Raw genomic sequence first — 56,338 nt, forward strand, 5'->3', positions numbered from 1 at the left:
CCTTGTGTCGCGAAAGGGGGGCGCAGCGCCCCCAGCGATCTCCGGTTCGTTCACGATCGCTGTGATCATATCCATTTCCGATGGTGGTTGTACGGGCCCCTTTCGCCCTTACGGCGAGTCACTTTTTTGGCAAACGCCCCAAAAAAGTAACCAAAAAAACGCTTGGCTCCACATCCGGCCCCTTCGCTGCGCTGCGGGGTTCCCTCGCTTCGGTCTTGCTCCCGGGAGGACCGCGCTGTACGGGCCTCCTGGCCCGCAGCGCTTGCCGGCCATCCATGGCCGGCACCTCCCTTCGCAAGACCTGCGCTCGGCCTCCTGAGTCGCCGGTGGATCAAGATCAAGATCAAAGGCACGCCTCGCTGCGCTGGCGCAGAGCGGGTCAGTGTGGGTTTCGCGATGGTGGTGGGGCGTTGGATTGCCGGGGCCGCTGCGCGCCCCAATCGCGACACAAGGCCGCTCCTACAGGCACCGCGCATCGCCGACATGCGCGGTCTCTATAGGAGCGGCCTTGCCGGGGCGCCGGACCGGTCGGAAAGGGGCGCGCAGCGCCCCCAGCAATCTTCAGGTCGTTCACGATCGCTGTGCGCTCATCCATTTAGTGTGGCCGCCGCCTCGCACTTTCAGCCTTTTCCTATATCCCTCGCTCTTGACCCTTTCTACAGTTGGCGCTACTTCAACCCGGGCGCGTGGCGCTCAGGAGCGCCCTATGTACCGGCTCAACGTCGTCATTTATCACACCCGTCCCGCCCAGCAGATCAGCCTGCATCAGGCCTGCAATGCTCAGGGCATATTCAATGTGCGCATCGCCGACAACCTGGCCATCGCCACAACCTTGCTGGCCAGCCGGCGTGCACCTGATCTGCTGATCATCGATCACGCCATGCCAAGTGCCGACGGCAAGGCGTTGCTGCGGCACCTGAGCTTGACCTGCCCGTCGACGGCGTTGCTGTTGATCGGTCAGCCCCTTCCTGCGCAGCTTGATATCGCCCAGCAGGCCCGGCAAAAAGGCTTGTGGGTGGTCAACGAACTGGCCTGGCCTTTATCGATGCCAGCACTGCAACGAACGCTGCAGCGGGTAGGCGGCAGCCGCTACAAGCCTGCTGTGAGCGATTTTCAAACTGTCATGATGCGCGCGCATGCTCACTGAATAGCGCAGCAACGAACTTTCTGCGGCCGCCATGGGTCAGTACCCATATAGCCAAAAAACAAGTGAGTGCGCCGGATGGAAAGAATTTGCAGACTGCTCAATGATGCTCTGACCCCTTACCAAGCTCACCTTGCCGCCGCCGATGCCAATGGCAATCGTCAACTGGTTCTGCGTGACCCTCAAGGCAACGTCACCCTGCAGCGGGCTGTCAGCTCGCGACAATTGCAGGAACAGAGCCTGCTGATCGATCTGGTCGACGGCCTGCACCGTGATGTGCAGATCGCCGAAGGGCGCTTGCAGCCTTGTGTGATCGCTGCGCTGCAGCATCGCCAACCGATTCATGGAACCTTTGCCAGCTGATTGCGTCTTATTTGCTAATGGCAGCCCAGCGGCGCTTTGCTCCGGTGACGTTGAGCTGCCACGGAAAGTCCAGATGACTTTCGCTTGACCCCGGTCGTTTTCCCCAGCGACCGGGGTTTCTTTTTTCTGGCTCAGGGCGTGGCGTAGGCCTGATCGTCGGCCAGCTCCGCGGCTCGCTGCATGTACGCTTCGCGCTGCTCGGGGTCGAGCCAGTGGGCATACAGATCCGGCAAGGTGTCACGGCGCAGCGCCGGTAGCAGTTTGTCGATATGGCCGATCGCCTCACGCCCGAGCGGTGTGTCCGAACAGGCGACATGCAGCAGCTGATAGGGCTGCACATCCTGAATGGGATAGAAGCGATAGTTGTGTGTATCCGCACCCTGCTGATTGAGCAGGTAACGCACTTCTGGCCAGTATCCCAGCACCAGCCGCAGACGCCCCAACTGCTGCATCTGCAGCAAGCTGGCAGTCGCTTCGGTGCCGTAATGGCGGTTGAATGCACTGTCGGGCAGTTGCCTGAGCAACTCATCGACAGAGGCGCTGTAACTGCGCTCGGCAACAATCCCGAGCTTCAAGGTGCTCTCGGTCAGCAAGCGTTTGAGGTCGACGCTGCCGCCGTGCACGTAAGGTTCGATCAGCACCTGGTCCTCGTCGCGCACCAGCAGGCCGCTGCTCATCGCGGCCATGGTCGGGCTGGAGAAATAAGCGTACTTGGCTCGCTCAGGGGTCCACAGCAGGGTAGGGTCGCAGGTGAAGGAGTGCTCTTGCAGCATCTGGATGCCGCGGGCGCGGTTGACCCGGACGATGCTGTGCTCGTACTCGGGCATCTGCGCGATCAGCAGCGGCAGCATGCGGTCGAGCACGCCCTGGCCTTGTTCAGGCCCTTCAAAGATCGTGAAGGGCGGCAGATCGCGGATCAGCCACAGCAGCTTTTCCTTCGCCGTAGCTACGCCGGGCAGCAGCGCGCAGATAACTGCAAGCGCGAGCAGCCAGCGTAACTTGAGTCTGAACACCACGGCGGCGCGGTTCAGACCGCGCCGTCCTTGCGCAGCCGGGCAATGGCCGCAGCGTCGTAGCCAAGGCCGCTGAGCAGCGCCGTAGTGTGTTCGCCCAGCGCCGGGCCAATCCACTCGGTCGAGCCTGGCGTGTCGGACAGCTTCGGCACGATGCCGGGCATCTTGAATGCTTTGCCATCGGGCAAGCGGCCCTGCAGAAACATCTCGCGGGCCAGAAACTGCGGGTCGCTGAACATGTCCTCTGCCGAATAGATCCGGCTGGCCGGCACCTGCGCAGTGTTCAGCACCTCAAGCACCTGTTCCAGCGGCAAGCCATTGACCCAGCGATCAATCACGCCGTACAGCTCGTCACGGCGCAGGTCGCGGCCATCGTTGCTGGCCAGGGTTGGGTCCTCGGCCAGGTCGTCGCGGCCGATTGCCTGCATGAAGCGCTTGAAGATCGCATCGCCATTGGCGCCGATCTGCACATGCTTGCCGTCGGCGCTGGTATGGATGCACGAGGGAGTGATGCCGGGCATGATGTTGCCGGTGCGCTCGCGGATAAAACCGAACACGTCGAATTCCGGCACCATGCTTTCCATCATTGCGAAGATCGCTTCATACAACGCCACATCGACCACTTGCCCTGCACCGCCATTGACCTCGCGGTGACGCAGCGCCATCAATGCACCGATCACGCCCCACAGGGCGGCAATCGAGTCGCCGATGGAGATACCGGTGCGCACGGGCGGGCGATCATCGAAGCCGGTGATGTAACGCAGGCCACCCATCGATTCACCGACCGCACCGAAGCCTGGCTGGTCTTTCATCGGCCCGGTCTGGCCGAAGCCCGACAGGCGCACCATGACCAGGCGCGGGTTCAGCGCATGCAGCACGTCCCACCCCAGGCCGAGTTTTTCCAGCACGCCGGGGCGGAAGTTTTCGATCAGGATGTCGGCCCCGGCCAGCAGCCGCTTGAGGATCTCGCGACCTTCCTCGTGCTTGAGGTTCAGCGTCAGCGACTGTTTGTTGCGCGCCTGGACGAACCACCACAACGAGGTGCCTTCATACAGCTTGCGCCATTTGCGCAGCGGATCACCGCCATCGGGCGACTCGACCTTGATCACCTCGGCACCGAATTCGGCGCAGATACGCGAGGCAAAAGGGCCGGCGATCAGGGTCCCGAGCTCGATGACTTTAAGGCCGGCGAGGGGTTTGCTGGGCGTGGGCATGGGGGCATCCGTGGCGGCAGAAACAAAGCGCTGGTTTTATCACAGCTCGCCTGCGGCAGATACTGTCGCGACGCAAGCAGGGCAGGATCAGTTAGACTAGCCGACTTTCTCCAGCTAGAAGCCCGTCACCCATGGCCCAGCCGTCCACCACCTACAAGTTCGAACTGAACCTGACCGACCTCGACCGCAACGTCTACGAAAGCGTCAAGCAGACCATCGCCCGCCACCCTTCGGAAACCGAAGAGCGCATGGCCGTGCGCCTGCTCGCCTACGCGCTCTGGTACAACGAGCAACTGTCGTTCGGCCGTGGTCTGTCGGACGTCGACGAGCCTGCGCTGTGGGAAAAGAGCCTGGATGACCGCGTCCTGCACTGGATCGAAGTCGGCCAGCCCGACGCGGATCGGCTGACCTGGTGCTCGCGTCGCACCGAGCGCACCAGCCTGCTCGCCTATGGCAGCCTGCGCGTGTGGGAAACCAAGGTGCTCGGCGCGATCAAGAACCTGAAAAACGTCAACATCGCCGCCGTCCCGCAAGAGGTGCTGGAAGTCATCGCCAAGGACATGCCGCGGGTGATCAAGTGGGATGTAATGATCAGTGAAGGCACCGTGTTCGTCACCGACGACCGCGGCCAGCACGAAGTGCAACTGCAGTGGCTGCTCGGCGAGCGCGGCTGATTCCAACCTTTATAGACTGCTGAAGACCCCATGCGTATCGAACCCCGCCCGTTGCCGCCCACCCTGCCTTTTCTGGGTGCCTTGCCGCCGTTGCTGACCCGCCTGTACGCCGCCCGCGGCGTGCAATCGGAGGCTGAGCTGGACAAGAGTCTGGCCCGCCTGCTGCCGTATCAGCAGCTCAAGGGCATCGACGCGGCGGTCGATCTGCTGGTCGAGGCGCTGGACCAACGCCAGCGCATCCTCATCGTCGGCGACTTTGATGCCGATGGCGCCACCGCCAGCACTGTCGGCGTTCTGGGCCTGCGGCTGCTGGGCGCGGCGCATGTCGACTATCTGGTGCCAAACCGCTTCGAATACGGCTATGGTCTGACCCCGGAAATCGTCGAAGTCGCGCTGCAGCGCCAGCCGCAGCTGCTGGTCACCGTCGACAACGGCATCTCCAGTGTCGAGGGCGTCGCTGCCGCCAAGGCCGCCGGGCTCAAGGTGCTGGTGACCGACCACCACTTGCCCGGCCAGCAGTTGCCGGACGCCGACGCCATCGTCAACCCGAACCAGCCAGGCTGCGAGTTCCCCAGCAAATCGCTGGCCGGGGTAGGGGTGATCTTCTACGTGCTGATGGCCTTGCGCGCGCGTTTGCGCAGCCTTGGCCGTTACCAGACCCAGGCACAGCCGAACATCGGCGAGCTGCTCGACCTGGTCGCACTGGGCAGTGTCGCCGACGTGGTGCCACTGGATGCCAACAACCGCATCCTGGTCCACCAGGGCCTCGAGCGAATTCGCGCCGGTCGCGCCCGCGCCGGCTTGAAGGCGATCCTCGAAGTTGCCCGGCGTGACTACCAGCGCATCACCTCGACTGACCTCGGCTTTATCCTCGGCCCGCGCCTGAACGCCGCAGGCCGCCTGGACGACATGAGCCTGGGCATCGAATGCCTGCTCTGTGACGACCCGGCGCTGGCCCGCGACATGGCCGAGCAATTGGACGGCCTCAACCAGGACCGCAAGTCGATCGAGCAGGGCATGCAGCGCGAAGCGCTGGCCCAGCTCAAGGACCTGCCGCTGGAGTCGATGCCGTATGGCCTGTGCCTGTTCGATGCGGAGTGGCACCAGGGCGTGATCGGTATCCTCGCCTCGCGCCTGAAAGAACGCTACCACCGCCCGACCATCGCCTTTGCCGATGCGGGTGAGGGCGTGCTCAAGGGTTCGGCGCGCTCGGTGCCAGGCTTTCATATCCGCGACGCGCTGGACGCCGTGGCTGCGCGCCACCCGCAACTGATCAGCAAGTTCGGTGGTCACGCCATGGCCGCCGGTTTGTCGCTGCCGGCAGAGAACTTTCCGGCCTTTGCCGCCGCGTTCGACGAAGAAACCCGGCGTCAGCTCAATGAAGACGACCTCACCGGCCGTTTGTTGACTGATGGCACCCTGGCGGTTGAAGAATTCCACTTGGACCTGGCCCGCGCCCTGCGCAACGCCGGCCCGTGGGGTCAGCACTTTCCCGAGCCGCTGTTCCATGGTGTGTTCCAGTTGGTTGAACAGCGTGTGGTCGGTGAGCGGCATCTCAAGGTGGTGCTCAAAAGCGAGTGCGGAGCGGTCAAACTTGACGGTATCGCCTTCGGTATCGACCGCGAAGTCTGGCCAAACCCCACCGTGCGTTGGGTCGAGCTGGCCTACAAGCTGGACGTCAACGAGTTTCGCGGCAACGAAAGCGTGCAACTGATGATCGCGCACATCGAGCCGCGCTAATCGGCTGCTGCGGGGATGCTCCTGCGACCGGGCTGAACCCTGGTCGCAACAAACTGGTCTAGGCTCAAGAGAACCGGTACCAGGCCACGGCTGCACATCAGTGCCCGGGCCGGTCACCCATTTGGAGTCCCAGGGAGATCCCCCATGAGCCTGCTGTTAGAGCCATACACCCTCCGCCAGTTGACCCTGCCCAACCGCATCGCCGTGTCGCCGATGTGCCAGTATTCGGCCGCCGATGGCCTGGCCAATGACTGGCATCTCGTGCACCTGGGCAGCCGTGCCGTAGGCGGGGCCGGGCTGGTCTTCACCGAAGCCGTGGCGGTCACCGCCGATGGTCGGATTACCGCCGAAGACCTCGGCCTGTGGGACGACCAGCAGATCGCGCCGCTGCAGCGCATCACCCGCTTCATCACTGCCCAGGGTTCGGTACCCGCCATTCAGCTGGCCCATGCCGGGCGCAAGGCCAGCACTCATCGGCCCTGGCTGGGCAAGCACGGTAGCGTCAAACCGGAGGAAGGCGGCTGGCAGCCGGTCGGCCCGTCTAAAATTGCCTTCGACCCGGAGCACACTGCACCGCGTGAGCTGAGTACCGGCGAGATCCAGGAAATCATCGACGCCTTCGTCAAAGCCGCCGAGCGCGCGCTCACTGCGGGTTTCAAGGTGGTCGAACTGCACGCTGCCCACGGCTATCTGCTGCATCAGTTTCTCTCGCCACTGAGCAACCAGCGCCGCGACGAATACGGCAGCAGCTTTGAAAACCGCATTCGCTTCACCCTGCAGATCACCGAGGCAGTGCGTGCGGTATGGCCTAAAGAGCTGCCACTGTTCGTCCGCGTGTCGGCCACCGACTGGGTCGAAGACGGCTGGAACCCTGACGAAACCGTCGAGCTGGCGCGCCGCCTGCGAGCGTTGGGGGTGGACCTGATCGACGTGTCTTCGGGCGGCACTTCGGTCAACGCCGAGATTCCCACCGGCCCGGGCTATCAAACGCGCTTTGCCGAGCGCGTGCGCAAAGAGGCGGAGATCGCTACCGGCACCGTTGGCATGATCACCGAACCCGCCCAGGCCGAGCACATTCTGCGCACGGGGCAGGCTGACCTGATCTTCCTCGCCCGTGAGCTGCTGCGCGATCCCTATTGGCCGCTGCATGCCGACGACGATCTGGGTGGCAACAAGGCCACCTGGCCTGCGCAATACCAACGGGCAACTCACCGCGCCAACCCGATCCACGAGTCCGACCTGCGCGACGCCTGACGCTGATGTGGCTGCCTTGTCGTCGATACGGCGACAAGGTAGCCAGCACGCCTAGTGCTTGAACATCACATGGCGGACACAGGTGTAGTCCTCCAGCCCATACATCGACATATCCTTGCCGTAGCCCGATTGCTTCTGCCCGCCGTGGGGCATTTCGCTGATCAGCATGAAGTGCGTGTTGACCCAGGTGCAGCCGTATTGCAGGCGTGCGGCAAGGCGGTGCGCGCGTCCCACGTCAGCGGTCCACACCGATGAGGCCAGGCCGTACTCGGAATCGTTGGCCCACTCCAGCGCCTGAGCTTCGTTGGCGAAGCGGGTGACGGTGACTACCGGACCGAACACCTCATGGCGGGCGATCTCGTCGTCCTGCAGCACGTCGGCCAGCAGGGTCGGCGCGTAGAAGAAGCCTGCACCCTCTAACACTTTGCCGCCGGTGACCAGGCGGATATGCGGCTGGTCGAGGGCGCGTTGAACCATGCCCGCCACCTTGTCGCGGTGTCGCGCACTGATCAGTGGGCCCAGCTCGGTGTCGGCCGCGTCCTGCGGGCCTGGTTTGATGCTCGCGACGGCTTTGCCCAGGCGCTCGACGAATTCATCGTAGATGGCGTCCTGCACATACAGCCGGCAGGCGGCGGTGCAGTCCTGGCCGGCATTGTAGAAACCAAAGCTGCGAATGCCATCGACGGCTGCATCGAGATCGGCATCATCGAAGATCAGCACTGGCGCCTTGCCGCCCAACTCCATGTGCATGCGTTTCACGCTGGCGGCAGTGGCGCCGATGATGTTCGCCCCGGTCGGGATCGAGCCGGTCAGCGATACCATGCGTACGCGCGGATGGGTGACCAGCGGCGTGCCGACCGTCGCGCCACGACCAAACAGAATATTCAGCACACCCGCCGGGAAGATCTCGCGGGCCAGCTCGGCCAGGCGCAGCGCTGTCAGCGGGGTCAGCTCGGAGGGTTTGAGTACCACGGTGTTGCCTGCGGCCAGTGCCGGCGCGATCTTCCACGCGAGCATCATCAGCGGGTAGTTCCACGGTGCAATCGAGGCGACCACGCCCAATGGGTCACGCCGCACCATCGAAGTGTGCCCCGGCAGGTACTCGCCGGCCGCTGAGCCGCCCAGGCAACGCGCCGCGCCGGCGAAATAGCGGAACACGTCAACAATGGCCGGGATCTCGTCATTGAGGGCGGCGGCAAGCGGCTTGCCGCAGTTCTGCGATTCGAGGCCGGCCAGTTCTTCGCCGTGTTGTTCAATGGCATCGGCCAGCGCCAGCAACGCCAGCGAGCGGTCTTTCGGGCTGGTCTGCGACCAACTGGCAAACGCGCTGTCGGCGGCGCGCACGGCGCTATCGACCTGCGCCTCGCTGGCCTCGCTGATCTGCGCCAGGGCAGTGCCTGCGGCCGGGTCGAGGACAGTCCAGGCAGGACCTTCACCGGCTACCAATTGGCCGTTGATCAGCATCTGGGTGTGCATGGGGCAATCCTCCGAGGCATTTGCGATGGTCGATAGCGTAGACCACTCACTGCAGCTCATTGGCCACCTGGCTGGTGACCTCGACGACCTGGCGTGCGCCGCGGCTGATTTCGTCCATCGCGTTGCCGGCCTGGCTGGCCAAATCCTGCACAGCGCAGGCATGCTCGCGGCTGTTCTGAATGCCATTGAAGGCGCCATCGGCCAGTTCTCGGTTCAGACGCACTACCTCGAAAATGTCCCGGGTGGCCTCGGTAGTGCGTGCGGCCAGGCGCCTGACTTCATCGGCAACCACAGCAAAGCCACGGCCCTGATCGCCGGCACGGGCGGCCTCGATGGCCGCGTTGAGTGCCAGCAGGTTGGTCTGCGCGGCAATCCCGCCGATGATCTCGACGATCGCACCAATGTTCAGCGACTGCGCCTGCAGCGCTTGCATGTCCTGGCCAACGCTGGCCATTTCCCCGGCGATGGATTGCATGGCCGACGCGGCCTGCATGACTACTGTCAGGCCTTGCTGTGCGCTGTGCTCGGTGGTCAGCGAAACATCATGGGCGAGTTCGGCAGCGCGGCGCACGAGGTCGGCCTTTTCCACCTGTTCGGTTACCACATTGGCGAACTTGGCCACCTTGTAGAGGCGACCGTGCTGGTCCTTGATCGGGTTGTAGGTCGCTTCAAGCCATACGGTATTGCCGCGGGCGTCGATACGACGAAAGCGCCCCGCCACGAACTGCCCGCGATTGAGTGCTTGCCAGAGCTGGGTGTAGTCGGCGCAGGCAGCGTCCTCGGCAGAGCAGAACATGCGGTGGTGCTTGCCGAGAATCTGCGTCAGGCCATAGCCCATGGCGTCGAGGAAGGCTTTGTTGGCGTCGAGCACCATGCCATTGAGGTTGAACTGGATGATGGCGGTGGAATGGTCAAGGGCGTTGTACAACTCCAACCCGTCCCGGTCCCGGCGGCTGGTGCCGGGGCTGGCACAGCCGTAGCCATGCTGTTGGCCCAGCGCGTCGCGCAACCAGCAGAGCTGAAGTAGCACCGGTCGGCCGTCCGCGCCCCGGCAACTGAGCGACGGCGAGCCTGTCAGTGGTGCCGGCAAACTGCAGCCTGGTTCAAGCAGGGCTTCGAGCTTGACCCCGAGCAGTTGCGCGGCGGAAAAGCCAAGCGCGTTGGCGAACGGCGCATTGACCTCGGTGAAGCAGCCGTTGGCATCGAGACGAGCGCTGAGCAGTTGCTGTTCCAGTTGGGTGAGCACAGCTTGCAGGCTGTCCAGTTGTTGTTGGCAAGCGAGCAGGGCCTGCGTGCAGCGACGGTTGAACACGGCGAACTCCGGTAATTGTCAGGATAAATGCTCGCCTGCACCGAAATGCACCCGGTCCTTGCCGGCGCGTTTGGCCTTGTACAGGCAGCGGTCGGCGTGGATAAGGATGTCGGCAAGGGCTTGATCATGGCTGAAGGGCACCAGCCCAGCGCTGAAGGTGAAGCGGGCGGGAGCTTCGCGGCTGTTGCGTACCGCCTCCAGCAGGCGCTCGGCGATGGCCAGGGCGATGGCTGGACTCAGGGCGTCGATGATGACGCCGAACTCTTCGCCACCCAGGCGACCGGCACAGTGGCTGCCGGCCATGTTGCGCAGGCGTGCGGCGAGCACGCGCAGCACTTGATCGCCGGCGGCGTGGCCAAGTTGGTCGTTGATCCGCTTGAAGTCGTCGATATCGATCATCATGAAGAAACCGCCACCGTGGCTTTCGATGATGCGCTCGAAGCGGTCCATCAGTGCACGTCGGTTGTACAGCGAAGTCAGGTAGTCGGTTTCCGACAGGGTGCGATAGTGCTGCTCGATCTGCAGTGTGATGCTCAGTGCGCGCAGGTAGGTGCGGCTGTTGATCCAGCCCAGGCTGATCGAGAAGGCAAAGAAAATAGCCAGATACCAGCGGTAGTCGCTCACCTCATCGTGACCGATGTGAGGCATCACCAGCACCCAGCTCAACACGGCGACCAGCAGATAATCCATTGGCCCAGGAATCAGCAGCGATGCGCCGACCACCGCCAGAACGGTCATGGCCAGAGAGAACTGGCGATGCAAATGCGGGTAGTCGAGAAAGATCAGCTTGAAGCCGAGCACCACCGTCAACATGAACAGCAAGCCCGAATACCGCCATACGTTGTCCGAGTTTGTCCGCGTCTGGATGATGAACAGAGTCACCATCATCACTAACGGTCCCCAGGCGCCGAGGGTGGCGATGCGTTCGTCAAGCACCAGGTGAACGGCAAGCCAGCTGGCGATAACCAACAGTTGCACGGCGATGATACCCTCGCGCAGCAGCAGCCTGATGCGCGGGCGATGATCAGCCGAGACATCCAGCTCCAGGCTGGGGTATTTCCGATTCAAGGGCATAACTACCAAGCTCCATGCTGACCCGCGTGACGGCGAAGTAGATCGCCATGGTGTGCCTGACCAGCTCGGCGAACGCTGGGCGCATCTCGACCAGTGATCCCTGGGTGCGGAAGTAGCCTTTGCTTTCGCCTTCCTTGACCAGCCGTGCCACGTGCATGGTGGACACCCCCAGCCGTGACGACAGCTCGGCATAGCTGGAGACCTTGTAGCCGCCGTCGTTTGAGCGAAAGCCCCGGGCATCGAGGTACAAGCTCAGCATCGGCAGATGGCCACCGTCGCGGTTCATGATCCACTTGGCCCCCGGCAGCAGTCCGTCCAGCAGCACGTCGGCATCCAGCAGGTGAGCGAATCCACTGAAGTACTGACGCAGGAACGCCATTGGCTCGGTGCGCTGCCCCGGCTGGGCATCGGGTATCAGTTGCTGGGCCGGTATGAGGTATGCGCTGATCAGTTGTGTGGCCAGATCGATAGCGGTTTTGCTGGGCCTGTAGATGCGTTGCCGAGCATCATCCGGGTGGGGCGATACGTGCATATAGCCCGATATCAGGAAGAACGAGAAGTACGACTCCAGGGTGTTGCGCGTCAGGTAGCCACGCTGCTCGCAAAATGCCTTGACCCGGGATAAAGGCGTCATTGGGTCGTGGAAATAAAAGGCGAACAGCGACAGCACGACCATTAACCGGTCGTATTTGAGCAAGCTCTTGAAGAAGAATGGTTTGCGCCGATATTGCTCAAGCATCAACTGCAGGTGGTGGTCCAGCGCGGTATCGGAATCAAGGCGGTAGAAGTTGCTGATCGTCAGATGCAGGTAGTCCAGCAGTTCGGCTCGTTTCATGGCTAGCAACATCACCTAATGTCAATGGCCGCACATGGCCATTATCGTTTCAGCAGCGATTATGCGGTTTTGCAGAGCAAATTCAGGATGGCCCCAAAAATGTTGCAAGATTGACCGCTGGGCAAGGTTTGGACACCTATGGTCGATGGAGCTGGACCCTTGGCGGCTATTCGATGATCAGGCCGAGCGTGCCGCCTTGCCAGCGCACTTGGTCGGCTTGTGCAACATCCCGAAGCAAATACTTCCATGGCGAACGACAGGCCAAGCCTTACTCTGGGTTTTCCTTTCTGTAGCGTGGAGACGTGCGCATGAACACCCGAGGTTTGCTCGATCAACTGTTCAAGACCGGCCAGGAAATGCTCAGCAAACAAACCGGCAAAAGTGCAGGCGGCAAGCCGTCGCTCGGTGCCGGCGGCCTCGGCGGGCTGCTCTCAGGGATGGGTGGCGGCGCCCTGGCAAGTGGCGCCATGGGCTTGTTGCTGGGTAACAAGAGTGCGCGCAAGTTCGGCGGCAAGGCGCTGACCTACGGCGGCCTGGCGGCGCTTGGGGTGATTGCCTACAAGGCCTTCAACAACTGGCAGGCGCAGCAGGCCACCGGCCAGGTGCGCGAGCCGCAGACGCTCGACCGGCTGCCACCGGCCGAAGCCGAGCTGCACAGCCAGGCCGTGCTGCGTGCGCTGGTCGCGGCAGCCAAGTCCGATGGCCATATCGATGAGCGGGAGCGTGAGCTGATCGAAGGCGAATTCACCCGTCTGGACAGCGACCGCGAACTGCAGCAATGGCTGCACGCCGAGCTGAACAAACCGCTCGACCCGGCAGAAGTCGCCCGCGCCGCGCAAACCCCGGAAATGGCCGGCGAGATGTACCTGGCGAGCCTGATGATGGTCGACCAGGAAAACTTCATGGAGCGCGCCTACCTTGATGAGCTGTCGCGCCAGCTGCGCCTCGATCCGGCACTGCGCCAGGAGCTCGAAGCCCAGGCGAGGCTTGCCGCAGGTCAGTAATCTGGCTATTTGCCACCTTTGCCGGCAGGGATGCCGCAAACGCCGCTCATTCAGCTGAGAAACCCGGCTCATGCCTGGGCTATACTCGAGCGATTTCCCGCTCGTACTGAATTCTTGAGGGCTGATTTTGAAAAACTGGACCATGCGCCAACGGATCCTGGCAAGCTTCGCCGTGATCATCGCCATCATGTTGTTGATGATCGTTGCAGCCTACTCAAGGTTGGTCGCCATTTCCGCGAGCGAGGAAGCGGTCGGTTCCGATGCCATCCCCGGCGTTTACTACAGCTCGATGATCCGCAGCGCCTGGGTCGACAGCTACGTCACCAGCCAGCAGTTGGTCGGCCTGAGCAAGCATCGCGATATCGCCCCTGCCGATATCGAGCTGTTCAAGAGCTTTGAAGAGCGCCTGCGCCAGCACATGGCCAGTTACCAGGCGACCATTCGTACTACTGAAGACCAAACCAGCTTCGACGCCTTTGTCGACATGGAAAAACGTTACATCGCCGACATCGAACTGGTACTCGAGGCCTACCGGCAAAAGAACTACGCCGAAGCCGAGCGCTTGATCACCGATGTACTGACGCCCGCCTGGGTCGAAGGGCGCAAGCACCTCAACACTGTGATCGAACGCAACCGCGAAGCGGCTGACGTCGCCACCAAAGACATTGTCAGCGCTGTGGCCACCGCCAAGGGCAGCATGATCGTGTCGCTGATCCTGGCCATCATCGCTGCCGGCATTTGCGGGCTGCTGTTGATGCGTGCGATCACCACGCCCATGCAGCGCATCGTGGACGCGCTCGACAAGCTGCGTTCGGGCGACCTGAGCATACGCCTGGACCTGGACCGCAAGGACGAGTTCGGCGCCATCGAAACCGGCTTCAACGAAATGGCCGAATCCCTCGCCAGCCTGGTCGCCCAGGCCCAGCGCTCGTCGGTGCAGGTGACCACCTCGGTTACCGAAATCGCTGCGACGTCCAAGCAGCAGCAAGCCACTGCCACCGAAACCGCAGCCACCACCACCGAAATCGGCGCCACCTCGCGTGAGATCGCCGCCACTTCGCGTGATCTGGTGCGGACCATGACCGAGGTCACCTCCGCTGCTGACCAGGCGTCGATCCTCGCCGGCTCCGGCCAGCAGGGCCTGGCACGCATGGAAGAAACCATGCACCAGGTGATGGGCGCGGCCGATCTGGTCAACGCCAAGCTGGGCATCCTCAACGAGAAGGCCAGCAACATCAATCAGGTGGTGGTGACCATCGTCAAGGTTGCCGACCAGACCAACCTGCTGTCGCTGAACGCTGCGATCGAGGCCGAGAAGGCCGGCGAATACGGCCGCGGCTTCGCCGTGGTGGCCACTGAAGTGCGTCGCCTGGCCGACCAGACCGCCGTGGCGACATACGACATCGAGCAGATGGTGCGCGAGATCCAGTCGTCGGTTTCGGCCGGGGTGATGGGCATGGACAAGTTTTCCGAAGAAGTCCGTCGCGGCATGTTCGAAGTGCAGCAGGTTGGCGAGCAACTCAGCCAGATCATCCATCAGGTCCAGGCGCTGGCGCCGCGGGTATTGATGGTCAATGACGGTATGCAGGCCCAGGCCACCGGTGCCGAGCAGATCAACCAGGCGCTCTCTCAGCTCAGCGACGCCAGCACCCAGACCGTCGAATCGCTGCGCCAGGCCAGTTTCGCCATCGACGAGCTGAGCCAGGTCGCGGCTGGTCTGCGTGGCGGTGTCTCGCGTTTCAAAGTCTGATGACGATCAACGCTCTGCCTCAGCGTGAACCTGCAACCGGCACCGGCAAAGGCGTGCTGTACCTGCAGTTTCGCCTCAGCGACCAGCGCTTCGCCCTGGATGTGCGTGAGGTGGTCGAAGTGCTGGCGCTGCGCACGCTCAAGCCTATCGCTCAGGCGCCGGCCTGGGTGCGCGGGATTCTCAGCCATCGCGGTGCGCTGATTCCGGTGATCGACCTCGCCGCGCTGAGCTTTGCCATGCCCGCCGCAGCACGCACCAGCACGCGGCTGGTGGTGGTGCGTTATCACCCGGCTGCCAGCGCTACCGCGCTGCACCTGGGTTTGATCCTCGAACAGGCTACCGAAACTCTGCGCTGCCAGCCTGACGAGTTCCAGCCGTACGGCCTGGACAACGGCGAGGCGCCCTATCTGGGCCCAGTGCGTCAGGATGCCCAGGGCATGTTGCAGCGCATCGAGATCGACCAGTTGCTCAGTGACGAAGTGCGTCGCTTGCTGTTCGCGGATGGGCCAGCGCAGGTGCCGGGATGATCGAACAGCAGTTTTTCCGATTCCTGCAAGAGCGCATCGGCCTGGATGTCGAGTCGGTCGGTGCGCCCATGGTCGAGCGTGCCCTGCGTCAGCGCAGTGCTGCCCTGGCAGCGCACGACTTGAACGATTACTGGCTGCTGCTGCAGCAATCGGCGGCTGAACAGCAGGCGCTGATCGAGGCGGTGATCGTCCCGGAAACCTGGTTTTTCCGTTATCCCGAGTCATTTGCCGCGCTCTCCAGCCTCGCGCACAAACGCCTGGCCGAGTTGGCCGGTGCGCGTCCATTGCGCATCCTCAGCCTGCCGTGCTCGACCGGCGAAGAGCCGTATTCGATTGCCATGGCGTTGCTCGACAGCGGCATGAGCGCCGCCGCGTTCAGTGTCGATGGGCTGGACATCAGCCCCAACTCGGTCGCCCGGGGGCGCCAGGCGCTGTACGGGCGCAATTCGTTTCGTGGCAGTGATGTGGCCTTTCGCGAGCGGCACTTCAGCGATACCGGTGAGGGGCATCAGTTGCATGGGCGAGTCTGCCAGCAAGTCGATCTGCAGGTCGGCAACGTGCTTGATCCAGCCCTGGCCAGTCGCAACGGCCATTATGACTTCGTGTTCTGTCGCAACCTGCTGATCTACTTCGACGTGCCCACCCAGCGCCGGGTGTTTGCGGTGCTCAAGCAATTGCTGCATGCCCAGGGTGTGCTGTTCATTGGCCCGGCCGAAGGCAGCCTGTTGGCGCGCCTGGGCATGCGCCCATTGGGCATCCCACAGTCGTTCGCCTATGTGCGCCAGCCGGAACAAGCCGTGCCCCAAGCCGTGCCCGTAGTTACCCCGACGCCTGCACGGCCGGCCCTGGCGTCTGCGCCATGGAGCCAGCCAGCTGCGCCGCGTAGCTCGCCGACAGCGCCTCGGCACGTGCGCCCAGCGCCCGCCCCGTCGATGGTGGCCCCTGCCGGGCAGGCCGGCGAGAGCGAGCTGCTGGCGCAAATCGCCCGCCAGGCCAACGCTGGTGACAGCCAGGCCGCGCTGGCCAGTTGCGAGCGCTACCTGCGCCAGTTCGAACCCAAGGCGCAGGTGTACTACTGGCTGGGCCTGCTCAGCGACACCGCAGGCGACAGCCACAACGCCATTATTCATTACCGCAAAGCCGTCTACCTTGAGCCGCAACACCCCGAGGCGCTGCTGCAGCTGGCCACGCTGCTTGCCGCGCAAGGCGATGAGGCCGGTGCGCGGCGTCTGCAGGAACGCGCCGCGCGGGCCGGTCGGGAGCCGCAACGATGAGCGAGATTCAAGAGCTGCTGCTGGTCAGCGAAGACCACGCGCCGATCGATGATTGCTGGAATCGCATCGGCGTGCATGGCAACAAACAATGCCCTTTGCTTGAGCAGCATATTCACTGCCGCAACTGCGAAGTGCATGCCGCAGCCGCCACGCGCCTGCTCGATCGCTATGCCCTGCAGCAGGACGAAGCGCCTGTCGCAGCCGCGCCGCTGAGCGAATGCACCGGTCGCTCGATGCTGGTGTTCCGTCTGGGTGAAGAATGGCTGGCGCTGGCGACTGCCAGCCTTGCCGAGATCGCTCCGCTGCAATCGGTGCATTCCCTGCCGCATCAGCGCTCGCGGGTACTGCAAGGCGTGGCCAATGTGCGCGGCGCCCTGGTGCCGTGCCTGTCACTGGTCGCGCTGCTGGGGGCCGACAGCCTGCCGGCCAGCCCCATCAATGGTCGGGTAATGCCACGCATGTTGATCCTGGCCGCAGAAGGCGGGCCGGTAGTTGCTCCCGTGGATGAAGTCGACGGCATCCATCGGCTGGATATCGATGCGTGTGAAGACGGCCAGGACAGCGCGCGCTTCACTGCCGCCGTGCTGCAGTGGCGGGGGCGCAGTGTGCGCGTACTGGATTCGACCCACTTGCTGTCGGCCGTCAAGCGGAGCCTGTCATGACCCCAGAGCAAATGCGTGATGCGTCTTTGCTGGAGCTGTTCAGCCTGGAGGCCGAAGCTCAGACCCAGGTGCTCAACGCTGGCCTGATCGCGCTCGAGCGCAACCCGACCCAGGCCGATCAGCTCGAGGCCTGCATGCGTGCCGCGCACTCGCTCAAAGGCGCGGCGCGGATCGTCGGCGTCGATGCCGGGGTGAGCGTCGCCCACGTCATGGAAGACTGCCTGGTCGCGGCCCAGGAAGGCCGCCTGCGTTTGCGTGGCGAACACATCGATGCCTTGTTGCAGGGCACCGACCTGCTGATGCGCATCGCCACGCCGGGCGATGCCGCCGGTGAGCTGGCAGTGCCGGGCTTTGTTGCACAGATGGCGGCGTTGCTCGACCCCGCTGCTGCGTTCAGCACGGCGCCGCAGGCGGTTACCCCCGCAGTGAGCGAACCGCTGTTGGCCGCGCCGGCAGTGGCCGGCGCCGAAGTGCCCGCCTTGGCAGCCGAGGCGCAAGCCGACCCCGAGCCTGCACCGCGGCCAGGCAAACGCAGCAGCCAGACCGGCGAGCGAGTATTGCGGGTGACGGCGGATCGCTTGAACAGCCTGCTCGACCTGTCCAGCAAGTCGCTGGTGGAAACCCAGCGGCTCAAGCCCTACCTGGCCAGCCTGCAGCGGCTTAAACGCATGCACGGGCAGGGCATGCGTGCCCTTGACGGGCTGAAAAGCCAGCTTGAGAGCAGCGGCCAGAGCCCTGAAGTACTCGATGCGCTGGCCCAGACCCAACGCCTGCTCGGCGAAACCCAGGCCATCCTGCAACAGCAGGCAGCCGAGCTCGATGAGTTTGGCTGGCAAGCCAGCCAGCGCGCGCAAAATTTGTATGATACGGCGCTGGCCTGCCGTATGCGGCCGTTCGCCGATGTGCTTACCGGGCAGAGCCGGATGGTCCGCGATCTGGGCCGCTCGTTGGGCAAACAGGTGCAGTTGCAGATCGAAGGTGAGAAGACCCAGGTCGATCGCGATGTCCTGGAAAAACTCGAAGCGCCGCTGATTCACCTGCTGCGCAACGCCGTCGACCATGGCATCGAACTGCCCGAACGACGCCTGCTTGCGGGCAAGCCCGGCGATGGCGTGATCCGCCTGCGAGCCTCCCACCAGGCCGGCATGTTGATTGTCGAACTGAGCGACGATGGCGCCGGTATCGACCTTGAGCGGCTGCGCTGCAGCATTGCCGAACGAGCCTTGTCACCGGCCGAGACCGTGGCGCAGATGAGCGAAGCCGAGCTGCTGACGTTCCTGTTCCTGCCCGGCTTCAGCATGCGCGATCGGGTCACCGAGGTGTCCGGTCGCGGGGTTGGCCTGGACGCAGTGCAGCACATGGTGCGCGAGCTGCGCGGTTCGATCGAGCTGACCCAGGTCGCCGGTCAGGGTTGTTGCTTCCATCTGCAGGTACCGCTGACCTTGTCGGTGGTGCGCAGCCTGGTGGTCGAGGTCGGCGGCGAGGCGTATGCCTTCCCGCTCGCGCATATCGAACGCACCCTCGACGTGCCCGCCGAGGCCATTGTCCAGATCGAAGGGCGTCAGCATTTCTGGCACGAGCAGCGCCATATCGGCCTGGTCTCGGCCAACCAGTTGCTCAATCGCCCGCAAGGGCAGGGCGATGAGCGCAGTCTGCGGGTGGTGGTCATTCGCGAGCGCGAGCAGCTCTACGGGATTGCCGTCGAGCGCCTGATCGGCGAGCGCGTGCTGGTGGTCATGCCGCTCGATGCGCGCCTGGGCAAGGTCCAGGATATTTCTGCCGGAGCGTTGCTCGACGATGGCTCGGTGGTGCTGATCGTCGACGTCGAAGACCTGCTGCGCTCGGTGGAAAAGCTGCTGACTACCGGCCGCCTGGAGCGCATCGAACGCAATGGCGCCATTGCCAAGGGCGCCAGCCGCAAGCGTGTGTTGGTGGTGGATGACTCGCTGACGGTGCGTGAGCTGCAACGCAAACTGCTGAGCAATCGCGGCTACGACGTGGCCGTGGCGGTGGACGGCATGGATGGCTGGAACGCCCTGCGCGGCGATGACTTCGACTTGCTGATCACCGACATCGACATGCCACGCATGGATGGCATCGAGCTGGTCACCCTGGTGCGTCGCGACCAACGCCTGCAAGGCTTGCCGGTGATGGTGGTGTCGTACAAGGACCGTGAAGAAGACCGCCGGCGTGGCCTGGACGCTGGCGCCGACTACTATTTGGCAAAGGCCAGCTTCCACGATGACGCGTTGCTGGATGCGGTGGTCGAGTTGATCGGAGGTGCACAAGGATGAGAATAGCCATCGTCAACGACATGCCCCTTGCCGTCGAGGCGCTGCGCCGGGCGCTGGCGCTGGAGCCGGCGCATGAGCTGATCTGGGTCGCCAGCAATGGCCAGGAGGCGGTCGAGCGCTGCGCCGAACAGACCCCTGACTTGATTTTGATGGACCTGATCATGCCGGTGATGGACGGCGTCGAGGCGACCCGGCGGATCATGGCCGCAACGCCCTGCGCGATCGTCATCGTCACGGTCGACCGCAAGCAGAACGTGCATCGCGTGTTCGAGGCCATGGGCCATGGCGCGCTGGATGTGGTCGATACGCCGGCGCTGGGCGCGGGTGACCCACGGGAAGCGGCCGCGCCATTGTTGCGCAAGATCCTCAATATCGGCTGGCTGATCGGTCAGCAGCGCACCGCGGCGCCGAGCAGCGTGCCCACCGCTGTGCGTGAAGCCTCGCAGCGTACCGGTCTGGTGGCGATTGGTTCGTCTGCGGGCGGCCCGGCCGCGCTGGAAGTGTTGCTCAAGGGCCTGCCGAAACAGTTTCCGGCGGCCATCGTGCTGGTGCAGCATGTTGACCAGGTGTTTGCCGCAGGTATGGCCGACTGGCTCAGCAGTACCTGCGGCCAGGTGGTACGGCTTGCCCGCGAAGGCGAGCCGCCGCAGGCCGGGCAGGTGTTACTGGCGGGCACCAACCACCATATCCGCCTACTGAAAAACGGCCAGCTCGCTTACACCGCCGAGCCGGTCAATGAAATCTACCGGCCCTCGATCGATGTGTTTTTCGAGAGTGTGGCACGCTATTGGAATGCGCCCGGTGTGGGTGTTCTGCTCACCGGGATGGGCCGCGATGGCGCCCAGGGTTTGAAGATGATGCGCCAGCAGGGCTTTCTGACCATTGCCCAGGACCAGCAGAGCAGTGCTGTGTATGGCATGCCCAAGGCCGCTGCGGCGATTGATGCAGCGATGGAGATCCGCCCGCTCGAGCGCATTGCCGGGCGATTGACGGAGTTTTTTACCAAATGACATCAGCAATTGAGTCACACCGCCTGGACGGTCGTGATCAGGTGAACAGGCATGATTGATCTACCAGGCGCAGGTCTTGTGACCGCCAACGAAAACTCGGCGATGGTACTGCTGGTGGACGATCAGGCAATGATCGGTGAAGCGGTGCGGCGTGGGCTGGCCCATGAAGAAAATATCGACTTCCACTTCTGCGCCGACCCGCACCAGGCCATCGCCCAGGCCATGCGCATCAAACCAACGGTGATCCTGCAGGACCTGATCATGCCGGGCCTGGATGGCCTCACCCTGGTGCGTGAATACCGCAACCACCCGGCCACCCAGGATATCCCGATCATCGTCCTGTCGACCAAGGAAGACCCGCTGGTCAAGAGCGCCGCGTTTGCCGCCGGAGCCAATGATTACCTGGTCAAGCTGCCGGATACCATCGAGCTGGTGGCGCGGATTCGCTACCACTCGCGCTCCTATATGACCTTGTTGCAGCGCGACGAGGCGTATCGCGCGCTGCGCGTCAGCCAGCAGCAACTGCTCGACACCAACCTGATGTTGCAGAGCCTGATGAACTCCGATGGCCTGACGGGTCTGTCCAACCGCCGCCACTTCGACGAATACCTGGAGCTGGAGTGGCGCCGGGCCATGCGTGAGCAGCAGCAACTGTCGCTGTTGATGATCGACGTCGACTACTTCAAGGCCTTCAACGACAGCTTCGGCCACCTGGCCGGTGACGAGGCGCTGCGCCAGGTGGCTGCAGCGATTCGCGGCTCGTGTTCACGGCCAAGCGACCTGCCGGCACGCTACGGCGGTGAAGAGTTCGCCCTGGTGTTGCCCAATACCTCGCCGGGCGGCGCCCGCCTGATCGCCGAAAAACTGCGCCAGTCGGTCTACGGCCTGGGCATCGCCCATACCGCACCCGAGGCCGATGCGCGACTGACCGTGAGCCTGGGCATCGCTACCCTGACCCCGGCCATTGGCAGCCATTGCCGGCAACTGATCTCGGCCGCCGACAAGGGCCTGTACCTGGCCAAGAATAATGGTCGTAATCAGGCGGGAATTGCTTGATGGGGCAGCAACAATAGCAAAGCTCGACGCTGGCGCTGGTGAGATGATCCTGATTACGGGCGAACAAGCTTGTAGAAGCCGTCTGCTGATCGGACAACGATGTCGGTGTCTTCGTCGTCAATTTTAAAATGTACCGTCATCCAGACTCTGTACGTTGCGAACTCGCGGAGTACCGCCCCGGGTGCGGAGCCAGTGATGAGGGCTTGAGAACGGGCCTCTTCTGCTGTTAGCGAGGTTCCCGAGCCCCACCTATCACCTGCGATAATTATGGTCACGCGCTCGAGCCCAGGTATATCGCCATCAAACCCAGGGTAGTTTGCGGTCAGTGGGTTTCTCGCCGGGGCTATGGCGAACTCCAGGGTTCCCTCTACTGCATCGTCGAAAGTAGGGGGATTGATTGCGAAGTCTTTCAGTAATGCCTGTGCACTTTCATAGTTACTCATCGTGATTTCTCCTTGGACGTTACAGCCAATTGGGTGCGCTGAGCGTTCACTGTAAGAAACCGTGCACCATGAGCAAACTGGCAAAATTACTAGTTTTCATTGGTTGAACAACGCCTGCGACGATGCAAAACAGCATGCCGCAACTGCCCGGCGGGTCTGCCGCCGTGCCTCGGACTGGTTTATACTCACCGGCTTTTCACCGAATTCGCGCGAGTAGCCTGCCCAATGGAAATCCAACCGATCCTCAACACCATCAAAGACCTGACCGAACGTTCCGAATCCATTCGGGGGTATCTTTGACTACGATCTGAAAGCTGAGCGCCTGATCGAAGTCAACCGCGAGCTGGAAGACCCGGCCGTGTGGAACAAACCCGAGTACGCCCAGGAGCTGGGCCGCGAGCGCGCCATGCTGGCGCAGATCGTCGGCACCCTGGACGAGATGTCCAGTGGTCTGGCCGATTCGCGCGAGCTGCTCGACATGGCCGTCGAAGAAAACGACGAAGCGGCGGTCAATGACGTTGTCGAAGTGCTTGAAGGTCTCGAAGAGTCCCTGGCCAAGCTCGAATTCCGTCGCATGTTCAGCGGCGAGATGGACATGAACAACGCCTACCTGGACATCCAAGCCGGCTCCGGCGGTACCGAAGCACAGGACTGGGCCAACATCCTCCTGCGCATGTACCTGCGCTGGGCCTCCAAGCGTGGCTTCGACGCCACCATCATGGAGCTGTCTGAAGGTGAAGTCGCCGGCATCAAAGGCGCCACCGTGCACATCAAGGGCGAGTATGCGTTTGGCTGGTTGCGTACCGAGATCGGCGTTCATCGTCTGGTGCGCAAGAGCCCGTTCGACTCCGGCGCGCGTCGCCACACCTCGTTCTCGGCGGTGTTCGTCTCGCCTGAAATCGACGACAAGGTCGAGATCGACATCAACCCGTCCGACCTGCGTATCGACACCTACCGCTCCTCGGGTGCCGGTGGTCAGCACGTCAACACCACCGACTCGGCGGTACGGATCACCCACGTACCGACCAACACCGTGGTCAGCTGCCAGAACGAACGTTCCCAGCACGCCAACAAGGACACCGCCATGAAAATGCTGCGGGCCAAGTTGTACGAGCTGGAAATGCAAAAGCGCAGCGCTGCCTCGCAAGCCTTGGAAGACAGCAAGTCGGACATCGGCTGGGGTCACCAGATTCGCTCGTACGTGCTCGACGCGTCGCGAATCAAGGACCTGCGCACCAACATCGAACGCAGCGACTGCGACAAGGTGCTGGACGGCGATATCGACGAATACCTCGAAGCGAGCCTCAAGCAAGGCCTGTAACTTCTCGGCTGCTGAGCTGGCGCAAGACCCTCGCCTGCGGGCGAGGGCAATGAATTCTTGATGGAAAATCTGACGACATGAGCGATCTCAAACTCGACCCGCAAGACCTGCAACAGGAAGAAAACACCCTGATCGCCCTGCGCAAGGAAAAACTTGCTGCCGAGCGTGCCAAGGGCCAGGCCTTCCCCAACGACTTCCGCCGCGACAGCTACTGCAGCGACCTGCAGAAGCAGTATGTCGACAAGACCAAGGAAGAGCTGGAAGCTGCAGCGATCCCGGTCAAGGTTGCCGGTCGTATCATGCTCAACCGTGGCTCGTTCATGGTTATCCAGGACATGACCGGGCGCATCCAGGTCTACGTCAACCGCAAGACCCTGCCGGAAGAGACCCTGGCTGCGATCAAGACCTGGGACCTGGGCGACATCATTGCCGCCGAAGGCACCCTGGCGCGTTCCGGCAAGGGCGACCTGTACGTTGAAATGACCAGCGTGCGTCTGCTGACCAAATCGTTGCGTCCGCTGCCGGACAAGCACCACGGCCTGACCGACACCGAGCAGCGCTATCGCCAGCGCTACGTCGACCTGATGGTCAACGAAGAAACCCGCCACACTTTCCGCGTACGTTCGCAGGTGATCTCGCACATCCGTAGCTTCCTTGCCAAGCGCGACTTCCTCGAAGTGGAAACGCCGATGCTGCAGACCATCCCAGGCGGCGCGGCGGCCAAGCCCTTCGAAACTCACCACAACGCGCTGGACATGCAGATGTTCCTGCGGATCGCGCCTGAGCTGTACCTCAAGCGTCTGGTCGTGGGTGGCTTCGAGAAGGTCTTCGAGATCAACCGCAACTTCCGTAACGAAGGCGTTTCGACGCGGCACAACCCCGAGTTCACCATGCTCGAGTTCTACCAGGCCTACGCCGACTACGAAGACAACATGGACCTCACCGAGGAGCTGTTCCGTGAGCTGGCGCAGCTGGTGCTGGGCAGCACCGACGTGCCGTACGGCGACAAGGTGTTCCACTTCGGCGAGCCGTTCGTGCGCCTGTCGGTGTTCGACTCGATTCTCAAGTACAACCCGGAACTGACTGCTGCTGACCTGCAGGACGTCGACAAGGCCCGCGCCATTGCCAAGCAGGCCGGCGCCAAGGTGCTCGGCCATGAAGGCCTGGGCAAGCTGCAGGTGATGATTTTCGAAGAGCTGGTCGAGCACAAGCTGGAGCAGCCGCACTTCATTACCGAGTACCCGTTCGAAGTGTCGCCGCTGGCCCGCCGCAACGACGCCAACCCGAACGTCACCGACCGCTTCGAGCTGTTCATCGGTGGCCGCGAAATCGCCAACGCCTACTCCGAGCTCAATGATGCCGAAGACCAGGCCGAGCGCTTCCTGGCCCAGGTGGCCGAAAAGGATGCTGGTGATGACGAAGCCATGCACTACGACGCCGACTTCGTTCGTGCGTTGGAATACGGCATGCCGCCGACTGCTGGTGAAGGCATTGGTATCGACCGCCTGGTGATGTTGCTGACCAACTCGCCGTCGATCCGTGATGTGATCCTGTTCCCGCATATGCGCCCACAGGCCTGAGCGGGTTTACACTTCTGGATTGCAGGGGCTGCTTCGCAGCCATTCGCGACACAAGGCCGCTCCTACAGGGGTCGCGCATGGCTTCAAGGCCGGCGCGATCGGTGTAGGAGCGGCCTTGTGTCGCGAAAGGGCTGCAAAGCAGCCCCGTGCTGATCGCGCCCGGCTCACATGAGCCGCACACTTCCCTCATGAGGTATCCAGCGTGAACCCAGCAATCGCCGAACAAGGCGCAGCCGGCGTAGCCAGCGCCGTTGCTGAAAGCGTGCAGTACCAAGGGCGCAAGACCAGCCGCCAGGGCAGCGAGCAACGCCGCCAGCTGATTCTCGACGCAGCGATGCGCATCGTCGTCCGCGACGGCGTGCGCGGCGTGCGCCACCGCGCCGTGGCTGCCGAGGCCGGTGTGCCGCTGTCGGCCACCACCTACTATTTCAAGGACATCGAAGACCTGCTCACCGACACTTTCGCCCAGTACGTCGAGCGCAGCGCCGACTACATGGCCAAGCTGTGGGCGACCAGTGAAGGGGTGTTGCGCCAGTTGCTCGCGCAGGACGATGGCAGCGCCGCATCACGGACGCGGCTGGTCGATGAAATCGCGCGGATGACTGCCGACTACGTCAGCCGGCAACTGAGCAATCGGCGTGACTTTCTCATGGCCGAGCAGGCCTTCCGCCAGGAGGCATTGCTCTGCCCACGGCTGGCCGAGCTGGTGCGCGCGCACGAACGGATCCTCGCGCAAGGCGCGCGGCAGATGCTTCAGGTAATCGGCTCGCATCATCCCGAGCAGGACGCACAGATGTTGACGGCGATTATCGAGCAGATGGAATATCAGGGCCTGCTTGAACAAACGAACGGGCAGGCCGATGGGCAGATGCTCGCTATTCTTACCCGCTACCTGCACCTGGTGCTGGCGTCGGTCTGAGCTGCGAGTGCTGTCACCGATCTATCTAGGAGAGCCTGATGAAAGCCTGGCGTATGGTGTTGTTGACGTTGTCATTCCTGATGCTGGGCGGTTGTCTGGTGACCTTCGGCGACCCGCTGCCGGCCAACCAGACCGCACCCAAGGCGTTGCTGGGCAAGTGGAGCAGCAAGGATGCCTGGGGCGAGCCGCTCAAGCTGAGCATCAGCCGCGCGGCTGGCAACAGCTACAAGGCGCTGGCCACAGCTAAAGGCAAGCCGGCTGAAGACTACGTGTTTACCGTGGCCCGGCATGGCAGCCGCTGGTACCTGTCGGCCGGGGTGCCCAAGCGCCTGGGCGGCAACTTCCTGATTGGCGGCTTCGAGGTCAGCGCCGACGGCAAGGAGCTGGTGGTGTACAACCTGGACGTCGATCAGGTGCACGAGGCGCTCACGCGCAAGGAACTCAGCGGGCGCAGTATCGAGGTGCCGGAAGACAACGGCCCGGGCGTGTTGATCGACAGCCCGACCGAGCGTGTGCTGGCCTACCTGGATGATCCGGCCAACTCTGACCTGTTCGTCGAAGTGGCGCGCTTCCAGCGCGTCGGCAAGTAATAGCCGCTACAAGGAATTAGCCGTGGACGAGTATCAGCAGACCATTCGCGCGTTGTCCGACCGCATTGTCGTGGCGCAGACGCCGATCCGCGTGCTCGATGCGGTGAAGTGGGACGACAACATCCGCCAGGCCTTCCTCAACGGCAAAGGCAAAGAGCCGCCTGCAGTGGACCGCGCCTATTACCAGTCGCGCCCGCTGGGCTTCGATTCCAGTGCGCTGAAGGCCGAGTTCCAGAGCATCGAGCGCGACATCACTCGCCAGCTGGGCCAGTTCAACCCGGTCGGGCAGATCATGCGGCGCATGTGCCGCGAGTACCGCATGGTGGTGCGCATGCTGGAAGCGCGCGGCACCGAGGATTTCGGCCTGATTTCCCAGGAGCTGTATGGTGCAGCTTCCGATGCGTTTCATGCCGGCGACCCGACCCTGGCCGACCTTGGCCTGATGCTTTCTGATTACCTGAACAATATCGATGGCCGCGGCGACCTCAAGGACGAGCCAAAGAACCTCACGGCCAAGCAAGCGGTGGATATCCTCCAGCGCCGGCTGAACACGGTATTCGGTGAGGCAGAGGGCACCATCCGCGTGTTCGAGTCCGACGGTATCGTCGCCGATGCAGCGGCGGGCGCCGACTACATCAAGGTGCGCGCCGATGCCATGTTCAACAGCCGTGATGTGCGTGCGCTGGAGGTGCATGAAGGGCTGGTGCATGTCGGCACCACGCTCAACGGGCTCAATCAGCCCATCTGCACCTTCCTCGCCAAGGGCCCACCGTCGTCGACGGTGACTCAGGAAGGCCTGGCCATCCTGATGGAAGTGATCGCCTTTGCCTCGTACCCGAGCCGCCTGCGCAAGCTGACCAACCGCACTCGGGCCATTCACATGGTCGAGCAGGGCGCCGACTTCATGCAGGTGTATGAGTTCTTCCGTGGCCAGGGTTTCGAGATCGGCCAGAGCTACAGCAACGCCAGCCGAGTGTTCCGCGGCTCGGTGCCGAATGGCCTGCCATTCACCAAGGACTTGTCCTACCTCAAGGGCTTCATCATGGTTTACAACTACATTCAGTTGGCCGTGAAGAAGGGCAAGCTTGAGCAGATCCCGTTGTTGTTCTGCGGCAAGACCACTCTGGAGGACATGCGCACCCTGCGTCAGCTGGTCGAAGAAGGCCTGGTCGAACCGCCCAAATACCTGCCCGAGCAGTTCCGCGACCTGAATGCGTTGTCTGCCTGGATGTGCTTCTCCAACTTCCTCAACCACCTGAGCCTCGATCGCATTGAAGCCGACTACGCGAACATTCTGTAAAGGCCTGGCGCTGGCCCTGGCCTTGACCCTCGGCGGCTGCAGCAGCCTGCTGTTCTATCCCGAACCGGGCCAGGCATTCACCCCCGAGCGGGCCAAGCTGGCCTACCGTGATGTGACCCTGACCACCCGCGATGGCGTGCGCCTGCACGGCTGGTGGCTGCCGGCCAAGGATGGCGTCGAGGTCAAGGGTACGGTGCTGCACCTGCACGGCAACGGCGGCAACCTGCCCGGGCATCTGGGCGGCAGCTATTGGCTCCCGGAGCAGGGCTATCAGGTGTTGATGATCGACTACCGCGGTTATGGCCTGTCCGAAGGCAAGCCAAGCCTGCCTGAGGTGTACGAAGATATCGCCGCGGCCATGAGCTGGCTTGAGCGGGCGCCTGAGGTGCAGGGCAAACCACTGGTGCTGCTGGGGCAGAGCCTGGGCGGGGCGATGGCGATTCATTACCTGGCGGGCCACCCTGAGCAGCGTCAGCGCTTCAGTGCGCTGGTGTTCGATGGCGTGCCGGCCAGTTATCGCTCGGTCGGGCGATACGCGCTGGGTACCGGCTGGCTGACCTGGCCGCTGCAGGTGCCGCTGTCATGGCTGGTGCCGGACGGCGACAGCGCGATCCGCTCGATCGAGCGCCTGGACAGCCCGCCCAAATTGTTTTTCCACAGCATCGACGATGCGCTGGTGCCGCTTGAAAACGGCCTGGACCTGTACCGCCATGCGCCACCACCACGGGTGTTGCAGCTGACCCGCGGCGGCCACGTGCAGACCTTTGCCGACCCGACCTGGCGCCAGGTGATGATCCGCTTCCTGGATGATCCGAGCCATTTCAATGGCCTGCGGCGCTTGGCCGAAGTGCCTAATTTCCCTGATGAGAAGAACAAGCAATGAGTGAAGAACGCAACGCCATCCCACTGATTCTGACCGGCGTCGGTAGCATCATCGTGACGGTAGGGGCCCTCTGGTACTACGGCTACCTGCATTTTGCCAAGCCTGAGGATGCGCTGTTGCTGCAGGACTTCACCATGCTCAAGACGGTGCCGGGCGAGGATTACAAGGTCTCGCTGGAGCCTGCGGCGCAGGTAGCGCAGTGCATGGATGGGGTGTTGGTATTGATCGATATGCAGCAGAAGGGTTTGACCGGGGTACTGGTGGACAACCGCAAGCGTGCGGTGCGCTGTGTTGGCCAGGATACGCCGCAACAAATGCAGTGAATCAGATTGGGGCTGCTTCGCAGCCCTATCGCGACACAAGGCCGCTCCTACAGGTACCGCGTTGTAATGCGGTCGCGCTTTTTGTAGGAGCGGCCTTGTGTCGCGATAGGGCCGCAAAGCGGCCCCAGCAATTCTGAATCCAGCAAAAAAACCGCGTGAGCCCAAAGGCTTCACGCGGTTTTTGTTCATTGTGACGGGGCTGCCAGGCAACCCCGCTCACAACCCTTACTGGTTACCAGCAGTACGCGGCGCAACTGGCTGGTTGTCGTTGGAAATGGTCACTTCCACACGACGGTTCTGAGCACGGCCGGAGTTGCTGGTGTTGTCAGCAACCGGGTATTCCTTGCCGTAACCCTGCGAGACGATACGCGCTGGATCTACACCGGCACGTACCAGTGCCATGCGCACAGCGCCAGCACGACGCTCGGACAGGCTCTGGTTGTAGCTGGCCGAACCGACGCTGTCGGTGTAGCCCTCGACAATCACTTTACGCTCTGGGTTTTCAGCCAGGAACTGTGCCAGCTTGGTCACGTTCGGCAGGGCGCTGCTCTTCAGTTCAGCCTTGTTGAAGTCAAACAGCACGTCGCCGAAGGTCACCAGAGTGCCACGGTCGGTCTGCTTGGCGTTGAGGCTGTCCTGCAGTTTCTTGATCTGGGCGTCACGGGCATCCAGGCGAGCCTGGGCACGTTGTGCCGAAGCGTTTTTCAGCTCGCCTTCAGCCGCGCGCAGGGCGATGGTCTGTTTGGCGACTTCAACGCGCTGGCTGGTCAGGTAGGCCAGTTGGTCGACTTTCTTGGTGTCTTCGCGATCCATGTAGGCCTTGTCAGCCTTGTTCAGCCAATCCTGCGCGTCCTTGGTCTCAAGGGCGGCCAGTTTGGTCGACTGCGGGTCGCTCTGCAGCGCCGAGAAGCTGGTGCGAGCAGACTCGAGGTTGGCGTTTGGATCATGCGAGCAAGCAGCAAGGCCAACACTCAGGGCCAGCAGAGCGGGGATCATGACGTAGTTACGCATAGTGTTCTTCCTTTAATCAGTAACGAAGGCTGGGGGAGGCGGGCAGGCTTATTCAGCGCTGCGCAGGCCTTCCTCACGCAGTTCCTGGACGCCTTGGCGGGAGTCCTGCACGGCTTTTTGCGCTTTGGCAGCCTGTGCCTTGCGCTCTGCTACGCGGGCGTCCCACTCAGCCTGCTCGGCGAGCACCTTGGCTTCTTCGTACTTTTTGTCGTGCATGGCAATTTCAGCTTTCTTGAACTTGTCCTGCGCCGCTTTCATTTCCACTGCAGCGAACTCGGTACCGCCAGAGCTCACCGCGGCGTTGACCGCCGATTGGGTCACGGCGTACTGCTCGGTTGGCGGCTTGCCGGCGCAACCAGCCAGGACAAACGTGCTGCCCAGGGCCAGCGCGGCCAGTTTCAGGCCATGCATGCGGGTGGAGGATGTTGGCATAGTGCGGCTCTTCATGTTGGTCAGCTCCATTGGATCACTCCTGATGACAATGTCCGTGGCAGTCCATCGCTTTGTCCCCTGCCAGTACGCGCTTCAGCTCAGCTGTGCACTACCACTGTGTGCAGGGTTTTAGCGTGATGGCTATTGGCTCGGACTGGAGCGTTTTTCGAATAGTTCCGCAAAAAATAGCAAGCCGTTACAAGTATTTTCTGACTGAACGGTCAGTGAAAAACTGCGGAACTTTCGGCTCGCGCAGGGGTAGGGCGGGGTAACTGCGGCGGGGCGCGAGAGGCCCCGCGCGGTCGTCAACGCCTTACTTGGATGGGTCTGGATCGGTACTTGCGAGCGTCTGCAGATGCTGTCGCGACAGAGCCAGAAAGCGCGGCGTGGAGCCTACGTCTTCATACATTGGGTCGCCTTGCTCATCGGTGGCGATGACCTGGCGGCCCTGCACATAGGGGAAGCTCGCTTCCAGTTCTTCAAGGGCCGAGGCGACCAGTTCGCCGAGCAGTTCTTCGGCAGTGCGCTTGGGGAACATATCGATAAGCGCGGCCAGGCGTGCCTCCGATTCCAGGTCCAGATGCAGGATGTGGCTGGTCGGGCTCAGGCTGCCTGCGGCGTTCTGTTCCCAATGTTGGGCGAGTTCGCGGATTTTCATGATGACCTCTGCGCAGCTTGGATAGGGCGTGATGCCATGCACTGATTGGGAGTGACACTGTTCAACTTTAGTTGCTTTGACTGTGCCAGGCTTGCCTTGAGCGCGCTGCTGTGGGCACTCTTGGGGCTGCTGGTTCCTGAATGGATGCGCGCACGAGCCGCGCTGGAGAAAGGCCTGATGACCGATATCGATGTACGCTTGCGTGAGGATGTCCATCTGTTGGGGGAACTGCTGGGTGAAACCATTCGCCAGCAGCATGGCGATGCGTTTTTGCAGAAGATCGAAGCCATCCGCCACAGCGCCAAGGCTGATCGCCGTGGCGCGGCCGAGCAGCTCAGTTCGACCCTGGACGACCTGGCCGATGACGAACTGTTGCCGGTGGCGCGGGCGTTCAACCAGTTTCTCAATCTGGCCAACATCGCCGAGCAGTATCAGCTCATCCACCGCCGCGCCGCCGACCAGCCCGAGCCGTTCGAGAGCCGGGTATTGCCCGAGCTGCTGGCCCGCCTGAAGCAGGAAGGGCACAGCGACGATAGCCTCGCCCGGCAGTTGGCCAAGCTCGATATCCAGCTGGTTTTGACCGCGCACCCGACCGAGGTCGCGCGGCGCACCCTGATCCAGAAATACGACGCCATCGCCGCGCAATTGGCCGTGCAGGATCACCGCGACCTGACCCCCGCCGAGCGCGAGCAGGTGCGCGACAAGCTGCGCCGATTGATCGCCGAGGCCTGGCATACCGAGGAAATCCGCCGCACCCGGCCGACCCCGGTGGACGAAGCCAAATGGGGCTTCGCGGTCATCGAGCATTCACTGTGGCAAGCCGTGCCCAGCCATCTGCGCAAAGTCGACAAGGCGCTGTTCGAGGCCACTGGCCTGCGCCTGCCGCTGGAGTCGGCGCCGGTTCGTTTCGCGTCGTGGATGGGCGGTGATCGTGATGGCAACCCCAACGTCACTGCCGCCGTGACCCGCGAGGTGCTGCTGCTGGCGCGCTGGATGGCCGCGGACCTGTTCCTGCGTGATATCGACAGCCTGGCTGCCGAACTGTCGATGCAGCAGGCCAGTGCTGAACTGCTCGAACAGGCAGGCGAGGGCGCCGAACCCTATCGCAGTGTGCTCAAGCAGCTGCGCGAGCGCCTGCGTGCTACCCGCAGCTGGGCCCAGGCCGCACTGACCAGCAACCAGCCGCCTGGTGCCCAGGTGCTCAGCGACAACCGCCAACTGCTCGACCCGCTGGAGTTGTGCTACCGCTCGCTGCACGAGTGCGGCATGGGTGTGATTGCCGATGGCCCGCTGCTCGACTGCCTGCGCCGCGCCGTCACCTTTGGTCTGTTCCTGGTACGCCTGGACGTGCGCCAGGACGCAGCCCGTCATCGCGATGCCATGAGCGAAATCACCGACTACCTAGGCCTTGGCCGGTATGCCGACTGGGATGAAGAGCAGCGCATAGAATTCCTCCAGGCCGAGCTGAAAAATCGCCGGCCGTTGCTCCCGGCCCACTTCAAGCCCCAGGCCGAGACCGCCGAGGTGCTCGATACCTGCCGCGAGGTGGCCGCAGCGCCGGCTGCGTCACTTGGCTCATACGTCATCTCCATGGCCGGCGCGGCGTCGGATGTGCTGGCCGTGCAACTGCTGCTCAAGGAAGCCGGCCTGACCCGGCCAATGCGCGTGGTGCCGTTGTTCGAGACCCTGGCCGACCTGGACAACGCCGGCCCGGTCATGCAACGCCTGCTCGGCCTGCCGGGTTACCGCAGCAGTCTGCGCGGCCCACAGGAAGTGATGATCGGTTACTCAGACTCGGCCAAGGACGCCGGCACCACGGCGGCGGCCTGGGCGCAGTATCGCGCCCAGGAAACCCTGGTGCAGATCTGCCGCGAGCATCAGGTCGAGCTGCTGCTATTCCACGGCCGTGGCGGCACCGTCGGCCGCGGCGGTGGCCCGGCCCATGCGGCGATCCTGTCGCAGCCACCCGGCTCGGTCGCCGGGCGCTTCCGCACCACCGAGCAGGGCGAGATGATCCGCTTCAAGTTCGGCCTGCCTGGCATCGCCGAGCAGAACCTGAACCTTTACCTTGCCGCCGTGCTCGAAGCGACCCTGCTGCCGCCCCCGCCGCCTGAGCCGGCCTGGCGCAGGGTGATGGACCAACTCGCCGCCGATGGCGTCAATGCCTACCGCGGGGTGGTGCGCGAGAACCCTGACTTCGTCGAATATTTCCGCCAGTCGACCCCGGAACAGGAACTGGGCCGCCTGCCGCTGGGCAGTCGCCCGGCCAAGCGCCGCGCCGGCGGTATCGAAAGCCTGCGCGCAATCCCGTGGATCTTCGGCTGGACGCAGACGCGGTTGATGCTGCCGGCCTGGCTCGGCTGGGAAAGCGCGCTGAACAATGCCCTGGCGCGCGGCCAGGGTGAGCTGTTGGCGCAAATGCGCGAGCAGTGGCCGTTCTTCCGCACCCGCATTGACATGCTCGAGATGGTCCTGGCCAAGGCTGACGCGCAAATCGCCGAGGCCTACGACCAACGTCTAGTGCAACCCGAGCTGCTGCCATTGGGTGCGCATCTGCGCGACCTATTGTCGCACTCATGCCAGGTGGTGCTGGGCCTGACTGGCCAGCCGGTGCTACTGGCACACAGCCCCGAGACCCTCGAATTCATTAGCCTGCGCAACACCTATCTGGACCCGCTGCACCGCCTTCAGGCCGAGCTGCTGGCGCGCTCGCGCAGCCGTGAAGCCGCTCTGGACAGCCCGCTGGAGCAGGCGCTGCTGGTCACTGTGGCAGGGATTGCCGCTGGCCTGCGCAACACCGGTTAGCGTGCCACCAAAGGAGGCTCAGGTGGGCCGGGACGGGCTACGATAGTGCACGGCAGAACAGGGTTGCACCGAGGGCAACCCTTGCTACGGCAGGTCGCAAGTGGCGGTTTATCGCAACTTTGGGACGCTTGTCTGGTCGCCGGGCGCTGTGTATCTTGATCAGCCTTTTGACCGATTTTCTGGTCGACACCTGATTTTCCGGACTTGGCCCTGACGCCGACTCCGTTGATTTGCATAAAAAAATATGAGGAGCACAAGATGCGCGTAATTCTGCTGGGAGCTCCCGGGGCCGGTAAAGGTACTCAGGCAAAATTCATCACCGAAAAGTTCTCGATCCCACAGATCTCCACCGGCGACATGTTGCGTGCCGCAGTGAAGGCTGGCACCCCCCTGGGCATCGAAGCCAAGGCGATCATGGACGCTGGCAAGCTGGTCTCCGACGAGCTGATCATCAACCTGGTCAAGGACCGTATCGCCCAGCCAGACTGCGCCAACGGTTTCCTCTTCGACGGCTTCCCGCGCACCATCCCGCAGGCTGAAGCGCTGGTCACTGCCGGCGTTGAGCTGGACGCTGTGGTCGAGATTGCCGTGGAAGACGAAGAGATCGTTCAGCGCATCGCTGGTCGTCGCGTTCACGAAGGCTCGGGTCGCGTCTACCACGTGGTCTACAACCCGCCGAAGGTTGCTGGTAAAGACGACGTGACTGGCGAAGATCTGGTCCAGCGTAAAGACGACACCGAAGAAACCGTGCGTCATCGCCTGTCGGTCTACCACGACCAGACCAAGCCATTGGTCAACTTCTACCAGAAGCTTGGCGCTGCCAACGGCAAGCCGAAGTACAGCCACATCGAAGGTGTCGGCTCGGTTGAAGCAATCACTGCCAAGGTCCTCGCAGCCCTGAGCTGATCGTTACCTTGCATACGACAACGGCCCGCTTGCGGGCCGTTGTCGTTTATACTGGCGCTCTTTTTCTTGCGTCTGGAAACCCGTTCGATGACCACCTTGCTGGCCCTGGATACCGCCACCGAAGCCTGTTCCGTTGCATTGCTGCATGACGGCAAGGTCACCAGCCACTATGAGGTCATTCCGCGCCTGCACGCGCAAAAGCTGCTGCCGATGATCAAGCAGTTGCTGGCCGAGGCGGGCGTGGCGCTGAGCGCTGTCGACGCCATCTCCTTTGGTCGCGGCCCTGGCGCTTTCACCGGCGTGCGCATTGCCATCGGCGTTGTTCAAGGCCTGGCCTTCGCCCTGGAGCGGCCGGTGCTGCCGGTTTCCAACCTCGCCGCGCTGGCCCAAGGCGTGTTGCGTGAGCGCGGCATCACTCAGGTTGCTGCAGCCATCGATGCACGCATGGATGAAGTCTACTGGGGCTGCTATCAGGCCACTGCTGGCGAGATGCGTCTGGTTGGCCGCGAAGCGGTGCTGCCGCCGGAGCGTGTAGCGCTGCCGGATGGCAGCAGCGGCGACTGGTTCGGCGCCGGCACTGGCTGGGCGTACCATGAGCGCCTGGCCGTGCCGGTCAGCGCCATGGATACCAGCCTGCTGCCGAGCGCAGTCGATGTGCTCAGCCTGGCCGGATTCGCGTTCAACCGAGGCGAAGCGGTCGCCGCCGATCAGGCGCAGCCGGTTTACCTGCGCGATAACGTGGCCACGCCCAAGGCAGTTTAAGCGGCTGTTCGTCGGCTGCTTACCTTTGCGCTAAACCTTTGATGGGAACTGTGGTCCAGTTATCACAATGGCATTAGCGATGGATCTCTGATGCTGCTAAATTGCCATCATTGATCCTGAGTGTTCATTCATGCGTATCGACGGCTTTTCACCGCAGTCCTATCCGATCAAGCGCGCACCGCGCAAGGCACCGGTGCGTGACGAAGCAGTCGAAGATGCCGAGCTGATCGAAGAATCCGAGGTCGCTCAGGAAACCCGCACTCGCCGCAGCGCGGGTGGCTTGCCCGCCCGCCAGCAGGACATGGTCTTCCCCCGCGCCCGCGACCGGCGCACTGCAACTGCTCTGGCCAGCTACATGGCGACTGCCGGCTTTACCGATTGGGATATGGAAGTGTTGGGGCTTGATCTGTACATTTGATGGATGAAGCCATCGCCACTGCCGTACTTTCTTGGTTGCCCGTCCTGGAGCGAAAGCGCCTGGCGCGACTACCTCTACCCCGCCGATGCCCGCGTCAATGATTACCTCGCGCTGTACAGCCAGGTCTTCAACGCCGTCGAAGGCAACACCACTTTTTATGCCAGCCCGGCACCGTCCACGGTAGAACGCTGGGCGCAGATCATGCCGCCCGGCTTTCGCTTCACCGCCAAATTCCCGCGTGAAGTCAGCCATGGCGGTGATCTGCGCGGTCAGCTCGAGGCGGCGTTGGCCTTTACCCGGCTGATGGCGCCGCTGGGTGAGCGGGTCGCGCCGTACTGGCTACAGTTGCCGGCCACGTTTGGCCCTTCGCGGTTGCCCGAGCTTGCGTACTTTTTGCAAGAGATCGGCGTGCCGGTTGCGGTCGAGGTGCGTAACGACGCCTTTTTCGCTCGCGGCGAAGAGGAGCGAGCGCTCAATCGTCTGCTGCATGGCATGGCTGTCGAGCGCATTTGCCTGGACTCGCGTGCGTTGTTCAGCTGTACCTCACGCGAGCCCGCCGTGCTACACGCGCAGAGCAAGAAGCCCCGTGTGCCAGCACGTCCGGCTGCTTTCAGCCAGCACCCACAGGTGCGCTTCATCGGCCAGCCTGAAGTGATTGGCAATGAGCCGTTCCTGACGCCATGGGTGAGCAAGGTCGCCGAGTGGATCGAAGCCGGCCTGAGCCCGTATGTGTTTCTGCATACTTCCGACAACCAGCAAGCCGCGGCCCTGGCCCAGCGCTTTCACCAGCGCTTGAGCGAGCGTCTGCCGGGGTTGCCAGCACTGGCGGAATTGCCACGAGCGCCTGAGGTCGAACAGCTGGGTCTACTCTGACCACTCGTCAATTTGCCGGAGCCTGTAATCATGGATGTACAAACCCTGCGAGCGGAGGCCTTCAAGGCGCTGCATGAACGTGACGGTGCCTTTGTTGTCGCCAACCCCTGGGATGCAGGCTCGGCCAAGCTGCTGGCCAGCATGGGCTTTGAAGCGCTGGCAACGACCAGTGCCGGCCTGGCCTTCAGCCTCGGTCGTGCCGATGCCGAAGGGGCGCTGAGCCTGGACGAGACCTTGGGCAACGCCCGCGCCATTGTTGATGCGACCGCATTGCCAGTCGCCGCCGACCTGGAAAACGGCTTTGGCGATTTGCCTGAAGAGTGCGCCCAGGCGATCCTGCGCGCGGCCGAAGCGGGCCTGGTGGGCGGCTCGATCGAAGACGCCAGCACCCGCAGCGATGCCCCCATCTATGACGCGGGCCTGGCCGTGGAGCGGATACGTGCCGCCGCTCAGGCCGCGCGTAGCCTGCCGTTTACCTTCACCCTGTGCGCCCGCGCAGAAAACCTGCTGCACGAGCGGCTGGACCTCGACGACACCATCCTGCGCTTGCAGGCATACGCCGAAGCGGGGGCCGATGTGCTCTACGCACCAGGCCTGCGCAGCGCCGATGAAGTGCGCGCGGTGGTGCAGGCGCTGGCACCCAAGCCGGTCAACGTGCTGATGGGGCTGGCGGGCGTGCCATTGAGCGTCAACCAGCTGCAGGACCTTGGCGTGCGCCGCATCAGCGTCGGCTCGTCGCTGGCCCGCGCGGCCTTTGGCGCGCTGCAGCGGGCAGCGCTGGAGATCCGCGAGCAGGGCACCTTCAGCTACGCCGAGCAGAGCATGCCTTTTGCTCAGCTCAATGACCTGTTCCGTCGCTAAGCCTTGATGCGCTGGCTCGGTTGGCTGCTGTTCATCCTCTCCCTGGCGGCGGCGCAAGCCTGGTACCTGGGCTGGCGCCCGCCCGCAGCCTGGAACCCATGGGCGGCGCTCGATGTGCGTCAGCCGCCGAACTGGTTGACCGCCTACAAGCTGTCGCGGCTACGCCAGGACCCAGCCCTGTGCGAGCAAGCCCTGCAAAGCTCCGGCCTGCGTTATCGTGCCCAGGCCGACAGCCCGGCCAGCGCGCGCTGCCCGTTGAGCAACGTATGGCGAGTCGAGGCAGGCCAGGCCAGCCTGAGTAGCAGTTTCATCGCCAGCTGCCCGCTGGCGGTGGCCTATGCCCTGTTCGAGACCCATGGCTTGCAGCCGGCCGCGCAGCGTGTGTTTGGTCAACCGGTGACGCGGGTCGAGCACCTGGGCAGCTTTGCCTGTCGCAATGTGTATAACCGCAAGGAAGGGCGCCTGAGCCAGCACGCGACGGCCAACGCTCTCGACCTCAGCGCCTTTCGCCTCAAGGATGGCCAGCGCATCGTGCTTGCGCAGGACTGGCAGGCTGGTGGGCAAAAGGCCGAGTTTCTGCGCGAGGTGCGCAAGGCCGCCTGTGCCAGCTTCAGCACGGTGCTAGGCCCGGACTACAACGCCGCTCATCACAATCACTTCCACTTGGACATGGGCGTCTGGCAGGTCTGCCGTTAGGCGTGCACGCGCACGTTGTTCAGCACCACCGGGCGTGCCCAGTGCATATCGAACTCAAGGTCGTGCTGCTGCAGTGCCAGGGTTGGCTGATCGAACGGCTCCGGCGCCGGGTCGAGCAGGTCCATGTCGAATTCGGCAATCGGCAGGTACAGCGGGCGCGGCGCAGGGGCAGCGCCAGGCGTTGGCAGCGGCTGGCCCTGGTGCATCACGACCGGGCGTAACCAGCTGTTGTTGAGGTCGAGATCGCGCTGCTGCTCGATCATCTCGGCGGCGCTGAACGGCTCGGGTGCAGGTTCGAGCAGCGCGGCTTCAAGCTCCGCCTTGGGCAGAAACAGCGGCTCGGGTGGCTTGACCTCGGTGTCGCTGACCTGACAGCTACGCTGGAGGTCGATCAATGCTAGGGCGCGGGCGCCGCCGGTGGGCTCGCCGCTGACCTGATCGTGTTGCGCCAGCGCCTGGCTGACCGGATCCACTTCGACAGCACTCTGGTCGGCCATCGCCCGGGCAAAGAAATCCTGCCACAGGTGGCTGACGCCACCGAGTGCCTGGGTATTCTGCCGACCGTAGTTGCCGACAGGCGACAGGTAGGTCAAGCCGATGGGAAGAGTGTCTGTCATGGCAGTCGCGGCGGTTCAGCTCTGGCACAATAGCGGATACTGCGTGTATCGGCCGTGGCCGGGGTTTCATTAATTTTTTCGGGTGCAGGATCGGATGGTAGAGCAAGAGCAGGGCACGGGCATCACAGTCGAGGCGTTGGCGCCCGAGTACCAGGCCCAGGCGCAGCAGTGGGCTGCGCAACTGGGTTTGCCGCTGAACGACGACAGCGCCGCCGTGGCGCTGCAGATCGGCGCGGACGGCCTGCAACTGCAGCAGCTCGGGGCGCAGGCGCCGGGGCCGGTGCGGGTCGACTTCGTTGAAGGTCAAGCCGCCCACCGGCGCCTGTTTGGCGGCGGCAGCGGGCAGATGATCGCCAAGGCGGTCGGCGTGGCCCAGGGCGTGCGCCCGCAGGTACTGGATGCCACTGCCGGCCTGGGCAAAGACGCCTTCGTGCTGGCCAGCCTCGGTTGCCAGATGACCCTGATCGAGCGCCAGCCGCTGGTTGCCGCGTTGCTTGCTGATGGCCTGCAACGCGCCCGCGACGACCATGAGGTCGGGCCCATCGTCGAGCGTATGCGCTTGCTGGTCGGCAATGCGATCGACACCATGCACGCCTGGCAAGGTGAGCCACCCCAGGTGATCTACCTCGACCCGATGTTTCCCCACCGAGAGAAGACCGCGCTGGTGAAAAAAGAGATGCGTGTGTTCCGCCCGCTGGTGGGCGACGACCTCGATGCCCCGGCATTGTTAGCTGCCGCGCTGGCACTGGCCAGCCATCGCGTAGTGGTCAAGCGCCCGCGCAAGGCGCCGATCATTGACGGGCCCAAGCCCAGCCACAGCCTGGAAGGCAAATCGAGCCGCTACGACATCTACCCGAAAAAAGCCCTCAAGGCCTAAGGCGCGTACGCCCGCACAAACAGCCCGACCACCTCGTGCACATGCGCCTCGGCCTCGTCGCCGACCAGTGGCGGCGCGCAGCCAAGCAGCAAACGGTAGTCCGGCGCACCTTTGATCAGGCAGAAAAAGTGCTCGGCAGCCCGCAACGGGCTATCGATCGCCAGCAGGCCGCGCTCGGCGGCATTGCGCAGCAGGGCTTCCATTTCGGCAAGGATCAACTTCGGCCCGGCTTCATAGAAGTACTGGCCAAAGCCCGGGTCCTGGCTGCCCAGCGCCATGATCAGGCGGCTCAGCTTGACCGACTCGTCGCTGCTGATCAGTGCGTGGAAGTTACGCGCGATATTCAGCAGTACCTGGTCGATCGGCACGCCATCGGGCAACTCGAAGATCAACTCCGGCAGTTGGCTTTGGCAGGTCGCCATCACCGCCGAGCCGAACAGGGTCTGCTTGTCGGTGAAATGGCTGTAGACCGTCAGTTTTGAAACACCTGCCGCCGTGGCGACCGCATCCATGCTGGTGTTGGCGTAGCCAAGGCTGAGGAACAGCGCTTTGGCAGCTTCAAGGATGGCCTCGCGTTTGGCCAGGTCCTTCGGCCGGCCAGGGCCGATGGGTGCGTCGTTTGGCATCAGGGTCTGCATCTTGGTGAACAGGCAGCCATCTTACCGGTTCAAGGGCGCTACGGCTGTAGTGGGCGATCAATCGTCAAGCCGCACCGTCAGGCTTGTAGCCCAGGCTGCGCATCAGATCATGAGCGACTTCGAAAAACATCGGCTCCAGGCTCTCGGCATAGTCCTCGGTCAACCGGCTGGCCGGCCCTGAAATCACCAGAGCACCCATCAGCTCCTGCTGCGCACCATAGATCGGCAATGCCACGGAAGCGGCATGCGGGTCGGTGGCGCCTTTGGAGAAGTAGGGTTTCTTCAGCGCGATGCCAACCTTGAACGGAGCGCGCAAGGCGTGAGCACCCGCCGCTTCGTCCATCGGGCGCATGTCGCCTGGCTGCAGATTCAGCCGCAGGCGGTGCGAAGAATTGATGCGGTACTGACACATGCGATAGGCACCGTGGCGCACATAGAACGACGCGGTTTCGCCCGATTGCTCAGCCAGATACTGCAAGCGCGGCAACACGTGGCTTTCGAGGTCGAGAGCCTCCTGATAGACCGTGTTCAGGCGCATCACTTCGCTCGCCAGCTGATAGCGTCCGTCAGCCATGCGATTAACGAAGCCGTGATTCTCCAGCGATACCATCAACCGCATTATCGTGCTCTTGATGAGTCCGGTGCGCTCGACCAGCTCTACCAGGGTCAGCGCACAATCGCCTATCTGAAACGCAGTCAACACGGTCAAAACACGGTCTGCCGATGCCACACCATTCACCGCAGGCCGCGGCCGCGCTTTAACCATCTGTGAATCCTCACACTCATTGAGGCCCTCGAGTCATACCCAAGGGCGGAAAACCGGATTATCCAACAACGGCCGGTGCTCGCCAACGTAACACGCGAAGTGGGCCTGATGAAAAGAGCCTGTCAGCGATGTCTGCACTGCTCGTCATCAGCAATGGCTGGCTGTTGTCGGGCTGGTGGGCTGGTGCTGGCGCAATCTATGTGCGTTTATGAAACGCTATTTCTTAATGGCAGTCATGCTCGCGCCAGCAAGCTCTGTTCAGCGCGAATATGTTGGGTTGTAAATCATCTTATCAACGAAATCCGTTTACCCTTCGTCTGTTTATGGTTTATTTTGAAATGGCGTTGCATTAAACCTACGAAAACAATAATCGGACGTTGAAACGTCCCCGGTCCTACAGGAGCGCCCATGAGCTTCTTCGCAGCCCCGCCCACTGTTGAAACCAGCGTCTTCACCCGCCTGCCCGATCACTTTCGCGATGCGCGTCCAACCGCGTGGGCCAACGCCAATCGCCAAGGTCGCGCCATCGACTCATTCCTTGAAGGACCTTCGTTTGATCGCCACGGTCGGCTGTATGTGACCGATATCCCCAACGGGCGGATTTTCCGCATTTCGCCACAAGGCGAATGGGAGCTGGTGTGTCAGTACGATGGCTGGCCGAATGGCCTGAAAATTCATCAGGATGGGCGCATTTTCATTACCGACTACAAGCGCGGGATCATGCTGTTCGACCCGGAAACCGGCGTGATCGAAACGCTGCTCGACTCGGCCGGCTCGGAAGGTTTCAAGGGCGTCAATGACCTGGTCTTCGCACCCAATGGCGACCTGTATTTCACTGATCAGGGCCAGACCGGCCTGCAGGATCCCAGCGGGCGGGTCTACAAGCTCGACGCGAGCGGCACGCTGACGTGTCTGCTGGGCACCATCCCCAGCCCCAATGGCATCGTCTATGACCCGCATCTCAATCATCTGCTGGTGGCCGTGACCCGCGCCCAGCAGATCTGGCGGATCCCGCTGGGCAACGGCTCCATCGTCGGCAAAGTGGGGGTTTTCGCTCAGTTGCATGGCGGTCTGGGTGGCCCTGACGGTCTCGCTCTGGACGCCGAGAGCAACCTGTACATCGCCCATACCGGGTTCGGCTCGATCTGGAAGCTGTCGAAGGTCGCCGAGCCGTTGCAGCGCATCGTCTCCTGCCGCGGCATCAGCAACACCAACCTGGCGTTTGGCGGCGACGACGGCCAGACCTTGTACATCACCGAATCGGAGACCGGCAGCATTTTGCAGGTGCGCACCAGCACGCCTGGGCTGGGGATGTATTCGCACAGCTGAAACACCGCCTGTCAGGGCACACAACAACTATAAAAGAGTGACGACATGACCCACGAAAACACCCCCGCCCAGGCGCCGCTCAGCGACGCCGAGGGCGACCGGCTGATGCGCCGCATCCTCTGGCGTTTGATACCGTTCATCTTCATCTGTTACGTGATCAGCTACCTGGACCGTACCAACGTCGGTTTTGCGGCGCTGAGCATGAACCAGGACCTCGGTTTGACTGCGACCATGTTCGGTTGGGCGGCAGGCCTGTTCTTCTTTGGCTATTTCCTGTTCGAAGTCCCCAGCAACCTGCTCATGCAGCGGTTTGGTGCGCGGGTATGGATTGCCCGGATCATGATCACCTGGGGGCTGATTTCCATGGCCACCGCGTTCGCCACAGGGCCGATCAGCTTCAGTATCGCGCGCTTCATGCTGGGGCTGGCCGAGGCCGGCTTCACTCCCGGGGTGTACTTGTTCTTTACCTACTGGTTCCCCGGCAAATGGCGGGCCAAGGCTACTGCAGCGTTCCTGCTGGGTATTCCGGTTGCCAACATCATCGGCTCGCCACTGTCCGGCTGGTTGATGGAGCAGCATGGTGTGTGGGGCCTGAAAAACTGGCAGCTGCTGCTGGTCACCGAATCGCTGCCCGCCGTGCTGTTGGGGATTGCCTGCCTGTTCGTGCTGGTGGATACGCCGGCCAAGGCGAAATGGCTCAGCGCGCGCGAGAAAGCCTGGCTGACCCAGCGCCTGTCCCAGGAGCAGCAGGCCATCGGCGGTGCCCACGGCAATACGTTGCGCAGCGCATTCACCAACCCCAAGGTGTTTACCCTGGCGGCGATCAACTTCTGCTGCATCGTTGGCTCGGTCGGTATCGGCATGTGGCTGCCGCAGATCATCAAGGGCCTGGGCATCGGCAGCGGTGTGGTCGGCTTCGTGGTGGCTTTGCCATACCTGCTTGGCGCGGTCGCCATGACCCTGTGGGCACGCCTGGCCAACCGCAGTGCGCATCGTTTGCCGTATGTGGTGAGCGCGCTGGCACTGGCTGCTGTAGCGCTGGTGACCGCGGCACTGATTGACCAGCCGGTATTGAAAATCGCCAGTCTGTGTGTGGCAGTCGCCAGCATCCTGTCATTCCAGGCCACGTTCTGGGCCATACCGTCGACCATCCTGACCGGCCGCGCCGCCGCTGGTGGTCTGGCAATGATTGTCTCGATCGGCAACCTGGGCGGCTTTACCGGGCCGTTCCTGATCGGCCTGATCAAGGACGCCACGAACAGCTTCAGCATGCCGTTCTTTGCCGTGGCATCGATCCTGCTGCTCGGCACCTGCCTGATGCTCTGGCTGGGCGACCCCGCCAAGCGGCAGGCATCTGACGGCCAGGGTCAGGCCGCCTGACAGCTCACTTGCGGCGACCCACGCTGTATTGCGCTATCAACGCCGTCACCAGCACAGCTCCGGCGACCCCCAGGGTCGCCGGAGCTCCCCAGCGTGCTGCGATCAAGCCCGCGGCCATGCCGCCCAGGGCCTCAAAACCGAAACGCATGGCGATATAGAAGGCGATCACCCGACCGCGCAAGTGGCCGGGTGCGTCGCTTTGCAGCTGCATGTTGGTGCTGACATTGCTCAAGGTGATGCCAAAGCCCAACAGCCCCAGCGCCAGCAAGGCCAGCGGCAGCGAACCCGCCAGCCACAGACCGATCAGCGCTACGGCGCACAGGAGGGCCCCGGCATTGGTGAACCGGCGCAGGCGCGGCAGGGTGCCGCCCACGGCAAGCACCAGCGTGGCGGCGAACGCGCCCGCGCCGGCAGCGCCCCACAACCAGCCAAGCACCCGCGCATCGCCCGCGAACACTGCTCGCGCCAGAATCGGCAGCAGCGCTGCGTAGCAGGACGCGAGCAGGTTGACCATGATCACATTGATCAGCAGCTGGCGCACATTGCGCGTCTGCCACATGTATGCCAGCCCTTCACGAAACACCTGTGTGGTGGAGCCGCTGGCCTTGGGGCTTTCAGTGCCGCGTACCTTCAGCAAGCCGCCGAGCAGGGCCAGGAAGGTTACGGCAGTGAGGGCGAAGCAGGCAGCTTCGCCGGCCAGGGCGATGAGCCCGCCGGCCAGCGGCGGGCCGACGAATCGCGCGGCGTTGATCAGCATGGCATTGAGCACGAGCGCATTCGGCAGGTCGGCCTTGTCGTCGACGAAGCTGCCGATCAGTGCCTGGCGCAGCGGCGTTTCCAGGGCATTGAGTACGCCGAGCAACAAGGCCATGACGGCGATGAACGGGCCATCGACCCACTCACGCCAGGTCGCTAGCGCCAGCACCAGCGACTGCACGATCAACAGACATTGCACGAAGATCAGCAGGCGACGCTTGTCGTGCCGGTCGATCCACGCGCCAGCCAACGGGCCGATGAGCAGTTGCGGCGCCAGCGAGAGAAAGGTGATCAACCCCAGGAGCACGGCGGAGCCGGTCAGGTGATAGGCCAGCCAGGCCAATGCGACCTGTTGTACCCATTTACCGAGTGTGGAGACGCCTTGGCCGGCGAAATAGATCTGAAAATTGCGATGCGCGAGTGCCCGCACGGCGGCGGGCCAGCGCTTGCGATGCGCTGATGGTGAATCGGACAAGTGTGCGAATCCTCAATAGACCCACCGCTCACACCGATCTTTCAGCTGCTGCGCACCCCATCGCAAGATACGCAGCCCATGATCAATCAGCCTGGCAGCAGGCAACCTTTGTTTTTCAAGGACGCCAGAACCCAGGAGCGGTCATTGGTGCCTCGGGCAATGTGTTCCATTTGTGCGGTTTCGGCAGCGTGCTTGGCAGTGGCGCGAGCGTAGACGTCAGCGACATGGTCATAGGGCACGCACAGCAGGCCATCGTCATCGCCAATCATCAGATCACCGGGCTCGATCACCATACCATCGATGGCGATCGGCACATTGATCTCGCCTGGGCCGTCCTTGTACGGGCCACGGTGCGAAATGCCTGCGGCGAACAACGGGAAATCACCCGCGCCGATGTTGGCCGCATCACGGATGGCACCATTGATGACGATACCGGCGACGCCGCGTTTGACCGCATAAGCCACCATCATCTCGCCGATCAGGGCGTTGCTCAGATCGCCGCCGGCATCGACCACGATGACGTCGCCTGGCTGAGCAATGTCGATGGCGTAATGCAGCATGAGGTTGTCACCAGGGCGGGCCTTGACGGTCAGGGCTGGACCGCACAGCACGCCTTCGCGGTGCATCGGACGCAGGCGGGCACCGCCAGCCGTCATCCGATTCATCGAGTCGCTGACGTTGGCGACCGGCACCTCACGGTAGCGTGCGACCCACTCATCCCCGACTTTGCGAGCGCGCTCAAGCACTTGGAAGCCAATGCTCATGTGACATACCTCTCTTGGATTTATTAGGTGTCATCGACTGCTGCCGAATCTGTTTTTAGAATGGCATTGCATTTAAACCTTAGCAATACATTTTTAGTCACCGTAACTGGGTGGGTTTTGACGGTTTTATAAACTTCTTGCAACGTCGTTTCATTATGCTAGTGTTCAGGCATGCCGCAGCCCAGCGGCAGACTGTCTCTGGACTGCCCCTACAAGAACAAGGTATCCACGATGTCTCGTACTATTCTGCTGACCGGCCCCGAGCTTGCCCTCGAGGCCATGAACCTCGCCGCCGAACAAGGCGTCAGAATCGTCCCCACCACGCCGTACCTGCCGGCGGACGAGCTGGAAGCCATCATTCGTGCTGAACAGCCCGATGCCATCGTGGTCCGCCAAGGCCAGATGACCCGCGCCATGATCGAGGCTTCGGATAACCTCAAGGTCATCGCCAAGCATGGCGTGGGTTACAACTCCATCGATATCCAGGCAGCTGCGGACCGCCGCATCCCGGTATCGATTGCGGTCGGCGCCAATGCCCAATCGGTAGCCGAGCTTGCCTTTGCCTTGATCTTCAGCGTGGCCCGGCAAACTGCGTTGCTGGATGCGCGCATGCGTGACGGCCATTGGGACAAGGCTTCTGCCAATGGCATCGAGCTGGCGGGCAAAACCCTGGGCTTGGTTGGCCTGGGCTCGATCGGTGGCATCCTGATGGATCTGGTGGCTCCGTTGCGGATGAAGGTCAAGGTGTTCGACCCTTACCTCAAGCAGTTGCCTGAGCGATCGCATGTCGAGCGCGAAGAGGACTTCGATCGCTTGCTGGCTGAGAGCGATATCATCAGCCTGCATTGCCCCCTGACCGACTCCAACCACAACCTGATCGGCGCCGCTCAGCTGGAGCGCATGCGCCCGAACGCGATCTTGATCAACACCGCCCGTGGCGAGTTGATCGACACCAAGGCACTGGTCAAGGCCCTCAGCGAACGGCGCATCGCCGGCGCTGGCCTGGACACCTTCAGCCCCGAGCCGCCACCGGCCGATAGCCCGCTCTGGGGGCTGCCTACCCTGGTCGCCACGCCGCATGTCGGTGCCAATACCAGCGAGGCGCGTGACCGCGTGGGGCTGGTAGCACTCCAACAGATTCTGGAGGTGTGGGCGGGTCAGGCGCTGGATCCGCGCTGCGTAGTCAACCGTCACCTGTTCGCCCACTGATTACATGTATCTGTGCGGTCCTCCCCTGAAGAGGGCCGCATCCGCCACGCTCCAGAAAAAAAACAATTGGAGAGCACCATGACTTCAACCACGTTCCAGCCCGATGAACTCGAACGCAGCACGATGCGTCGTGTCGCCTGGCGTCTGTTGCCATTCCTGATCATCTGCTACCTGATCGCGATCATCGATCGCGGCAACATCGGCATGGCTTCGCTGCAGATGAACGAGGACCTGCAGCTCACCGCGAAGATCTTCGGCTTCGCCAGCAGCCTGTTCTTCTTTGCCTACTTCCTGGTCGAAGTGCCCAGCAACCTGGCCATGCAACGCTATGGCGCACGGATCTGGATCGCTCGAATCATGATCACCTGGGGCCTGATCTCGGCAGGCACGGCCTTCGTCCAAGGCGCCAACTCCCTGTACGTGATGCGCTTTCTGCTTGGCGCCGCCGAGGCGGGCTTCTTCCCGGGGGTGCTGCTGTATCTCACCTATTGGCTGCCATCTGCCTACCGCGCGCGCATGGTTGCGTTGTTCATGGTGGCGATCCCTGCGGCCAACTTCATCGGTTCACCGTTGTCGGGCCTGCTGCTGAGTCTGGATGGCTGGATGGGCATGCGCGGCTGGCACTGGCTGTTCATTCTTGAAGGCATTCCAGCGGTACTGCTGGGCATCGCCTGTCTGTTCGTGCTGACCGACCGTCCCGAGCAGGCCAAATGGCTGAGTGACGAGCAACGCGGCTGGCTCATCCAGCGGCTGGCAGATGAAGCCTCGAAAAAGACGGCTATCGGCCACATTTCGCTATGGAAACTGCTGCGCCACAAAGACATCTGGGTGCTGGCACTTATCTATTCCGGCGCATCCGCCGCAGGCAGCACCATGAGTGTGTGGGCGCCGCAACTGCTGAAGACCTTTGGCCTGACTTCCATGGAAATCGGCCTGGTCAATGCCATTCCGTACGGTATTGCCTCGGTCTTGATGATCATCTGGGGGCGCAGCTCCGACCGTACCGGCGAGCGTCGCTGGCACACCGCGATGACCATGCTGTTGATCGCCGCAGGCTTGCTGATGACCTTGTTCACATCGTCCTTGCCGGCAACGGTGGTGATGCTGACCATGGTGTTGGTCGGGGCGTACTCGATGAAAGGCCCGTTCTGGGCGCTGGTATCGGGTTGGCTGTCCTCGTCAACCGCGGCTGCCGGGCTGGCAGCGGTGGGTGCCATGGCCAACCTGATTGGTGGCGGCATCATGGTCAACGTCTACGGGGCCATCCACGATGCCACAGGTAGCTACGCGCTGGCGCTCATGCCGTTGGCGGCGTTGTGTAGCGTGGCTGGCATCGCGGTCCTGGTAATCGGCCGCAAACGTCAACTCGAGAAACAGGCGGGCAGCGCGGTCGTCGCCAAGTAACTCACGTCAGCTGTGCTCCGATGCCCGCGTTTCTCACTGAGGAGCGTGGGCATTGTCGTTTTCCGGCATGCGTCATTGTGGCCGTAGCTGTAGCAGCGTTTGCGGAACAGCTGTAGATCCTGTTTGACTAGTCTGGCGTCACCCTGGCTGCTACTGCCGGCTTTGGCTCGCCTGGGGATTTGATTGGGGTCGCCTGTGGTCTGCGGGCTTATCCGGTTTTGTGGTGGGCTTAATGGCCCCTTTCGCCCTTACGGCGAGTCACTTTTTTGGCAAACCCCCAATAAAGTAACCAAAAAGGGCTTGGCTCCACATCCGGCCCCTGCGCTGCGGGGTTCCCTCGCTCCGGCCTCCTGAGTCGCCGGTGGATCAAGATCAACGGCACGCTTCGCTGCGCTGGCGCAGAGCGGGGCAGTATGGATTTCGCGATGGTGGTTGGCCGTTGGATTGCCGGTGCCGCTGCGCGACCCTTTCGCGACACAAGGCCGCTCCTACAGGGACCGCGATAATCTGGGCGGACGCGGTCGGCGTAGGAGCGGCCTTGTGTCGCGAAAGGGCTGCGCAGCAGCCCCGGCAATCTCAACTCTGATGAAAATGATCCAGCCACACCAATCCCGCTCTGCGCCAGCGCAGCGAGGCGTGCTCTTGATTTTGATCTTGATCTACCAGCGACCTCAGGAGGCCGAACGCAGGCATTGCGAAGGGAGGTGCCGGCCATGGATGGCCGGCAAGCGCTGCGGGCCAGGATGGCCCGTTCAGCGCGGTCCTCCCGGGAGCAATGCCGGAGTGAGGGAACCCCGAAGCGCAGCGCAGGGGCCGTATGTGGGAGCGAGCCCTTTTTTGGTTACTTTTTTGGGGCGTTTGCCAAAAAAGTGACTCGCCGTAAAGGCGAAAGGGGCCGGAACCATCTACTAATGAACTGGATAACACCATCATCTCAACGCCGCAACCCCGGCCCGCGCCGCCAGATGTCCAGCATCCACATACACTAATCACCACCCAATAATTTCTACCTGCCCCCGACTTCCCGCCACCGCACAGCTGATTTAATATACTCGCCAGTATAAATATTAGAACTGCCTCACACGGACGGTCCCCCATCATGTTGCGTAATGCCTGGTCAATTGCTTTGCCCGCCGCTGCAGCCTTGCTGCTGGCCGCCTGTGGTCAGGAGGCCGCGCCGCCCGCCGCGCCGCGTCCGGCCCTGGTGGTGCAGCCGCAGCCGGCCAGCGCTGCCGCCGACAGCTATCCTGGCGAAGTGCGCGCCCGCTTCGAGCCTGAGCTGGCCTTCCGCATTGGCGGCAAAGTCAGCAAACGTCTGGTTGAAGAGGGCCAGCGGGTCAAGGCTGATCAGCCACTGGCCGAACTCGACCCACAGGATGTACGCCTGCAATTGCAAGCCAACCGTGCCCAGCTCGCCGCCGCGCAGGCCAACCTGGCGCTGGTGCAGACCGAACGTGAGCGTTATCAGAAACTGCTCGACCGGCAGATGGTCAGTCGCTCGCAGTTCGACAATGCCGAAAACCTTTACCGCGCAGGCCTCGCCCGCCTCAAGCAGGCGCAGGCCGAGGCTGACGTGGCCGGCAACCAGGCCGACTACGCAGTGCTGCGTGCGCCGCAGGCAGGGGTGATTTCCAAGCGTCAGGTCGAGGTCGGCCAGGTTGTCGCAGCAGGGCAGACGGTGTTTACCCTGGCAGCAGATGGCGAACGTGAAGTGGTCATCGGCCTGCCTGAGCAGCAGTTCGCGCGCTTTGCCGTCGGCCAGGCCGTCAGTGTCGAACTGTGGTCGCAGCCCAATCAGCGTTACCCCGCGCGCATTCGCGAACTGTCCCCGGCAGCCGATCCGCGCTCGCGGACCTTTGCCGCACGCATCGCCTTTGACTCGAGCAAGGCCCCTGCTGAGCTGGGCCAAAGCGCCCGGGTATTCGTTGCCCATGAAGGCCAGCCGGCATTGGCGCTGCCGTTGTCGGCGGTAACCGCCGAGCAGGGCCAGGCCTATGTGTGGCGGGTAGACAAGGACAAACGCCTGCAGCGCGTTGCGGTGCGCCTGGGTGCCTACGGCGCCGACAGCGTGCCGGTGCTTGAAGGGCTGGCGCCGGGTGACTGGATTGTCGCGGCCGGTGGTCATGTATTGCGCGAGGGCCAACAGGTGCGGCCGGTCGACCGCAGTAATCGTGATGTGGATCTGGCGGCCAAGGAGTAAGTCCCGATGGGTTTCAACCTTTCCGCCTGGGCGCTGCGCAATCGCCAGATCGTACTGTTCCTGATGATCCTGCTGGCCGCGATTGGTGCGATGTCCTACACCAAGCTGGGGCAGAGCGAGGATCCGCCGTTTACCTTCAAGGCCATGGTGATCCGTACCATCTGGCCGGGCGCGAGCGCCGAAGAGGTGTCGCGTCAGGTTACCGAGCGCATCGAAAAGAAGCTGATGGAAACCGGCGAGTACGAAAAGATCGTCTCGTTCTCGCGCCCAGGCGAGTCGCAGGTCACCTTCATGGCCCGCGACTCGTTGCACTCCAAGGACATCCCCGAGCTGTGGTACCAGATCCGCAAGAAGGTCGCGGATATCCGCCACACCTTGCCGCCGGAGATCCAGGGGCCGTTCTTCAATGACGAGTTCGGCACCACTTTCGGCAATATCTATGCGTTGTCTGGCGAAGGTTTTGACTACGCCGTGCTCAAGGATTACGCCGACCGCATCCAGATCCAGCTACAACGGGTCAAGGATGTCGGCAAGGTCGAGCTGATCGGCCTGCAGGATGAAAAGATCTGGATCGAGCTGTCCAACCTTAAGCTGGCTACCCTTGGCGTACCGCTGGCAGCCGTGCAGCAGGCGCTGCAAGAGCAGAATGCGGTGAGCAGCGCGGGCTTCTTCGAGACCCCGAGCGAACGCCTGCAACTGCGCGTCAGTGGCCGCTTCGACAGTGTCGAGCAGATCCGCCAATTCCCGATCCGGGTCGGCGAGCGCACCTTCCGTATCGGCGATGTCGCCGAGGTGCACCGTGGCTTCAACGACCCGCCGGCGCCGCGCATGCGCTTCATGGGTGAAGACGCCATCGGCCTAGCCGTGGCGATGAAGGACGGCGGCGATATTCTGGTGCTGGGCAAGGCCTTGGAGGTCGAGTTCGCTCGGCTGGCACACAACCTGCCGGCCGGCATGGAGCTGCGCAAGGTGTCCGACCAGCCGGCGGCGGTCAAGGCCGGGGTCGGTGAGTTCGTGCAGGTGCTGGTCGAGGCGTTGGTGATCGTGCTGCTGGTGAGCTTCTTCTCGCTCGGCCTGCGGACCGGGCTGGTGGTGGCGCTGGCGATTCCGCTGGTGCTGGCAATGACCTTTGCCGCCATGCACTACTTCGGCATCGGCCTGCACAAGATTTCCCTCGGTGCGCTGGTCTTGGCCCTGGGCCTGCTGGTCGACGACGCGATCATTGCTGTGGAAATGATGGCGATCAAGATGGAGCAGGGCTACGACCGGCTCAAGGCGGCCAGTTATGCCTGGACCAGCACGGCGTTTCCGATGCTCACCGGCACCCTGATTACCGCGGCGGGCTTTTTGCCAATCGCCACGGCGGCCTCCAGTACCGGCGAATACACCCGCTCGATTTTCCAGGTGGTGACCATTGCCCTGCTGACCTCATGGGTCGCGGCGGTGCTGTTCGTGCCGTACCTGGGTGAGCGCTTGCTGCCGGATCTGGCCAAGCTGCATGCCGCGCGCGGCCACACTGACCCTTACGCGACGCCGTTCTATCAGCGCGTGCGGCGTGTGGTCGAGTGGTGCGTGCGCCGGCGCAAGACGGTGATCCTGCTGACCATCGCCGCGTTCGTCGGCAGCATCCTGCTGTTCCGTTTCGTGCCGCAGCAGTTCTTCCCGGCTTCGGGTCGGCCGGAGCTGATGATTGACCTGAAACTGGCCGAAGGCGCCTCGCTGAGTAATTCCGCCGAACAGGTCAAGCGCCTCGAAGGCCTGCTCAAGAACCAGGCCGGCATCGACAACTATGTGGCCTACATCGGCACCGGTTCGCCGCGCTTCTACCTGCCGCTGGACCAGCAATTGCCGGCTGCCAGTTTTGCCCAGTTCGTGGTGCTGGCCAAATCCCTGGAAGATCGCGAGGCGCTGCGTAGCTGGTTGATCGCGACCCTGGATGAGCAGTTCCCGCAATTGCGCTCACGGGTCACGCGCCTGGAAAACGGCCCGCCGGTCGGTTACCCGGTGCAGTTCCGGGTTACCGGCGAGCACATCGAGAAGGTCCGCGCGCTGGCCCGGGAAGTGGCAAGCAAGGTGCTGGAGAACCCGCACGTGGTGAACGTGCACCTGGACTGGGAAGAACCGAGCAAGGCGGTGTTCCTGCAAATTGACCAGGAACGTGCGCGGGCGCTGGGGGTGAGTACTGCCCAGTTGGCGAGCTTCCTGCGCAGCTCGCTGACCGGCAGTTCAGTCAGCCAGTTTCGCGAAGACAACGAACTGATCGAGATTCTGGTGCGCGGCACGGCCGAGGCGCGTGGCGACCTGGGTAACCTGGCCAGCCTTGCGGTACCGACCGATAACGGCCAGAGCGTGGCGCTGTCGCAGGTGGCAACCCTCGAATACGGCTTTGAGGAAGGCATCATCTGGCATCGTAATCGCCTGCCGACGGTGACCGTGCGCGCCGATATCTACGACAAGCAGCAGCCGGCAACGCTGGTCAAGCAAATCGAGCCATCGTTGCAGCAGGTGCGTGCCAGCCTGCCGGACGGCTATCTGCTTGAGGTCGGCGGCACCGTCGAGGACTCCGAGCGCGGGCAGAAGTCGGTCAATGCCGGCATGCCGCTGTTCATCGTGGTGGTGTTGAGCCTGTTGATGATCCAGCTGCGCAGCTTTTCGCGCACGGTGATGGTGTTCCTCACCGCACCGCTGGGGTTGATTGGGGTGACGCTGTTCCTGCTGATCTTCCGCCAGCCGTTCGGCTTTGTGGCCATGCTCGGCACCATTGCCCTGGCCGGGATGATCATGCGCAACTCGGTGATCCTGATCGATCAGATCGAGCAGGACATCGCTGCAGGCATGCAGCGCTGGCAAGCCATTATCGAGGCCACGGTGCGACGCTTCCGGCCAATCGTGCTGACGGCACTGGCCGCCGTGCTGGCGATGATTCCGCTGTCCCGCAGCGTGTTCTACGGGCCGATGGCGGTGGCGATCATGGGCGGATTGATCGTTGCCACGGTGCTGACGCTGCTATTCCTGCCGGCGCTGTATGCGGCATGGTTCAAGGTCAGGAAGGAAACGTAAGGGGCGCTTGGGCGCACCTGCTGCCAATCTGCAGCAGGCGCGCCCGCGAAGGGCCTCAAAGGGCGCCAAAGACTTTCTTGGCCAGGCTGGTAGCAGCCTGCGCCGGGTTCTGGCGAATGCTCTGCTCTTGCTTGGCAATCATCTCGAACAAGCCATCGAGGGCCTTCTCGGTAACGTAGCTTTCGACGTTGGCGCTCTTGCTGCTGCCCAGGCCCAGGGCCGAGGCTTGACCGGCAAAGCTGTTGTACTGCTGGACCACGCCGACCTTGTCGGTGGCAGCCTTGACGATCGGCAGGAACTTGGCGCGGATCTGCTCGCGGCTGCTCTTGTTCAGGTACTGCGTGGCGGAGTCCTCACCGCCGCTGAGGATGCCCTTGGCATCGGTCACGCTCATCTTCTTCACCGCATCGACGAGGATCGCCTGGGCCTGCGGCACGGCGGCTTCGGCGGCCTTGTTCATGCTGTCTTCCAGCGCTTGCACCTGGTCGCCCTTGCCGAACATCTTCATTGCCTTGGCGGCTTTGCCGAGGTTGCCTGGCAGCTCGATGCGCACATCAGGATTGTTGCTGAAGCCACCCGGGGTGCCGAGTTGCTTGATCGCCACTTGGGCGCCTTGGGTGAGGGCGTCTTTCAGGCCGCCGGTAGCGTCCTGCTGGCTAAGGTCGCCGAGCGACAGGGCCAGCGCACTGGCGGACAACAGCAGGCCAGCGCAGAGGCCGCCGAAGCGCAGGGAGGAGCGAATCATGGGGTATTCCTTATGACAGTGAATAGGTGCTGGGCTCAGCGAGCCGGATCGACTTTGATCCGCAGCGGCTGCTGGTCGCTGCCGTCGAGTGCGACGCTGTGCTGCTCGGTGCTGATGAACAGCAACTGGCCTTCATGCTCGATGCGGGCGCTGACCGCGTAGCGATGGCCCGGTTTGACCTGAGCGGGGTCATAACTCAGGTGGAACGGCAGCGGCACGTTGCCCTTGATCGGGCCAGCCTGGCTGGCTAGGGTTACGGCCGGGGCGTCCATCAGCGACACATCCTGCAGGCTGACGCTGAGCGTAGCGGCTGGCGGCAGGGCAATGCGCTGCAGGTAGAACACTTCGCCATCGAGGCTGGCCTGGGGTGCGGGGCTGTTGCTGGAGCAGGCTGCAAGCAGAGAGGCGCAGCACAGCATAAAGAGCTTTTTCATGGATTCTCCGTAGTCCTGGGGTCGGCTTGTGACCAACCCCGGGGACTGTAGCGGATTTTCCTGCCAAGGTCGCGGCAGTCGCGGCCAAGGGTTTGCACTCAGGTGGGGATTTGCTCCACACCTTCTATTTCGCGGTGCAGCGCCACCTGGCGAATCGACAGGCGCAGCTCGGCCGACAGCACGCGCTTGGCCACACCCTCGGCCAGTTCGCCGAGCTTGTCGTGATGGCTGAGCTTGCCGTTGCTGGCGGGCCGCAGCACGCCTTGCTGGAGCAAGGTCTGGATGAAGTGGCGGAACAGGCTCTTGTCGAAGAACTCCGGTGCATTCAGGCCATGCAGGATCGACAGGCGCTGGGCCATCATCACGCAGAGGTCTTCCAGTTCCTCGGCAGTGAGGGTCTGCTGGCCGTTGTTGACCAGCAGCGAGGTCGCCATGTAGTAGCGCTGCAGGGCCTGGGTGATGGTCCGCGAGAGCAGGGTCAGCAGCACGAACGCACGCGAACTCGGCGCCGGACGCAGATACACGCCGTTTTCCACCCGCAGCAGGCCCTGGGCAACCAGCGCTTCAAGCCAGTGATCAATGGTTTCGTCGAGCTGCTCGGGCGTCCAGCGCAGGAACAGCTCGGCTTGCAGGTACGGATACAATGCCTTGACGTACTGACCGATCAGCTCGCGGCTGATCCGCGAACTGCTCTGGAAGAAGCTCGCCAGCAGTGCCGGCAGGGCAAAGATGTGCAGCACGTTGTTGCGGTAATAGGTCATCAGCACCGCGTTGGCTTCATCCAGGTAGAGGATGCGGCCCATGGCATCATTCTGCTCGGACAGCAGGTTCATGCCTTTGACGTGGCTGATCAAGGCCATGCCATCGCCTTCAGGCAGGGTGGTATGCGCCGAATAGGGCACTTCACGCAGCAAGCTCAGGTACAGGTCGAGCACCCGCACCAGCGCGCTTTCGTCGAGCGCGTGACGGCTGGTCGAGAGCAAGGCCAGCGCGACCAGGTTGACCGGATTGACCGCCGCGGCCTCGTTGAGGTGGCGGGCCACGGTTTCGCCCAGGCGGTGGGTGGTGTCGTTGAGCCAGGCCGGGCGGAACTGCTCGCCGTGATCCTCCTCGCGCCAGCCTGGGCGCTGCTCATCAAGGAAGCCGGCCAGGCGGATCGGCTCACCGAAGTTGACCGACACCTGGCCGTAGCGCTGCTTGAGCGCGCCGATGACCTTGAAGATGTCG

Annotated in this window: 52 protein-coding genes and 1 pseudogene (1 of these 53 cut by a window edge); 34 read left to right on the forward strand and 19 right to left on the reverse strand. The window is 62.9% G+C overall.

The genetic code is table 11. From position 1 onward, the window contains the following. Positions 1–706 precede the first annotated feature (706 nt). Both ACQZ2L_RS03935 and ACQZ2L_RS03940 read left to right on the forward strand, forming a co-directional pair. Entirely contained in the window at positions 707–1,147 is a 441-nt protein-coding gene (locus ACQZ2L_RS03935; RefSeq protein ID WP_430324748.1) for a response regulator, read from the forward strand. 75 nt (positions 1,148–1,222) lie between these two features. Next, positions 1,223–1,507, forward strand: coding sequence for a DUF3509 domain-containing protein (locus tag ACQZ2L_RS03940; protein WP_430324749.1), 285 nt, complete (start codon positions 1,223–1,225; stop codon positions 1,505–1,507). Positions 1,508–1,638: 131 nt separating this feature from the next. On the opposite strand, the gene ACQZ2L_RS03945 is transcribed toward ACQZ2L_RS03940, so the two are convergent. Both ACQZ2L_RS03945 and ACQZ2L_RS03950 read right to left on the reverse strand, forming a co-directional pair. Continuing rightward, positions 1,639–2,520 carry a TIGR02285 family protein gene (locus tag ACQZ2L_RS03945; RefSeq protein WP_430324750.1) on the reverse strand — a complete coding sequence of 294 codons (882 nt, stop codon included), beginning with the start codon at positions 2,518–2,520 and terminating at the stop codon, positions 1,639–1,641. A 14-nt stretch (positions 2,521–2,534) separates the two neighbouring features. After that, a complete protein-coding gene (locus tag ACQZ2L_RS03950; protein WP_430324751.1) occupies positions 2,535–3,734 on the reverse strand; it encodes a CaiB/BaiF CoA transferase family protein in 1,200 nt (399 codons plus the stop codon). A 131-nt stretch (positions 3,735–3,865) separates the two neighbouring features. Between ACQZ2L_RS03950 and ACQZ2L_RS03955 the strand changes: the two genes are divergently transcribed. From ACQZ2L_RS03955 to ACQZ2L_RS03965, 3 genes are all read left to right on the forward strand, one after another. Beyond that, on the forward strand, positions 3,866–4,408 hold the full coding sequence (locus ACQZ2L_RS03955; RefSeq protein WP_314877191.1) for a YaeQ family protein: 543 nt from the start codon (positions 3,866–3,868) through the stop codon (positions 4,406–4,408). Positions 4,409–4,438: 30 nt separating this feature from the next. Further along, positions 4,439–6,148, forward strand: coding sequence for a single-stranded-DNA-specific exonuclease RecJ (gene recJ, locus ACQZ2L_RS03960; protein WP_430324752.1), 1,710 nt, complete (start codon positions 4,439–4,441; stop codon positions 6,146–6,148). 144 nt (positions 6,149–6,292) lie between these two features. Further along, on the forward strand, positions 6,293–7,402 hold the full coding sequence (locus tag ACQZ2L_RS03965; protein WP_430324753.1) for an NADH:flavin oxidoreductase/NADH oxidase: 1,110 nt from the start codon (positions 6,293–6,295) through the stop codon (positions 7,400–7,402). Between the two features lie 51 nt (positions 7,403–7,453). Here ACQZ2L_RS03965 and ACQZ2L_RS03970 read toward each other — a convergent pair whose 3' ends face one another. The 5 genes and pseudogenes from ACQZ2L_RS03970 to ACQZ2L_RS03990 all read right to left on the reverse strand — a co-directional run bounded on the left by ACQZ2L_RS03970 (position 7,454) and on the right by ACQZ2L_RS03990 (position 12,099). After that, entirely contained in the window at positions 7,454–8,878 is a 1,425-nt protein-coding gene (locus tag ACQZ2L_RS03970; protein ID WP_430324754.1) for a gamma-aminobutyraldehyde dehydrogenase, read from the reverse strand. A 46-nt stretch (positions 8,879–8,924) separates the two neighbouring features. After that, a complete protein-coding gene (locus tag ACQZ2L_RS03975) occupies positions 8,925–9,371 on the reverse strand; it encodes a methyl-accepting chemotaxis protein (RefSeq protein WP_430325150.1) in 447 nt (148 codons plus the stop codon). 105 nt (positions 9,372–9,476) lie between these two features. Then, positions 9,477–10,190 (reverse strand): annotated as a pseudogene (locus ACQZ2L_RS03980) (PAS domain S-box protein); the annotation flags it as partial. A gap of 18 nt (positions 10,191–10,208) precedes the next feature. Next, positions 10,209–11,264: a diguanylate cyclase domain-containing protein gene (locus ACQZ2L_RS03985; RefSeq protein WP_430324755.1), complete on the reverse strand. Its 1,056-nt coding sequence runs from the start codon at positions 11,262–11,264 to the stop codon at positions 10,209–10,211. Next, a complete protein-coding gene (locus ACQZ2L_RS03990) occupies positions 11,215–12,099 on the reverse strand; it encodes a hypothetical protein (RefSeq protein WP_430324756.1) in 885 nt (294 codons plus the stop codon). Before ACQZ2L_RS03990 ends, ACQZ2L_RS03985 begins: the two co-directional genes overlap by 50 nt. 308 nt (positions 12,100–12,407) lie before the next feature. Between ACQZ2L_RS03990 and ACQZ2L_RS03995 the strand changes: the two genes are divergently transcribed. From ACQZ2L_RS03995 to ACQZ2L_RS04030, 8 genes are all read left to right on the forward strand, one after another. Then, positions 12,408–13,103, forward strand: a complete 696-nt coding sequence (locus ACQZ2L_RS03995; protein ID WP_101317133.1) for a tellurite resistance TerB family protein — start codon at positions 12,408–12,410, stop codon at positions 13,101–13,103. Between the two features lie 127 nt (positions 13,104–13,230). Then, on the forward strand, positions 13,231–14,853 hold the full coding sequence (locus ACQZ2L_RS04000) for a methyl-accepting chemotaxis protein (RefSeq protein WP_430324757.1): 1,623 nt from the start codon (positions 13,231–13,233) through the stop codon (positions 14,851–14,853). 5 nt (positions 14,854–14,858) lie between these two features. Further along, entirely contained in the window at positions 14,859–15,380 is a 522-nt protein-coding gene (locus ACQZ2L_RS04005; RefSeq protein ID WP_430325151.1) for a chemotaxis protein CheW, read from the forward strand. Further along, positions 15,377–16,654 (forward strand): CheR family methyltransferase, encoded by a 1,278-nt coding sequence (locus tag ACQZ2L_RS04010; RefSeq protein ID WP_430324758.1) that lies wholly within the window; start codon positions 15,377–15,379, stop codon positions 16,652–16,654. Before ACQZ2L_RS04005 ends, ACQZ2L_RS04010 begins: the two co-directional genes overlap by 4 nt. Next, positions 16,651–17,316, forward strand: a complete 666-nt coding sequence (locus ACQZ2L_RS04015) for a chemotaxis protein CheW (protein ID WP_430324759.1) — start codon at positions 16,651–16,653, stop codon at positions 17,314–17,316. The genes ACQZ2L_RS04010 and ACQZ2L_RS04015 overlap by 4 nt, the downstream gene beginning before the upstream one ends. Then, positions 17,313–19,610, forward strand: a complete 2,298-nt coding sequence (locus ACQZ2L_RS04020; RefSeq protein WP_430324760.1) for a hybrid sensor histidine kinase/response regulator — start codon at positions 17,313–17,315, stop codon at positions 19,608–19,610. Before ACQZ2L_RS04015 ends, ACQZ2L_RS04020 begins: the two co-directional genes overlap by 4 nt. Beyond that, positions 19,607–20,620: a chemotaxis response regulator protein-glutamate methylesterase gene (locus ACQZ2L_RS04025; RefSeq protein ID WP_430324761.1), complete on the forward strand. Its 1,014-nt coding sequence runs from the start codon at positions 19,607–19,609 to the stop codon at positions 20,618–20,620. The genes ACQZ2L_RS04020 and ACQZ2L_RS04025 overlap by 4 nt, the downstream gene beginning before the upstream one ends. A 51-nt stretch (positions 20,621–20,671) precedes the next feature. Further along, entirely contained in the window at positions 20,672–21,676 is a 1,005-nt protein-coding gene (locus tag ACQZ2L_RS04030) for a diguanylate cyclase (RefSeq protein ID WP_430324762.1), read from the forward strand. A 53-nt stretch (positions 21,677–21,729) separates the two neighbouring features. Here the strand turns inward: ACQZ2L_RS04030 and ACQZ2L_RS04035 are convergent, their stop codons facing one another. Beyond that, on the reverse strand, positions 21,730–22,119 hold the full coding sequence (locus ACQZ2L_RS04035; RefSeq protein WP_430324763.1) for a hypothetical protein: 390 nt from the start codon (positions 22,117–22,119) through the stop codon (positions 21,730–21,732). A 225-nt stretch (positions 22,120–22,344) separates the two neighbouring features. Here ACQZ2L_RS04035 and prfB point away from each other — a divergent pair. The 7 genes from prfB to ACQZ2L_RS04070 all read left to right on the forward strand — a co-directional run bounded on the left by prfB (position 22,345) and on the right by ACQZ2L_RS04070 (position 29,035). After that, positions 22,345–23,440, forward strand: a protein-coding gene (gene prfB / locus ACQZ2L_RS04040) for a peptide chain release factor 2 (RefSeq protein ID WP_101317151.1) whose coding sequence is annotated in 2 segments (ribosomal slippage) — positions 22,345–22,416 and positions 22,418–23,440 — 1,095 coding nt in all. Because the reading frame shifts where the segments join, the coding sequence is not laid out codon by codon here. A gap of 77 nt (positions 23,441–23,517) precedes the next feature. Then, positions 23,518–25,020: a lysine--tRNA ligase gene (gene lysS / locus ACQZ2L_RS04045; RefSeq protein WP_430324764.1), complete on the forward strand. Its 1,503-nt coding sequence runs from the start codon at positions 23,518–23,520 to the stop codon at positions 25,018–25,020. 214 nt (positions 25,021–25,234) lie between these two features. After that, the gene (locus tag ACQZ2L_RS04050; protein WP_101322957.1) at positions 25,235–25,939 is read left to right on the forward strand and encodes a TetR/AcrR family transcriptional regulator; all 705 of its coding nucleotides are present in this window, start codon (positions 25,235–25,237) and stop codon (positions 25,937–25,939) included. Positions 25,940–25,977: 38 nt separating this feature from the next. Beyond that, entirely contained in the window at positions 25,978–26,529 is a 552-nt protein-coding gene (locus ACQZ2L_RS04055; RefSeq protein ID WP_101317156.1) for a hypothetical protein, read from the forward strand. A gap of 22 nt (positions 26,530–26,551) precedes the next feature. Continuing rightward, positions 26,552–27,829, forward strand: a complete 1,278-nt coding sequence (locus tag ACQZ2L_RS04060) for a flavohemoglobin expression-modulating QEGLA motif protein (RefSeq protein WP_430324765.1) — start codon at positions 26,552–26,554, stop codon at positions 27,827–27,829. Next, the gene (locus ACQZ2L_RS04065; RefSeq protein ID WP_430324766.1) at positions 27,801–28,712 is read left to right on the forward strand and encodes an alpha/beta hydrolase; all 912 of its coding nucleotides are present in this window, start codon (positions 27,801–27,803) and stop codon (positions 28,710–28,712) included. The genes ACQZ2L_RS04060 and ACQZ2L_RS04065 overlap by 29 nt, the downstream gene beginning before the upstream one ends. Further along, positions 28,709–29,035: a hypothetical protein gene (locus ACQZ2L_RS04070; protein WP_314877211.1), complete on the forward strand. Its 327-nt coding sequence runs from the start codon at positions 28,709–28,711 to the stop codon at positions 29,033–29,035. Before ACQZ2L_RS04065 ends, ACQZ2L_RS04070 begins: the two co-directional genes overlap by 4 nt. A 225-nt stretch (positions 29,036–29,260) precedes the next feature. On the opposite strand, the gene ACQZ2L_RS04075 is transcribed toward ACQZ2L_RS04070, so the two are convergent. From ACQZ2L_RS04075 to ACQZ2L_RS04085, 3 genes are all read right to left on the reverse strand, one after another. Beyond that, positions 29,261–30,046 (reverse strand): OmpA family protein, encoded by a 786-nt coding sequence (locus ACQZ2L_RS04075; protein ID WP_430324767.1) that lies wholly within the window; start codon positions 30,044–30,046, stop codon positions 29,261–29,263. 48 nt (positions 30,047–30,094) lie between these two features. Continuing rightward, positions 30,095–30,508 (reverse strand): DUF4398 domain-containing protein, encoded by a 414-nt coding sequence (locus ACQZ2L_RS04080; protein WP_101317168.1) that lies wholly within the window; start codon positions 30,506–30,508, stop codon positions 30,095–30,097. A 283-nt stretch (positions 30,509–30,791) separates the two neighbouring features. Then, complete coding sequence (locus ACQZ2L_RS04085) at positions 30,792–31,136, reverse strand: pilin assembly protein (RefSeq protein ID WP_430324768.1); 345 nt, start codon at positions 31,134–31,136, stop codon at positions 30,792–30,794. 177 nt (positions 31,137–31,313) lie between these two features. On the opposite strand from ACQZ2L_RS04085, the gene ppc reads away from it, so the two are divergent. The 7 genes from ppc (at position 31,314) to ACQZ2L_RS04120 (ending at position 38,457) form a co-directional block, all read left to right on the forward strand. Then, a complete protein-coding gene (ppc, locus tag ACQZ2L_RS04090) occupies positions 31,314–33,941 on the forward strand; it encodes a phosphoenolpyruvate carboxylase (protein ID WP_430325152.1) in 2,628 nt (875 codons plus the stop codon). Between the two features lie 258 nt (positions 33,942–34,199). Continuing rightward, complete coding sequence (adk, locus tag ACQZ2L_RS04095; RefSeq protein WP_101317175.1) at positions 34,200–34,847, forward strand: adenylate kinase; 648 nt, start codon at positions 34,200–34,202, stop codon at positions 34,845–34,847. Between the two features lie 87 nt (positions 34,848–34,934). After that, entirely contained in the window at positions 34,935–35,609 is a 675-nt protein-coding gene (gene tsaB, locus ACQZ2L_RS04100) for a tRNA (adenosine(37)-N6)-threonylcarbamoyltransferase complex dimerization subunit type 1 TsaB (protein ID WP_430324769.1), read from the forward strand. Positions 35,610–35,739: 130 nt separating this feature from the next. Continuing rightward, complete coding sequence (locus tag ACQZ2L_RS04105) at positions 35,740–36,027, forward strand: hypothetical protein (protein WP_101317179.1); 288 nt, start codon at positions 35,740–35,742, stop codon at positions 36,025–36,027. A 3-nt stretch (positions 36,028–36,030) separates the two neighbouring features. Beyond that, positions 36,031–36,900: a DUF72 domain-containing protein gene (locus ACQZ2L_RS04110; RefSeq protein ID WP_430324770.1), complete on the forward strand. Its 870-nt coding sequence runs from the start codon at positions 36,031–36,033 to the stop codon at positions 36,898–36,900. Positions 36,901–36,930: 30 nt separating this feature from the next. Beyond that, positions 36,931–37,761, forward strand: coding sequence for an isocitrate lyase/PEP mutase family protein (locus ACQZ2L_RS04115; protein WP_430324772.1), 831 nt, complete (start codon positions 36,931–36,933; stop codon positions 37,759–37,761). A gap of 6 nt (positions 37,762–37,767) precedes the next feature. Continuing rightward, positions 37,768–38,457 (forward strand): extensin family protein, encoded by a 690-nt coding sequence (locus ACQZ2L_RS04120; protein ID WP_430324773.1) that lies wholly within the window; start codon positions 37,768–37,770, stop codon positions 38,455–38,457. On the opposite strand, the gene ACQZ2L_RS04125 is transcribed toward ACQZ2L_RS04120, so the two are convergent. Next, a complete protein-coding gene (locus tag ACQZ2L_RS04125; RefSeq protein ID WP_430324774.1) occupies positions 38,454–39,074 on the reverse strand; it encodes an energy transducer TonB in 621 nt (206 codons plus the stop codon). The two genes, ACQZ2L_RS04120 and ACQZ2L_RS04125, sit on opposite strands and share 4 nt — an antisense overlap. Before the next feature lie 94 nt (positions 39,075–39,168). Here ACQZ2L_RS04125 and ACQZ2L_RS04130 point away from each other — a divergent pair, with 94 nt between their 5' ends. Further along, positions 39,169–39,951 (forward strand): class I SAM-dependent methyltransferase, encoded by a 783-nt coding sequence (locus ACQZ2L_RS04130; protein ID WP_430324775.1) that lies wholly within the window; start codon positions 39,169–39,171, stop codon positions 39,949–39,951. Here the strand turns inward: ACQZ2L_RS04130 and ACQZ2L_RS04135 are convergent. Both ACQZ2L_RS04135 and ACQZ2L_RS04140 read right to left on the reverse strand, forming a co-directional pair. After that, positions 39,948–40,589, reverse strand: a complete 642-nt coding sequence (locus tag ACQZ2L_RS04135) for a TetR/AcrR family transcriptional regulator (protein ID WP_430324776.1) — start codon at positions 40,587–40,589, stop codon at positions 39,948–39,950. The genes ACQZ2L_RS04130 and ACQZ2L_RS04135 overlap by 4 nt on opposite strands. 64 nt (positions 40,590–40,653) lie before the next feature. Next, positions 40,654–41,355: an IclR family transcriptional regulator gene (locus ACQZ2L_RS04140; protein WP_430324778.1), complete on the reverse strand. Its 702-nt coding sequence runs from the start codon at positions 41,353–41,355 to the stop codon at positions 40,654–40,656. A 408-nt stretch (positions 41,356–41,763) separates the two neighbouring features. On the opposite strand from ACQZ2L_RS04140, the gene ACQZ2L_RS04145 reads away from it, so the two are divergent. After that, complete coding sequence (locus ACQZ2L_RS04145; protein WP_430324779.1) at positions 41,764–42,684, forward strand: SMP-30/gluconolactonase/LRE family protein; 921 nt, start codon at positions 41,764–41,766, stop codon at positions 42,682–42,684. Positions 42,685–42,729: 45 nt separating this feature from the next. After that, positions 42,730–44,064, forward strand: a complete 1,335-nt coding sequence (locus tag ACQZ2L_RS04150; protein WP_430324780.1) for an MFS transporter — start codon at positions 42,730–42,732, stop codon at positions 44,062–44,064. Between the two features lie 4 nt (positions 44,065–44,068). On the opposite strand, the gene ACQZ2L_RS04155 is transcribed toward ACQZ2L_RS04150, so the two are convergent. Then, positions 44,069–45,250, reverse strand: coding sequence for an MFS transporter (locus tag ACQZ2L_RS04155; protein WP_430325153.1), 1,182 nt, complete (start codon positions 45,248–45,250; stop codon positions 44,069–44,071). A gap of 131 nt (positions 45,251–45,381) precedes the next feature. Further along, positions 45,382–46,059, reverse strand: coding sequence for an RraA family protein (locus ACQZ2L_RS04160; protein WP_430324781.1), 678 nt, complete (start codon positions 46,057–46,059; stop codon positions 45,382–45,384). A 231-nt stretch (positions 46,060–46,290) separates the two neighbouring features. On the opposite strand from ACQZ2L_RS04160, the gene ACQZ2L_RS04165 reads away from it, so the two are divergent. The 4 genes from ACQZ2L_RS04165 to ACQZ2L_RS04180 all read left to right on the forward strand — a co-directional run bounded on the left by ACQZ2L_RS04165 (position 46,291) and on the right by ACQZ2L_RS04180 (position 53,932). After that, positions 46,291–47,268, forward strand: a complete 978-nt coding sequence (locus tag ACQZ2L_RS04165; RefSeq protein ID WP_430324782.1) for a hydroxyacid dehydrogenase — start codon at positions 46,291–46,293, stop codon at positions 47,266–47,268. 78 nt (positions 47,269–47,346) lie between these two features. After that, the gene (locus ACQZ2L_RS04170; protein WP_430324783.1) at positions 47,347–48,672 is read left to right on the forward strand and encodes an MFS transporter; all 1,326 of its coding nucleotides are present in this window, start codon (positions 47,347–47,349) and stop codon (positions 48,670–48,672) included. A 1,099-nt stretch (positions 48,673–49,771) separates the two neighbouring features. Next, positions 49,772–50,872, forward strand: coding sequence for an efflux RND transporter periplasmic adaptor subunit (locus ACQZ2L_RS04175; protein ID WP_430324784.1), 1,101 nt, complete (start codon positions 49,772–49,774; stop codon positions 50,870–50,872). A gap of 6 nt (positions 50,873–50,878) precedes the next feature. Next, a complete protein-coding gene (locus ACQZ2L_RS04180) occupies positions 50,879–53,932 on the forward strand; it encodes an efflux RND transporter permease subunit (RefSeq protein WP_430324785.1) in 3,054 nt (1,017 codons plus the stop codon). Between the two features lie 55 nt (positions 53,933–53,987). Here ACQZ2L_RS04180 and ACQZ2L_RS04185 read toward each other — a convergent pair whose 3' ends face one another. The 3 genes from ACQZ2L_RS04185 to plsB form a co-directional block, all read right to left on the reverse strand. Next, positions 53,988–54,677 carry a DUF4197 domain-containing protein gene (locus ACQZ2L_RS04185; protein WP_430324786.1) on the reverse strand — a complete coding sequence of 230 codons (690 nt, stop codon included), beginning with the start codon at positions 54,675–54,677 and terminating at the stop codon, positions 53,988–53,990. 35 nt (positions 54,678–54,712) lie between these two features. Continuing rightward, positions 54,713–55,111: a YbaY family lipoprotein gene (locus ACQZ2L_RS04190; protein ID WP_430324787.1), complete on the reverse strand. Its 399-nt coding sequence runs from the start codon at positions 55,109–55,111 to the stop codon at positions 54,713–54,715. A gap of 98 nt (positions 55,112–55,209) precedes the next feature. After that, positions 55,210–56,338 carry the final stretch of a glycerol-3-phosphate 1-O-acyltransferase PlsB gene (gene plsB, locus ACQZ2L_RS04195; protein ID WP_430324788.1) on the reverse strand. 1,361 nt of this gene lie beyond the right edge of the window, so 1,129 of the gene's 2,490 nt are visible here — the last part of the coding sequence; its start codon lies off the right edge, out of view; the stop codon is at positions 55,210–55,212.

It is taken from the genome of Pseudomonas shirazensis (assembly GCF_050496565.1).
Taxonomy (GTDB): Bacteria; Pseudomonadota; Gammaproteobacteria; order Pseudomonadales; family Pseudomonadaceae; genus Aquipseudomonas; species Aquipseudomonas shirazensis_A.

Excerpts from the sequence above, each read along its gene's own strand:
- ACQZ2L_RS03935 (WP_430324748.1), top strand. The coding sequence starts at position 707 with ATGTACCGGCTCAACGTCGTCATTTATCACACCCGTCCCGCCCAGCAG.
- ACQZ2L_RS03940 (WP_430324749.1), top strand. The coding sequence starts at position 1,223 with ATGGAAAGAATTTGCAGACTGCTCAATGATGCTCTGACCCCTTACCAA.
- ACQZ2L_RS03950 (WP_430324751.1), bottom strand. The coding sequence starts at position 3,734 with ATGCCCACGCCCAGCAAACCCCTCGCCGGCCTTAAAGTCATCGAGCTC.
- ACQZ2L_RS03955 (WP_314877191.1), top strand. The coding sequence starts at position 3,866 with ATGGCCCAGCCGTCCACCACCTACAAGTTCGAACTGAACCTGACCGAC.
- recJ (WP_430324752.1), top strand. The coding sequence starts at position 4,439 with ATGCGTATCGAACCCCGCCCGTTGCCGCCCACCCTGCCTTTTCTGGGT.
- ACQZ2L_RS03965 (WP_430324753.1), top strand. The coding sequence starts at position 6,293 with ATGAGCCTGCTGTTAGAGCCATACACCCTCCGCCAGTTGACCCTGCCC.
- ACQZ2L_RS03970 (WP_430324754.1), bottom strand. The coding sequence starts at position 8,878 with ATGCACACCCAGATGCTGATCAACGGCCAATTGGTAGCCGGTGAAGGT.
- ACQZ2L_RS03975 (WP_430325150.1), bottom strand. The coding sequence starts at position 9,371 with ATGCAGGCCGCGTCGGCCATGCAATCCATCGCCGGGGAAATGGCCAGC.
- ACQZ2L_RS03985 (WP_430324755.1), bottom strand. The coding sequence starts at position 11,264 with ATGCCCTTGAATCGGAAATACCCCAGCCTGGAGCTGGATGTCTCGGCT.
- ACQZ2L_RS03990 (WP_430324756.1), bottom strand. The coding sequence starts at position 12,099 with ATGAAACGAGCCGAACTGCTGGACTACCTGCATCTGACGATCAGCAAC.
- ACQZ2L_RS03995 (WP_101317133.1), top strand. The coding sequence starts at position 12,408 with ATGAACACCCGAGGTTTGCTCGATCAACTGTTCAAGACCGGCCAGGAA.
- ACQZ2L_RS04010 (WP_430324758.1), top strand. The coding sequence starts at position 15,377 with ATGATCGAACAGCAGTTTTTCCGATTCCTGCAAGAGCGCATCGGCCTG.
- ACQZ2L_RS04015 (WP_430324759.1), top strand. The coding sequence starts at position 16,651 with ATGAGCGAGATTCAAGAGCTGCTGCTGGTCAGCGAAGACCACGCGCCG.
- ACQZ2L_RS04020 (WP_430324760.1), top strand. The coding sequence starts at position 17,313 with ATGACCCCAGAGCAAATGCGTGATGCGTCTTTGCTGGAGCTGTTCAGC.
- ACQZ2L_RS04025 (WP_430324761.1), top strand. The coding sequence starts at position 19,607 with ATGAGAATAGCCATCGTCAACGACATGCCCCTTGCCGTCGAGGCGCTG.
- ACQZ2L_RS04030 (WP_430324762.1), top strand. The coding sequence starts at position 20,672 with ATGATTGATCTACCAGGCGCAGGTCTTGTGACCGCCAACGAAAACTCG.
- ACQZ2L_RS04035 (WP_430324763.1), bottom strand. The coding sequence starts at position 22,119 with ATGAGTAACTATGAAAGTGCACAGGCATTACTGAAAGACTTCGCAATC.
- lysS (WP_430324764.1), top strand. The coding sequence starts at position 23,518 with ATGAGCGATCTCAAACTCGACCCGCAAGACCTGCAACAGGAAGAAAAC.
- ACQZ2L_RS04055 (WP_101317156.1), top strand. The coding sequence starts at position 25,978 with ATGAAAGCCTGGCGTATGGTGTTGTTGACGTTGTCATTCCTGATGCTG.
- ACQZ2L_RS04070 (WP_314877211.1), top strand. The coding sequence starts at position 28,709 with ATGAGTGAAGAACGCAACGCCATCCCACTGATTCTGACCGGCGTCGGT.
- ACQZ2L_RS04075 (WP_430324767.1), bottom strand. The coding sequence starts at position 30,046 with ATGCGTAACTACGTCATGATCCCCGCTCTGCTGGCCCTGAGTGTTGGC.
- ACQZ2L_RS04080 (WP_101317168.1), bottom strand. The coding sequence starts at position 30,508 with ATGGAGCTGACCAACATGAAGAGCCGCACTATGCCAACATCCTCCACC.
- ACQZ2L_RS04085 (WP_430324768.1), bottom strand. The coding sequence starts at position 31,136 with ATGAAAATCCGCGAACTCGCCCAACATTGGGAACAGAACGCCGCAGGC.
- ppc (WP_430325152.1), top strand. The coding sequence starts at position 31,314 with ATGACCGATATCGATGTACGCTTGCGTGAGGATGTCCATCTGTTGGGG.
- adk (WP_101317175.1), top strand. The coding sequence starts at position 34,200 with ATGCGCGTAATTCTGCTGGGAGCTCCCGGGGCCGGTAAAGGTACTCAG.
- tsaB (WP_430324769.1), top strand. The coding sequence starts at position 34,935 with ATGACCACCTTGCTGGCCCTGGATACCGCCACCGAAGCCTGTTCCGTT.
- ACQZ2L_RS04105 (WP_101317179.1), top strand. The coding sequence starts at position 35,740 with ATGCGTATCGACGGCTTTTCACCGCAGTCCTATCCGATCAAGCGCGCA.
- ACQZ2L_RS04110 (WP_430324770.1), top strand. The coding sequence starts at position 36,031 with ATGAAGCCATCGCCACTGCCGTACTTTCTTGGTTGCCCGTCCTGGAGC.
- ACQZ2L_RS04115 (WP_430324772.1), top strand. The coding sequence starts at position 36,931 with ATGGATGTACAAACCCTGCGAGCGGAGGCCTTCAAGGCGCTGCATGAA.
- ACQZ2L_RS04120 (WP_430324773.1), top strand. The coding sequence starts at position 37,768 with ATGCGCTGGCTCGGTTGGCTGCTGTTCATCCTCTCCCTGGCGGCGGCG.
- ACQZ2L_RS04125 (WP_430324774.1), bottom strand. The coding sequence starts at position 39,074 with ATGACAGACACTCTTCCCATCGGCTTGACCTACCTGTCGCCTGTCGGC.
- ACQZ2L_RS04130 (WP_430324775.1), top strand. The coding sequence starts at position 39,169 with ATGGTAGAGCAAGAGCAGGGCACGGGCATCACAGTCGAGGCGTTGGCG.
- ACQZ2L_RS04135 (WP_430324776.1), bottom strand. The coding sequence starts at position 40,589 with ATGCAGACCCTGATGCCAAACGACGCACCCATCGGCCCTGGCCGGCCG.
- ACQZ2L_RS04140 (WP_430324778.1), bottom strand. The coding sequence starts at position 41,355 with ATGGTTAAAGCGCGGCCGCGGCCTGCGGTGAATGGTGTGGCATCGGCA.
- ACQZ2L_RS04145 (WP_430324779.1), top strand. The coding sequence starts at position 41,764 with ATGAGCTTCTTCGCAGCCCCGCCCACTGTTGAAACCAGCGTCTTCACC.
- ACQZ2L_RS04150 (WP_430324780.1), top strand. The coding sequence starts at position 42,730 with ATGACCCACGAAAACACCCCCGCCCAGGCGCCGCTCAGCGACGCCGAG.
- ACQZ2L_RS04160 (WP_430324781.1), bottom strand. The coding sequence starts at position 46,059 with ATGAGCATTGGCTTCCAAGTGCTTGAGCGCGCTCGCAAAGTCGGGGAT.
- ACQZ2L_RS04165 (WP_430324782.1), top strand. The coding sequence starts at position 46,291 with ATGTCTCGTACTATTCTGCTGACCGGCCCCGAGCTTGCCCTCGAGGCC.
- ACQZ2L_RS04170 (WP_430324783.1), top strand. The coding sequence starts at position 47,347 with ATGACTTCAACCACGTTCCAGCCCGATGAACTCGAACGCAGCACGATG.
- ACQZ2L_RS04175 (WP_430324784.1), top strand. The coding sequence starts at position 49,772 with ATGTTGCGTAATGCCTGGTCAATTGCTTTGCCCGCCGCTGCAGCCTTG.
- ACQZ2L_RS04180 (WP_430324785.1), top strand. The coding sequence starts at position 50,879 with ATGGGTTTCAACCTTTCCGCCTGGGCGCTGCGCAATCGCCAGATCGTA.
- ACQZ2L_RS04185 (WP_430324786.1), bottom strand. The coding sequence starts at position 54,677 with ATGATTCGCTCCTCCCTGCGCTTCGGCGGCCTCTGCGCTGGCCTGCTG.
- ACQZ2L_RS04190 (WP_430324787.1), bottom strand. The coding sequence starts at position 55,111 with ATGAAAAAGCTCTTTATGCTGTGCTGCGCCTCTCTGCTTGCAGCCTGC.